This is a genomic window from Bacillus cereus group sp. MS39 (assembly GCF_040448665.1).
Taxonomy (GTDB): Bacteria; Bacillota; Bacilli; order Bacillales; family Bacillaceae_G; genus Bacillus_A; species Bacillus_A wiedmannii.
In genome coordinates, this window is sequence record NZ_CP123058.1 from 2931375 (window position 1) to 2989045 (window position 57671).

Genomic DNA, 57671 nt, shown 5'->3' on the forward strand with positions numbered 1-57671 from the left:
TTTACTGCTGTATTATCAGCTTGAAATTCTATGTTTTTTGCAGTATTCCCATTCATATAATAATTCCTCCTTGTTTCCTATTCTTACGTCTTTATTTAAGGTATAGGAATATAGACCGTTCTTTTTGTTTATAAAGTGCGCCACATCGTATATCCTTCTTCTAAGTTGATCAGACTCAAAAAATTAACGAAGCATCAACCTGAAGAGTTTGTTACCACTTACAAAATGTTTCAATTATATAGTAGGATATATTATTGATAATTCCCAATATCCAGAAATCCTTAAGCGAACAATAGAGAATAGATTGTTAACCATTTCACAATACAGACGGTAACTGTTTATTGATTTGATTGTTTCTCCCCAAATATTTTATTTTTAATAGCAATCCCTGTAGGTGTAGCCGCAATTCCACCTAAACCTGTCTCTCTTAATTCGCGAGGAATCTGTCTTCCAACTCTATACATCGCTTCAATAACTTCGTCAGCATTGATGATATTGTTTACGCCGGCTAATGCGATGTCCGCTGCTGCTAAAGCATTTGTCGCTCCAATGGCGTTTCTCTTTACACAAGGAATTTCTACCAAACCAGCGACCGGATCACAAACTAAACCGAGTAAATTCTGTAATGCAATCGAAAAAGCTTCAGAAGATTGCTGTGGCGTTCCACCTGCAGCTTCTACCGCAGCTGCAGCCGCCATTGCTGAGGCACTGCCTACTTCAGCTTGACATCCTCCATACGCTCCTGAAATACAAGCGTTGTTTGCTACTATCGTTCCAAATAACGCTGATGTGAATAGAAAATGTATCATATCTTCATGACTTAACTGCAACGTATCTTTAATACTAAATAGGACTCCCGGAATCGTCCCACTCGCACCTGCTGTTGGAGTTGCACAAATAGCTCCTAATGCAGCATTTACTTCATTAACACCGATAGCACTTTGAATCCCTAACACCATCAAATCTCCAGAAAGAGTTTTCCTATTTTCTCGATAGTTTTTAATTTTAACTGCATCACCTCCGGTTAAACCGGTAGGAGAAAATACACCGTCGCCCTCGATACTTTTATTTATAGCATTTTGCATAGTCGCTAAATTTCGTTCCATTTTACTCCAAACTTCTTCATAAGAAATTTTAGTTTGTTCGATTTCCTGTTCAATTGCTAATTTATAAATTGGCTTTTGTCTTTTATTAGCTGCATCCACAATTTCTTTTATGGCCATATACATATTTTTTCACTCCTTAATGTAACTAAAGAATAATAAGATTAGCTATATTGCTTAAATTCCCTAATTCCTCCTGAGCATTACCAGGCAATAGCGAATCCAAAGCGAATGCATATAAATATTTTGTTTTATCTTTCAAACTATGAAAGTTGTTAATTTCAACATCATATTGTTTAAAGATCCTGCGTAAGACAAATTCAAAGTCAGCTCTTTCTGAAATCGCAATAACAACTGGCAATGGCCCCTGCAGTTCTAAGCTAAATCCATCAATTTCAACATATTTGACTTCAATCAATCCACCGCCGACCGAAATACCCATCGTTCTAATACTTCGACTGTCATCCTCTACATATACATCTGCCGTATTTGGATGACCGGCAGGACTATCACCTGATTTTTCAATAAAAGTAATGTCAATCCCTTTAGATTCTGCTATTTTAATAGCATCTGGCACTTTACTGTCATCTGCAGCAAAGCCTAATATACCAGCAATTATTGCAAAATCAGTTCCGTGACCTTTATGGGTTTCAGCAAATGATTCATAATACGTTACCACAACTTTTTTTGGAAGACCTTGAAATAATTTATTAGCAACTGTTCCAATAGACAAAGCACCTGCAGTATGTGAACTTGAAGGACCTATCATTATGGGCCCAATCACATCAAAACAACTTTTGTATTTAACAACCTTTTTTTCTTTAATAGATGCTACATTCATGTTCATATATGCACCCCCATAATTTATGATTTTAATTGCAGTTGAAACTAAGTTATTAGAATAATTAATTCAAAACAAATTCTCGTTGTTAACGCTTTCTTTTGATGTTAAATAAATTTCCTTTCTAATTACACATCCTTTGTAGAGTAATCAAATCATATCAGTATGTCCAATTTAAGAAAGTTACTTGTAAGGTCTTTAGAATTTTTGCACCAAAACTAGGTTTGATATTTTATCTAGCGGTAATAAACTATCTCTAGACGCCCTCATTATAACTTGTATATTTATGAGTTTAATCTTTTTTTATTTTTAGAAAGATCGAATAAACAGAATCTTGAATGGATAATAAATTACACTTAGCATGTAGCAATTGTGTCCTTTATTTGAAGCTGTATTAGTTAGTAAAAAATTAAAAATAGCACAGATTTCCTTTCATTAACACCTTGATTATATTAGAAAATCATTATAAAGATACTTATATTGTCCTTTTTTAGAACATTTTATTTTGGACGGAAAACCTGTTGTAATAAATAATTCATTCAGACGAAAAGAAATACATAAATGAAATATAAAACCATTTAAGTATATTGATTACATAACTCGCATTAATATTAATTGTCAAAAAAAACGAACTTCTTTTACCAATCTTAACATAAAGGATACGTTCCAAATAACGATGGCGATTCATTGCAGGTTTTTCAAGAATGATTTACGCCCAAGCTAGAGAAGGACATTTCCCTTCCTTCTTTACTAAATTACATTCTAAATCCCAAACTCCAACTAGGGTTTTGCTAGTTTTAGGCGGAATTTTTAGTTGTATTTTAATTTTTTATGGTATAGCACGACCAAATTTAGAGATGCTTCTAAAAGGCCCTAGTGTAATTTTTATTACCTCATATATTTTTACAATGCTAGCTGCTCTTAAGTTATTAAAAGTTACAGATATAGGTTGGTGGATGGCCTTCCTGTCTCTAGTTATATGTATTTTTGTATACTCATTTAGTGGTTGGGCGATTTTCTATCCAGTAATTCTATCATTCATAGGTTGGATTTATATACTTATAAATAATAAGTCCAGCACTGTAATCAATCATCAATTAGATACATCTAATGAAAAATAGTTTTATAATTTCTATAAACTAATTCTACAAATTATATACTGTTATTAACACTATCACGGCTGGAATAGATAAAAATTCTGCTAACTTATAATTAGCTCAAATTAACTTAATGAAATATGGATAATTATGTGTATTCAAGAAAAAACCAGGATAACTTTTTAAAATCATCCTGGTTTTTTCTATATAAAATGAATTTCGTTATTTTTAGTTCCCCCCTATATATATACTATCTTCTTATTTATATATTTACCTTCTCTTCTCCATCATCCTGTTTTTCAATTAAATTTAAGTAAAAATGTATGACAGTTTTGTTGTAATACGGAGAGATGTAAATAAATGATAGATTAAATGTAAACATTCCGACATGTTGCATATCCAGCATATGTTCAAATTTTCACTGTATATGGTGTAGTAATAGATACCACATTAGGTGGAACATCAAGGGAGAATTCAGTTACAGTTGTAAATATTTGTTACTGAGGATACTCCAAGGATTAAAAATTTATTTTTTAAGATTTTCACTGAAGAATAGTAAATAGAATATTGTATAATCAATTAAAAAAACAGCAAATTTACAGGGTAATTGAAAAAAACCAAGTGCATTGCACTCGGCTTTATGGTCGATTAAACAATTTTACTTCAGACGTATTAAACTGATGTAGATAGTCTTTAGTCGAAGTATAACCTGAATTCATGAGTGTTTTCTTTTCTTCTTCTGTGATATCAAAATTAAACGACGGCGTAAAGAATGTATTGATAAATACAGTGCGGGCAGCATCTTCTTTGGTTGTTTTTCCGCTCTCATGACCTTTGATCATGGTTTGAGACAAATTCCATGCAAAATGAATAAGAGAATGGCCAATATGATGTTCTGTTGAAGTTGCGATTTGTTTTAACATGGCAATCTCGGCCTGAGATTCTAAACGGAAACCTAGTGTTTCTTTGTTGTAGACAATTTCATCTGCAGGATCAAAGAAAGATGCATTGTATTTCGTGTGTAAGCTTCTTAATGTAGAATAATCCTCCGTATTGCTTACCAGTTTATTAACCTCGTCAATCGTATCTGTGGTCGTGAAGTGTTCTTCTTTATTCACAAAACTTTTCCGATCAAATAAACGAATTGGGTAGTTATCGAGTACACCTCCGTCTACATAATAATCTTTATCCCATTCCACAGATTTAAAAAAGAATGGGATCGACATCGAAATCCGCACAGCAGCTACTAACGGGACATCAGGTGTCGTTTCGCGAGAAAACGTACGAAGCTGGTGTGTAGAAACGTTCGTTCCTTGGAAAAACACGTCTTTTCCTGTTTTGTCATACAACTGCTGAAAGGTTGTATCCTTATTCCCTGTCCACTTTTCAACGATGTTTCCTACCCACTCAGTAAAGAACCCCCCTTTTTAGATACCAAAACCATCAAAACATAAACGAATGTTATCTTGTACAATCGAAAAATCATCATCTTTAAACGCTTTGAAATTCATGTCTTTGTGGATTTTTACAAGATCTGCGAATGGAATGGAAAGACCTAAAAGTAATGCAGTAATCGCTCCCGCTGAAGTCCCTCCAAATCGTTGTATTTCTGGTAAAATCCCTTCTTCATTTAGTGCACGGATGGCACCGATATAAGCGCTTCCCTTTACTCCGCCACCTTCAAATACTAAGTTACGAAATGGATATTCCATTATATACCTCCAATAGATAAATTTTTAATCTGTTATAGTATCGGAAGTATATTGAAATATATCCAAATGTTATTAAAAACGTTTCATTTCATGTGATACGTATGGCAGAATTAACTTTATTCAATGGATGAATTCTTTGAAAGAGAAGGAATTTTCTTTACACTAATAACAACTAAACATTACCTTAAAATAATCATTTACAGTTGTTTGCACATTCAAATCACATCCTTTTCAGCGCTGGCTTTTTTCTATATCAAATACTATCACACAACTTTTCCACCTACTATATTAATAAGGTTTAATATTCGAGTAAAAAAATTTGGATAAAAAACCAAATCCACAAATCATACCAAACAATTATATTGAATAATATAGTATTAATACTTCCGCACTTATCACCTATTTAATTTATTGGACATTTATACTTCAAAAAAATTACACATTATTCACAATTAGGGTAAATGTCCGAAAAATAATTCAAATATGTTATTATATAACATTATTACGAGTTTTTTGTAAAATGTAATATATTTTAAGATAATATAAAATCCGTTTTTCTATAAGAGAACTTAATTTTTATGTAATGCGAAATTTTTAGCAATACATTATTAATTTAGTTATAAAAACGTATAAAGACCACCTATTTCCATAAGTGATCTTTCTTTATGATTCTGCATTTGTACACTTCTGTAGAAAAATAGTGTAGATACGCTTTGTTTGTTAAATTTTTAGTCCTCTCCATTTACTAAAAAATATAGCTTAATACAATTAATATGGTATTCGTTACATTGCAAACTATTATTCTGTCTTCTGTACAAGCACACTACTAAAAATCAATTCAGCAACTTTTACATATCCTTTTGAGTTTGGATGAATTAAATCCTTAGACCAAAGCGTATTGTCATTAACTAAAGGATGACTCCAAAAGTCAACATGATGAAGCTTATACTCTCTACTCAGTGAACATATAACATCATTTGCCTCTAATAATTGTTCCTTTATTATTTGTTTTTTTTCAGAAGCGAAAGGAAGCCTTACTGTAAAATCCGGAAGATTTGCTATCATAATATCAGCACCTGTTTTACTTAATGTATTTATCATAAATTCCATATCATTCTTATATGCATTATGATTCCAACGTCCTTTTAAAACGTCGTTTGCACCTGCAATTAGACTAACCAAATCTGGTTTAAAAGTTAATGCTTTTTCCAATTGCTGCGAGCGAATTTCTTTAGTTACTAACCCACGCTTTGCAAAATTGGCATATTCTATATCGTTTTCACACAGTTGAACAAAATGATCTACCCAGCTTTTTAATGCAATTCCCTCTACTTCATCCCCTATTCCCTCTGTAAAACTATCACCAATCGCTACAAATCGCTTCCACATATGTAGTCCCCCTTTATTTTTAACCATATCTATACTATACAATAGCTCACAACGTAATTGTTATTTCTAAGTGTTTTTTGATTTCAATTATATTCCACTTTACTATATTTACATTTAGAATCCAAAATTGACCGATTCCCAATATACTTAGGAATCGGTCATATTCGTATATTTACTAAAGAGATAAAATCTCTCTAGTCATTATACTTTTTTCAAAAAATTTGTTGTTCTTTGTTTTGCCCAGTTGATACATTTCTTTTCGATTAAATGATACGAAACTATAGAAAAAAGGAGTGTCATTGTAATGCACAAAGTAAGAAGGAATAAGATAGATATCTTTGTATACAAAAGTTTAAATAGTACCATCATGATTGGAAAATGACACAAATAGATACTGTATGAAATTTCTCCTAAATATACAAACACACTCTTATTTAAAAATGCTTTTACTTTTAGGTTACTCATGGCCATTATAATAAATATACTAACACCCATTACGACACCCCAATCTTTTAATAAGAAAGTAGTATCATTACGGGAAATACCATAAATTAAAATGGAATATAAATATAAAATAACCCCTAGTGCAATAAGAAATCCTTTATTAATTTTTTTCATATTCCTATATGAGTAGATAAGTTTTTCCTGATGTTTAAAAAGTAACATCCCAACCATAAACATAGATGTAAAATGCAGTGTATCAGCATAACCATTATAAAACCCCTCAGCTTTCCCAATATGCAACATATTAAGAAAAACATTAATTAAAGAAAAGCTCAAAGCAAATAGTATCGTTTTCTTCCAACTCAGTTTATAAAAAAGAAGGAATAAGAAAGGAAACACAATAGATATACGCATTTCTTGAGCCAATGACCAGATAACTGGATTATAATTTTCCGTAAAAAAGTTATTAAGAAGCACAAAATGGTTTATAATATCTAATTTTGTTATAGAACCTTGCCACCTATCATAGAACCAATCCCGTAGTCCTACCACTTCATACGGTGAAAATAAAATAAATAAAGCAAAGGTAATGATTATCCAAAAATAATAAGGGATATAGATTCTTACAAATCTCTTAATTAAATATCCCCAATAATTTGTTTTTGAATGGTAAAGTGCCATAGATAACACAAAACCACTGAGTACATAAAAAACGATTACAGCTTCTCCACCCGCCCATAAAATCCTAAGCGGGGAAAATTTAATAGAATTAGGCAACGATGGTAGCATTAAACAAAAATGTCCAAATACCACGGTAAGTGCTGCTAACCCTCGTATGGAATCTAATTCTTTTATTCTCTTACTCATAAAATGTTCTCCTTGTAAATTGTAAATTTTGCTGTTCATAAAAGCCACTATACAAATGTAGTGGGAGAATTGTACATATTGTTTCTTTAAATTCCTAATATAAGCAGTACAAAGTTAATTTGACCTCCATTTCTTTATATACATAATTTAAAACAAAATATTTAATACAAAGAAAAGATTTTATTAAATTTTTATAAAATCTAATTACAGAAATACGTACCGGATATTAATTTTTTATTGTCATTTGATGGAATAGTGGGTGGTTTTTCATCATGTAACTTTATGAAACTAACCTTGCACCTGAACCCTTTAAATCGAAAGATTCATAATAAACGCCATCCTTTCTGTATATTTCTACAAAAAGAATAGCGTTTTTTAATTTATGGAAAAAAATGTATGTTAGCTTTTTACTATATCAACCGCACTATCCCACATACCATTAAAGAAAGATCCGATTTTACGCATAAATCGTGTAAACCAATTTGCTTGTTCTACATCAGATTTTGTTACAAGGTCTATTTGTAATGATTTACCTGATAAGAACCCAGGATCTGTATTATCTTTAGGCGAGATAATCATTTTACTTATTGTTACACCTTTTTTAATAGGAGCTTCTTGTTCTTTATTTGATACTTTAAATTCTTTTTTATAAACATCTTTATTGCCCTTTGGCATTGGAAGTGAAACAGCTTGCTTCGTTTGAACTACTACATCTTTGTCTTTCGCATTTGCAACTCGCAAAGTTTCATGCCCTTTTACTACTGAATCTTTTCCGTAGATATTCTTCACTTCAAAATTCGCAAATCCATAATCATATAATTTCTTTGTTTCATCAAAACGTGCTGTATGAGAGTTTGCTTTTATTACTACAGAGATTAGACGCATACCGTTTCTTTCTACTGTACCAGTGAAGCAATCACCGGCTTCTGGAGTAGTTCCTGTTTTCAACCCATCTACACCTTCGTATTGCTTAATTAAACCTTTTAACATCATGTTAAAATTCACCATATCAATTGGATACTTGCCACCCTTTTGGAATGTTTTTTTGGGTATTTTTGCTGTATCTAACATTTTTGGAAAATCTCGAACGAGACGTTGTGCTAAAATCGCACAATCTCTTGCGGACATTTTATTTTTCTCGTCTGGAGTTGTCCCTTCTGGATGATGTCCTTTTAAATCATAGTTTGTTAAGCCAGTAGAGTTTACAAATTTATAATTTTTCATTCCAAACTCTTTTGACTTATCATTCATCATTTTCACGAAATCGGCTTCTTTTCCAGCAATTTCTTCAACTAAAGCGATTGTTGCACCATTTGCAGAGTAAATTGCCATTGCCTCATATAACTCTTTTACTGTATAAGAGCCACCATTTTCTAATGGAACGTTTGATAATGAGCGATCTTGTGAAATCTTATATGCATATTCAGAGATTTTAACTTTTTGATCCCATTTAAGTTTTCCTTTATCCACCGCTTCATGAACTAAGTATTCACTCATCATTTTTGTCATACTAGCAATTGCTAGTGATTCATCCGCATTTTTTTCATATAAAATTTTTCCGGAATTTGCTTCTACTAAAATTGCTGATCCTGCTTCTACGTCTAAAACAGGAACTGTTTCCGCTGATGCTCTTCCAGATGTAACAATTATGCTACAAAATAGTGTAAGCACTGTTACTATTGCAATAAATCTCTTGCAAAACATACCTTTCACTTCTGTTACCTCCAATATCTTTGTACTCAAAAAAAGCGTTATTCTAACATAATCCTTCAAAAAATAGACAGCGATATCAAATTCTATATACATATAAGACATTAGGACGACTTTCATATAAATCATCTCATCCCACCCTTTTAGGCACACTGACACTTAGTATTCCCACACATATCCCTCTTTTTAATACCTTTGTATTTTTCAAAATGATTCGTACTTTCATATTTTTTAGGATTACACTTAATAGACAATATAAGTAATACATTTGTTCCACATTTATAAAAAATAAAACCAGTGTGTCCCGATTAAATTTTGAGGCACACTGGTTGCTAAACTTACTATCGTTTCTTCCATTATTCATATCAATGAACTCTCCCTCATTCTATTAATTATTTTATAAAAATAAAAAAATTAACTTATCAGTATCATGCCTACTATGAATGACCTATTTGAATTATTAACTTAAAAAGTTTCTTAAGTTTAAAAAAAAGCTTATGGAACCTTTCATTCCATAAGCCATTCTATATGATCGGATGTTCAACAATAAAGGATATCCAACCTTCTTTATATTCTGCATGTATATTACCATTATGAAGTTCAACAATTCTTTTTGAGATAGCGAGTCCCAGTCCATTTCCTTGATTATCTTTTCTTGCCTTATCACCCCTGAAAAATCTCTCAAATAATTTATTTGGATCGCTAACAGGTGGTTTCTCAGCTTTATTTGATACTTTCAAAATTGCCTTATTATCAATTACGTCAAGACATATTGATAATTCGGATGGCTTCATGCTGTAATTTATCGCATTCATAAACAGATTTTCATAAACACGTACCATTTTTTCTACATCCATGAAAATAGGTATTGATTCTTCCGTTATTGATTTTTGAACAATTAAACTTTCCTTTTCAAATATAGGAGTGTATTCCCCAACTATTTGCTCCAATAAACCCGATAAATCAACTTCATTAAAGTTTAACTTGGCATCGTTGTCTGATAAACGGGTATACTCAAATAATTCATCAATTAGATATTTCAATCTCTGTGATTTTAAATAAGTGGTTTCGAGATATTCCTGTAATTGTGCTTTACTGTCGTATTGCCCTCTTTTTAATAAATCTACATAACCGATAATAGATGTCAATGGTGTGCGTAAGTCATGAGATACGTTGGTTATGAGTTCATTTTTTGTACGTTCCAATCGTCTTTCCTGTTCAAATGTATTCTCCAATTCCTTGGACATGTAATTAATATTTTGAGCAAGTTGAGTCAATTCGTCTTTTCCCTCGATCTCAATTGTCAAACCCAGTTTTCCATTGGCAATATCATTCACATTATCAGAAATGAGCTTCAAATATACTATTTTCTTTCGAACCAATATTAAAAAAATGATTATAAAAGTAAAGATCGCTAACGCGAATATAAGAAATGTAAGTATATTATTTTCAAATGCACTAAGATTATCAAGATAGTGATTTAGAGTTAATGGAATTATGATATATATAAAAGTGAGGATTGTTAAACCAAACGAAACAAAAAAACTAACTGCAACAGCACCAAGAAGTTTTATAATTATCTTATTTCTAAACCTAACCTTCTTCATATTTTGTACCCAATCCCCCAAACAGTTTTAATATAAATTGGATGTTTAGAATCTTCTTCAATTTTGTCTCTTATTTTTGTAATATGTACCATGACGGTATTATCCGATTTATAAAAAACCTCTTTCCAAACTGCTTCATATATTTTTGCAACACTCAGAACAATTCCTTTGTTACGAGCAAGTAGTTCGAGTATATCAAACTCTTTTGGAGTTAGCCTTACTTCCGTGCCTCTTATCCATACTTGACGTGTATCTGTATTTACAGTCAAATCACCAATTTCTAGTATACTTTTATCATTATCTGCATTTGTATTATATTTTTTAAACCTTCTTAATTGGGATTTTACTCTAGCGATTAACTCCAACGGATTAAACGGTTTTGATAAATAATCATCGGCACCAGAGGCTAAACCCTGAATTTTGTCTATATCCTCTGATTTTGCAGAAAGCATGATAATAGGCATATTTCTTTCTTCCCTAATCTTCATACACGCTTCAATACCATCCATATTTGGCATCATAACATCCAAAATAATAAGATCGAATCGCTTTTCTTCTAACAGTTCTAACGCTTCAATAGCATCTTCAGCCTTTTGAGTTTTCAGACCTTCATTTTCCAAATATACAGAGATAAGATTTCTAATCTCTTTATCATCATCAACAATAAGAATTTTTGACTCCATATGATTCCTCCACAATTTTCTCGTATTGAACAACTAAAGGCATAAGCAAGTGGTACATTTTTATACGCCTTTTTGTAAACCTCTAATTGAAAGAACAAAAATAATATAATCAGTATAAAAGATAACGTCTTACAATTTTCTTGAGATCCATTTACAATTAATATTTTTTTCTCCATAAAATTTAACTTTTAATAAAAAATAATTGCTTTATGACTCCTTATTTTAATTAATTTTTTTATTACACCATTATTTTATAAAACTTATAAAAAGAAAAAATATCCTCTTCAATACGATCTTAAAGGATATTCTTTTGCAAATCTCATTTTTTACTTGTTACTTATTTTCACCAGTTTTTCTCCTTGTTCTAAAAGTGTTTCATAGTCATTATTCTCTTTAATTTCTTTAATTTTATTTTCAATTGTGGGTGTATTATTTATATTAAAGTACGTATTTAATACTTCATATGGTGTCTTTCCTTGTTTGATTGCACTATCTTCAATAGCTTCTTTCCATGGTATATTTGCTTTATCCATGCTTAATTCAAGCGCTGAACCAGTCTCATATTTCATATTCCGTTCTAAAAACTTTGGAGATTCTGCCTGTCCATTAGCAATAAAGTTGAACGCCTCCATAAAAGTAACATGATATGGCTTCTGTTTCTTTGCAAGTACCATAAGATTTCCACCAGTTAAATTACTATATCGATACTCTAAGTATCGTGCTGAACCTTCTATCGCTTCCGTTTTTGTTTCTCCAATTAATTGAGGCCATTTTTTCAAGCGATAGTTACGTACAATTGTCCAATCATATAATACCTTATTAATACTTTCTGGGTTCATATCAATCATCGCTTTATCTAATAACTTAAATTCTAATCCCATTAGCGCGTAATTTTCTTTATTAATCGGATATTCGTAAATAAACTCTCTACCATTTGCATCATATGTCCAATCTTTTTGTTTATAAGCATGAAAAGCTTCATGTAATAAGAAAGACGAAAAATCAAAATATAAATCTGGATTACTAAACATTTTAGGATAATATTTTAAATAAAATACATCCATATCGTTCATATTTATTGTCCCAAAGTTCCAAGGAATCCAGGTAGAAATTGTTCTAAAATCAAAACGAGTTAAGCGATAGACTTTAGGTAAATGCAGAGAATTGGGAACTTTTATTTCTTTTGCAAAAATACTATTTTCTAATCCCGTTACATTAACTGCATAAGCTTCTTGTCTAAAGAATCCCCCGTCTTTATTACTACGTATCAGAACCAATGGCATTTTTTCGAAGCGATAATCTTCATTCCAAAGTTTATCACTCGATTCTTCGAAGCTCTTATAAATAGTATATAATTCTTTTAACATGTTTTGATCTGTGTTATCTAAAGACTTAAACTCAGTATGATATGTTTTATTTAAAATTATGCTTCCCAACATACTTCCTATAAATATTACTAATAAGATTAAAATTACCTTTAAAAATTTTTTCAACATACACTCCTTTTCTAAAACGATAATCCTTATGATGAATAAGGTTTACAAGTTTTATGTTAATTAACACTTTTTTGGTGCAGGCCTAATTTGAAATAATAACTACAATAGATACCATGAATACAAGGTAGTTATTGTAGTTAACAATTTATATTGGATGATAATTCAATTTTATTGTAAGGGATAGTGCAATCGTTCCTACAAATGAGGATAAATTAGTACTCAATGTAGGAACGATGCTATCTGGCCCCTTCATGATTAAGATATAGAAAGAATAGTATTTTTCTCTTTTAATTGCTTATACATATCTTCTTGTAAGTTATAGATGAAATGGCCCCCTACTTGTATTTACTTTTCTTCTAACACTTTCTGCCGCTCATTGCTGCATATTTATATCTCAAATTCACTTTCTATTTTGCTTACATGGTATTTTTTCATTTCAGCATAACGGAGGGCAATTCTGTCAATATTTAGTATACATAATATTATTACATTAACCTTCTTTCGGAAGTACAATTCTTTTATACAATTGAACTGTAATCACATAGTAAATCGAGTAAATCACTACGAAAATAATAATTGGTAGCCAAATACGAAAGTACGGATCAGCCAAAAGAACGCTGAACATGTTCATACCAACTAATATGTGAACAATACCCACAATTGCTGGGACTAAAAATACGAAGAATAACTCCTTATAAATTGATTGTATTAATAACTCCCGGCGAACACCGATTTTACGAAGCATTTGGTAACGTGTACTATCTTTGGATGCACCGGATAAAATTTTAAACATTAAGCAGCTTGCCATCATTGCTAAAAATGCAACACCAACGAAAAAACCCATAAACATTAGTCCGCTGGCAAAATCATGACTCACAATATACGCTTGATACTTACTATCCAATTCTTCCGCTTTCACATTTTTATATTTTGCTATCTGTAATTCATCAAGTTTTTTCCATTCTTTTATGTATGATCCAAAATCATCTGTTTTCCCCATAAACACAGTACTTTCTTTACCCTTCAGCCCATCGTAGATGTTTTGATTTACAATTTTTATTTCATAATCAGGATACACATAATTTGACTGGATCGTTCTGAAAGCCTGGATCCATTGTTTTGTGTTCATCTCTCCTTTAACCCACTTTATTGAAAATGCACCAATGGGTATTTCCTCTGAAACTTTCTCTATTTTCATACCTTGCAAGAAAGGGCGATTTTTTTCTAAATCTTCTTTAAGATAATAAACATACCTATCATCAACTTTGTAATGATATTCAAGTTTTTCTTGAAATAAGATATTATCCAAAATTGTCTTTTCTTCTGCTGTTGGATTATGAATGACTGAATCGTAAATTCGTATTTGATCTGTCATGTTTAGGATGTTGTTTTTAAATGCCATACCACAAGCAATTCCACCAGCACCAAGAGCCACTAAGATTGCTACTGTTGCAAGCACATTTGTTAGACCATTAATGCGGAAATTTAATTGTGCAAAAGTAAAAGCATTGAGGCCTTTTTCACTACGTTTTTTATTACTCTTTAGCTTGTTAATCATAACTGGGAGAAGTGATCCAAATATTAGGTAAGTACCAACGGTTGCTGAGATTAATCCAACGGCCATTAATCCCAAAACAATTAGCGAATTTGCATATGACATATAAATCAGTGATGCATAACCAATACCTAATAAAAGAATACCAAGGAATGCAATTACAACGGTCATTTTTCCTTTTATGGCAACACGTTCTGTTTGTTCATCTGCATGTACAAGTTGCAGTACAGAAATACGAGATAATTTAATACTATTCATAATTGCTGATAATATAAATAGTGCAAAGAAGAAGACGCAAGTAATAGCTATAGATGGCAGATAAAGTGCTTTATAACCTTCGCCAGCAAACTCGAGTTGTTTCATTAATAGCTGACCGATACCTTCTGCAAGTCCAACACCAATTGTAATTCCAATCAAAAGAGATGTGGCACCTAATATAATTGTTTCGATAAACATAAGTAAGGTAACTTTATGCTTTTTTGCTCCTAACATCATATACATACCAAATTCTTTTTGACGAAGAGCTGATAAGAAAGAGTTTGCATATAAAATATAGAAAAATGTGATAACCGCTAACAAAAAGGAACCAATTTTAAATACAGACACAATATCCCTAATAGAAGAGTTAGATTCAAGGAACGTTTTATTGGATGCTAGCGTTTGAAACATATAAAAAGTTGAAATAGAGACAATAAGACCAACAAGTAAAACAATGTAATCTTGCAACTTACTTTTTAGGCCTGACATAGAAAGCTTAAATAACATGATTGAACTTCCTTCCTTACGCTTTTTGTGTGCCCAAGTTTGCAAGCACGTCTAAAATTTCTTTATAGAATTCTTCACGGGTACCACCGCGATGAAGTTCTTTATATAACTCACCATCTTGAATGAATAAAATACGCTGGCAGTAACTTGCGCTGTAAGGATCATGCGTAACCATCATTATGGATACACCTTGCTCTTTATTTAGGCTTGTCATGGCATCAAGTAAACTCGTTGCATTTTTGGAATCTAGAGCTCCAGTTGGCTCGTCCCCTAAAATAATAGCAGGTTCATGCACTAACGCACGTGCTGCTGCTGAACGCTGCTTTTGTCCACCAGATACTTCAGATGGGTACTTTTGAAGAATTTCTGTAATCCCTAGCATATCCGCTACTTTTTCTACTTTCGGTCCAATATTACGTGATGAAACACCTTGAAGGGAAAGTGGAAGTGCGATGTTTTCATAAATAGATAAGTTCTCTAATAAGTTAAAGTCTTGGAAAATGAATCCTAACTTTTGCGAACGGAAATCAGAAAGCTCACCTTGCTTCATTTTCGTAATATCCGTTCCTGCAATTTCAATAACGCCATCTGTCGCTTTATCAAGAGTCGAAATTACATTTAATAATGTTGTTTTGCCAGAACCAGATGGCCCCATAATTCCTACAAACTCCCCCTCTTGAATCGAAAATGAAACACCTTTTAATGCGTGTGATTCATTCTCACCTTTTTTACCGTACACTTTTTGAATGTTTTTTATGTCTACGACTGGTTTTATCATATATATCCTCCTACGTTTCTATGATTGATAAGCTACTGTTTGGGTTGTTTCTTTTTCGTTTCCACTTGCAATGCCCCATCTGTAAAAGTATTAAACTTGTACCCCACTAATATATATCTTTTTATTTTTTAAAATAATAAGTCCTTTCATATTTTTGCAATACATAAAAATAGATATCAAGCCGGATAAATAGTATTTAATTTGGACATCCATTTTTAGGAATACACGTAATAGACAATCTAAGTAATAAATTTGTTCCTATTTAGATAAGAAAGCATTAGGTATTTTGTTAAGAAAACAAAATGAATTGCATAAAAAAATCCCTTTTCGCTATCTCAAAAATAGAATCATTGCTGCAGATTTTATAAACTATATAATGCCCAGCTTATACATAAGTGCAAATGTTGCTGTCCACCAAATACTTCAGGTGAATACTTTTGGAATATCGCTGAAATTTCTAATATATGGGCTAGCTTTTTTCTACTTCCTAGCAAATACTTCGTGATGGAAAACCTTGAAGGGAAAATGAAGAAACAATTTTGTTCAATCATTTGAATTATAAATAAAACATATTAAGAACCACTGGTTATATTTCTTAATTTTTCTTAAGATAATTTATAAAAACTAGACCATAACAGAGAGATTATTTCTAGTACAAATAATAAAAAACTACACCCTATTTAGGATGTAGTTTTTCTAACTGATTTATTTATTTTTCACTTCATTGTTATAAAAAGCAAATAATGGTTCAATGGATGGACTAGATAACAGAGGAATTGCCCTCTCAATCAATTCTCTATCCCAATCAAACCAACGCATTTCCATTAGCATATTCATTTCTGTATCAGTGAATCGTTTCTTTATTTCCTTAGCAGGATTTCCACCAACTATTGTATACGGCGGAACATCTTTACTTACGACAGATCCTGCTGCAACGATTGCACCTTCACCGATTGTAACGCCAGGCATTATTATAGCATTCATTCCAATCCAAGCATCACTTTTAATGACTGTATCACCCTTCGGTTCATATGAATGTTCAATTTGCTCAGCGAATGGATATACTGTAATCCATTCTGAGTGATGATTATGATTACCACCCATTAAAATGACTACTCCACTGGCAATACAAACATAATTCCCAATAATGAGTTTATCAAGATGCCATCCCATCTGTTCAATTGGATTGAAAAGTGCTCGGGACTTAGCATCCCCCCACAAATACCTTACACAGCCGTCTTCAAAATTTTGATGACCATAATACCCTGAGTAATAGGAGTACTCTCCTACTTCAATGAGTGGATTTGTTACTATATCTTTTAAATATTTCGTTTCTGACCAATGATTATATAATGGATGCTTCATAACTTTATTCCTCGCTTCTAAGTATTGTAGATCTTTGTCATTCACTTAGAAGCTTACTACGACTGCTACATTTTTTAGCTTTCTCAAACGACGAATCATTATATTCAAGCCTTTCTTTTATAATAAAAAAATCATAACGTGATAAATTACATAAGTCAAATTGTAAAATTATGTACTAAATTGAATTGAAATTTCAGCATTAAAACAATCGAATTTTCAAATAACAAATCCCAATTACATATAATTAAGATTTCTTAGCTATACATCTAACCTCTTTCTTATATTAGCCTTCACTCCCTCGATATAGTTTTATTATTTATTAATTTGTCTGATAAATCAATAAATGTTAATATGATTATAGAAGATATTATCATCCATTAGATTTCACAGCTAGTTTTTCACAAAAACGATTTCTGAATCCTTAAGTAAATAGGAGGTTTAGAACCTGAAACTTTTAAGGCAATCAACAATTATTGGTGCATTGACTGTTGGAGGATTTTTATTTTCAAATACAATTAGTACAATCACACCTGTGTCTGCTGAATCGCAACTTACACAAAAAGAATCACGAATTTTAGATAATTGGCGGTGGCAAAGCTATTTTTTATTACATCATAATGCAGATTTTATAGAAGAGTTAGCAGTTGGTGACTTAAAGCATGGAGATACATTCGATGTTACTATATATACTGGTGGTAAGGATACTGGTATTGTAAAAATATATCAATTGAGTGAAAATGAAAATAATGAAATAAACTTGCATAGATATAAAACCATTTATGACTCAGGTTTAAAACATAATTATGGTAGATTTGTAACACCTATTACTAAGGTTTATAATCCAGGAACATATGTAGCCGTTATGAAACTTGGAGAAAATTATTATTATGGAGGCAGCTTTAAAATCTCAAAATAATTTACATTTATCTCATCAGTAAAAAAATATTGGATACATTTTTATTAGACAAAAATCATTTTAAAAGCTTCTCTACCTTATATAAGATAGAAGAGCTTTTTGATTGTTTGCCCTTTTTAAGGTTTAAAAAATTCTTACTTTCTTTATAAATTAGCATTTTTATTCAATAACTGTTTCCACTTCTATAAGTTTTACAATTCAATATGCAATATTGCATATTTTATATGTTTACTCTTTAAAAATGCAATAATTTATTTATACTAATTTATAAAATTAATATTGAAAGGAGAATATTACATGTCTTTCTATTCTTGGTCTCCTCTTATTTTCTTAATAGTTGTCGCAATTATCATTTCTATTCAAAAGGCTAAGAAACAATAATTTATTATGTGGAGGTGTAATAATGTCATTTGCAGCATGGAGTGCAATTTTTATGACTTTAATCGGTGCAATATCAGGAGCAATCTTTGGTACAATCTCCTCTAGAAATAAGAACAAAACTATTAACTAAAAAACTCATAATAAAGATCAATACAAAAAAGTAGCCTATAAAGTTTTATAGGCTACTTTTCATTTCATCCATATTATTTAGCTAATTCTTTCGTACCCTTCATTACATCAACGAAGAATCCCCAATTATTCACAACAGAAGAAATACTAATATGTTCATCTGGTGTATGAACGTTAAAAATGTCTGGACCAAATGCAATTGCATCTAAGTCAGGCATCTTTTGAACGAATGCACTACATTCAATACCTGCATGTACAGCGAAGATTTCAGCATCCTTGTTGTATTTTTCTTGATGCACTTTTTCAAACAAATTACGAATTTGTGAATTCGGATTGTATGGCCATTCTGGATACTCTGACTCTATTTCAAATGTTGCACCAACTAATTCGGCAATACATTTAATTTCATCTGCAACATGTTGTTTTAAACTACTTACAGAACTTCTCACTTCGTTACGTAATTTAATTTCATCTTGCAACGTTTCAATAACGCCTAAATTTGTTGAGCTTTCTACTAGACCTTTAATATCCATGCTCATGCTTTGAATGCCGTTCGGAATTAAGAATAATGATGAAATAAGCTGCTTTTGTGTTTCTTTAGCAAATACTTTTTCTACTTTCTCATCCAATTTTGTAAGTGTAACATGAACATCTGGATCAACAGCACGCATTTCTTCTTGTAATACTCTTGTCCATGATAATAGTTTTTCTTCTACTTTCTCTACATCTTCTGTACGTAATACAATTGTAGCTACACTTTCACGCGGAATTGCATTCGTTTTTAATCCGCCATGAACTTCACTTAAAGCAAATTGAATATTTACTGATAAATCATGTAATACTCGTCCTAATACTTTGTTCGCATTACCACGTTGTTTATCAATTTCCATACCAGAATGTCCGCCTTTTAGACCACCAACATATAGACGGTATGCATCCATATTCGCTGGCGCTTCATCCCAAATTACTGGAATTGTTTCAACAGCTTTCGCACCACCTGCGCTACTTACAAGTAATTTATGATCTTCTTCAGAATCAATATTAATAAAGATCTTTCCTTCAAAATGATTTGAATCAACAGCGAAAGCCCCGCCCATTGTTGTTTCTTCTTCAGTGGTTATAACTACTTCAAGTGCTGGATGTGGAATGTCTTTTGAATCTAATAAAGCCATTGCATACGCAACTGCAATACCATTATCAGCACCTAAAGTTGTTTGATTTGCATATAACATGTCCCCAATAATTCGTAATTCAATTGGATCTTTTTCAAAATCATGTACAGTCGCTTGATTTTTTTCACATACCATATCCATATGACCTTGAATAATAATAGCTGGTACATTTTCATAACCAGCAGTTGCTTCTTTTTTAATAATGACATTCATCGCTTCATCTTGAATCACTTCTAAATTACGCTCTTTTGCAAAGCCCACTAAATAATCACTAATTTCCTTTTCATTACCAGATCCTCTAGGAATCTTTGAAATTTCTGCAAAATGATAAAATACAGGGTGCTTTGTTAATTGTTCTAAAGTAGAATACATTTTTAAGCTCCTCTCAAAATGACAAAATAATATGTAAGTCTTTTATCATTATACCATGATTCGTTAGTTTCCCTTTCTATTTCATACTTTAAAATCCACCCTTTAAATATTTAATCCTATAAAAAAACGAAAGAAAATGCACTATGCATTTTCTTTCGTTTTTTTTGATTTCATATATTTTGAAGTACTATTATTCATTAATTTCTCTAAACGATTTATATTTTCCGTTAATGCACCTTTCACAAGAGAGAAATCTGTATTTGGTTCTTCTTTTTTTTCTTTAAAAAATGAAGACTTTTGTACGTTTACTTCAGCCATCTCTTCTCCCCCTTTTCAAAAAGATACAATCTTCTATTTATATTATATCGCAAATGTAGACAGCGTGTACACGTATCATTTTCTTTTTAATTCTTCTTCTAATTCTTCTACTTGCTGTAATGTATCTCCTTTTATTAACGAGAAATCTGTTGTATCTTCATTATCTTCTTTAAAAAAATCATTGTCATTATTTTTAATCACTACAATCACCTCTACGTGCTAGTGTAGGAATGATTGTCCGATTTTATACAAGTTTGTCTAAATTCGCTTTACCTTTATGTATAAGTGAAAAGGACAGAAAAAATTTCTGTCCTTATTTACTAAAATAACTATGATGTATTGTTAAATTATATACATTTTCAAAATCTCGATCTTGCAGATTATTTTTCTTCCCATCAATAACAATGAAAACATCACTCACAGTTTTTGCTGGTATAATGCCGACATTTTCTACTTGTACCGCTTTCTGCTCATTCAACTGCTCAATGTGTTCAAACGGAACGATAATACTAAATTGAGAACGGATACCGCGAAAGTTAGTATTTAATTCCTTTGCCGCTTCAAATACAACAATTTTCGCACCAATCTTTTCCCCATACGAATCTAAAAATGCGTTTAAGCTTTTTGTATACTCTTCTTCCGTATGCCATTCCATTGTACCGAACATTGCTGGATTGACATTTTGAATAATTGTTGTATATATTTCCCCTCTTGCTTTAGAAGCAATTAATGACCGTTTTATCGATTGAACAGTCTTCCCGATATCGCTAAATTTCGCTCCCCATATTTCGGAAATATTAGGTGTCAAAATAAATGCGATATCAACGAAAATAACCATTGCAGTGAACATTAAAAGGTTTTTCCAGAGGGTTAAATCAATTCCTTTTATCATGAAATACACGGTGACTGATATTATAAACAACCCATACCAAGTCTTTCTAATACGTTGCTTTTTCTCCTCGTACAACTCTTCGTTTCTCCAGTAAAAGAACACAAGAACGAGAAAAACGATTGCTAAAATAAATAAGCCGATTCGAATGTTAGAGATCACCAATGACATCACCCTCCATTCAAAAACTACTCACGATATCATTACATGCACAAGCAGCCCTCTTTATTACAAAAGACGTGGACAAGCTTCTAAATTTAGCAATATCGCATATACATTAGAAGGTACCACGTCTTTTACCCCGCATTAACGGGCAGTAAGACCCCCACCTGAAAATTTAGCAAAAGCATAGAAGTTAGGTAGGGGATCAACTGCCCATAAAAGCCCGATTGGTTCAACTAATAATCAATGGGGGATGAACCCCCACTGATTAAAGTTTCACTTTATCATGAATCTACATTGTATATGTAGACAAGCATGCGTTTCAAATTTTCATGTTAAAAAGAAATATGTTTCGGAATTTCCCCTTCTGGTACTTCTCCGTCCATACTTAAGTAATAATGACGAATCGGACGTAAATCATCGTCTAATTCATAAACGAGTGGAATGCTCGTTGGAATATTTAATGAAACAACACCATCGCTTGAAAGGTTATCTAAGTATTTCACTAGCGAACGAATCGTATTACCGTGTGATGAAATAATTACCTTTTCACCACTTTTTAATGACGGCGCGATTTCTGAATACCAATAATCAAGTACTCTTTTCTCCGTATCCACTAAACATTCAGTCAATGGAAACTCACCTTTTTTAAGTGCTTTATATTTTGGATCATTCATTTCATATCTAGGATCATCCTCAGTAAGAGCTGGTGGTCTTACATCAATACTTCTTCTCCAAATATGAACTTGCTCCTCACCATACTTTTTCGCAGTTTCATCTTTATTCAACCCTTGCAATGCACCGTAATGTCTTTCATTTAGCTTCCAACATTTATGTACTGGTACCCAAGCAAGATCCATCTCATGAAGTACAATCCATAAAGTCCGAATTGCTCGTTTTAATACAGATGTATAAGCTACATCAAAATTATATCCATTTTTCTTTAATATCGCTCCTGCTTCTCTCGCTTCACTTAATCCATTCTCTGATAAATCTACATCTGTCCATCCTGTAAAGCGATTTTCAAGATTCCATAAACTTTGTCCGTGACGAATAAGTACAAGTTTTATCATAATAATTCCCCTCTCGGAAATGTGAATTTTATTGTTCCATTGCGTACACGTATAAAGTATCTAGTAATGTATCTTTTTATCCATTCACTCTATGACCAATCCATAGTTGCCAAATGTATGGATAAAATTTGTTCTTTTTCAAACTATAAAAACAGATATATTTCTTATTATTTTATTTCTGATCGATTGCAACTTCTCGTTTTGATATCCAAGCATCAAAACCTGATCGACTATTTGCCATTTCATTCATAACTTGATGCCAATTTTCTCCACACGATTCACCAAATTTTGAAAAAATAGCACTCATCTGTTGTCTTTGAACATCGCTCAATTTTTTCTCTAAATCTACACCTATTTCTGTTAAAGATAACTGTTTCACACGGCGATCATGTGTAGCTTCATTACTCTCAATTAAGCCCTTTTCCACAAGTTGTCGTAGTGGTCCGTGAAGAGCTTGTTTACTTATTTCTAGCAGTGATAATAACTCATTTACACTTATCCCTGGAAATCGTGCGATAAAAAATAAAATTCGGTGATGTACTCGTTGTATGCCATACTCTTTTATAATTTCATCTGGCTTTTCAGTAAATGTTTTATATGCAAAATAAAATAATGCTAATGCTTCATTCATCTGTTCTTCTTTATGTTGTGTCATCTACTTTCCCCCTGTATGTAAATTATACCACAATCTAGTATTGAATATTTTAACGAACACATTAGAACTTCTATAGTTTATTGAAATATTCAATGCACAATTAGGAGAGGATTCATTTGAAATCGCAATATACTATAAGTACATATTTATTGGATAGACTACACGAATTAGGAATTGAATATATATTTGGGGTTCCTGGTGATTATAACCTTGCCTTTTTAGATGATGTAGTAGCACATGAAAATTTAAAGTGGATTGGAAATTGTAATGAATTAAATGCTGCATATGCAGCAGATGGGTACGCTCGCATAAAAGGAATCGCTGCTCTTATTACTACTTTCGGTGTTGGAGAATTAAGCGCCATTAACGGTATTGCTGGCTCATATGCCGAAAACGTACCAGTTATAAAAATAACAGGTACGCCAACAACTAAAGCAATGGAAAATGGAGCACTCGTTCATCATACGTTAGGTGATGGAAAGTTCGATCATTTCTCCAATATGTATAGAGAAATCACGGTAGCACAATCAAAATTAACACCTGAGCATGCCGCTGAAGAAATTGACCGTGTGTTACGTGCATGTTGGAGTGATAAACGCCCTATTCATATTCAATTACCAATTGATGTATATAATAAGCCAATTAATAAACCTACGGAACCAATTTTACATAAACCAGTTTTAAGTAATAAAGATGCGCTGGATAAAATGCTTCTACATGCAACTTCAATAATAAACAGTGCAAAAAAACCTGTTATTTTAGCTGATTTTGAAGTGAATCGTTTTCATGCGGAAGAATATTTACATCAATTCGTAGAAAAAACTGGGTTTCCTATCGCAACGTTAAGTATGGGGAAAGGAATATTCCCTGAAAAACACCCTCAATTTATAGGAATTTATACTGGGGATGTTAGTTCTCCATACTTACGAAAAAGAATTGATGAATCTGACTGTATTATTAGTATTGGCGTAAAATTAACTGATACTATTACCGGCGGCTTTACACAAGGTTTTACGAAAGAGCAAGTTATAGAAATCCATCCCTATACTGTGAAAATTATAGATAAAACATATGGACCAGTTGTAATGAAAGATGTTTTAGAACAATTAAGTGATTTAATCGAACATCGCTTAGAGGAAACACTTGAAATGAAGTCCTTTATTTCAGAATCCCTATCTATGACAGAAGAGTTCAATCCAAAAGCTCAAATGGTTACACAAAAACGTTTTTGGCAACAAATATACCATTTCTTACAAGAAAACGATGTTTTAATTGCAGAGCAAGGAACACCTTTCTTTGGTAGTGCTGCTATCCCTCTACCTAATAACACTGCATATGTAGGACAACCGTTATGGGGATCTATCGGATATACACTGCCCGCTCTACTTGGTACACAGCTCGCCAATTTATCACGGCGCAACATTTTAATTATTGGTGATGGTTCGTTCCAATTAACTGTTCAAGAGTTATCGACTATACTTCGTCAAAATTTAAAACCGATAATATTTTTAATCAATAACAACGGATATACTATTGAACGTGCAATTCACGGTCAAAATCAACCGTATAATGACATACAAATGTGGGATTACACGAAACTAGCAAACACATTCGGATCAGAAGAAAAAAGCCTAACATGTAAAGTGGAAAATGAAATAGAGTTAGCAGAAGTCTTAACTAAAATAAATTTTAATATGAATCGACTTATCTTTGTTGAAGTTGTAATGAGCCAAGGGGATCAGCCTGAATTGTTAGCTAAACTCGGTGAAAGATTCGGCAAGCAAAATTCTTAAAAAGAAAAAGCGTAACTATAAATAGGCTACGCTTTTTCTTTTTAAATTTTTATTCCGCAAGCGTTAGCTGCCAAGACACACCATATTTATCATTTAACCAGCCAAACTTTTTGCTAAATGGATAAGAACCTAAAGGCATTAGTACGGATCCATCCTGCGCTAGTTTATGAAAAACCGTTTCAATTTCTTCTTCTGTCTCACAAGTTACATAAAAAGACATAGATGGTGTAAATGTAAAACCATGCTTTACATAACTATCAATGCACATAAATTCTTGACCATTTAACGTAAAAGTTGCATGAATGACAGAACCCTCTTTACCAGGTCCGTTTTCATCGTAGCGAGAGATACTTACAATTTCTGATTGGTCGAATAGCGACGTGTAAAAATTCATCGCCTCCTCAGCATTACCTTCGAACATTAAAAAAGTTGTAATTTTTTGATTTGTAGTACTCATATAGAGACAACCCCTTGATATGTATTTATGTAAAACATACATTGGCCAAAATACCGAACGTACATTCCTATAAGTGTATTGTCTATAAAAACGATGCGTTTGTCAATTATCTACTCTCTTATTTCTTCTTAAATAATGCTGTCCAAAGAAATGATTCTCCAAACATAGTATTTGGTTGGTCAATTTGCTTCATCTTTCTAATTTCTATCACTTCAAACTCGTCAAATATATCTCTTAATTTTTCTTCTGAATATGCAAGACCACCTTGTAGACTCCATCCTCTATATACGTCCCAATCTGTTATTTCTGATCCATTTCGCTCATCTAAATCGCCTGCTGCAAAACATGTTACTCCAAAATAACCACCCGATTTCAATGAGTTTTTAATTAAATCCACATAATGTATCCTTCTATGTGGTGGAATATGATGTAAACAGCCCGAATCGTATACAAAATCAAATTCATTTTGACCCTCTAAATTAAAAATTGAATCACAAATAAATTCAATTTTTACCCCTTTTGCTAATGCCCTTTCTTTCGCCCAATTAATCCCTTCTATAGATAAATCCACTGCTGTTACATCAAATCCTTCATTTGCTAGATAAATTGCGTTTCTACCCGGACCACATCCAAGTTCTAGTACTTTTCCTTTTGAAACCCACTTTTTTTGTATATATGAAACTAAGTTTTCATCTGGAACATTTTCAAAAAACGGAACATCTTTTTCTCTATTCGCATAAAATTCATTCCAAAATGGTTCTGCCGGTCTTAATAATGAATCAAGCATTTTAATAATATCTTCTTGTGTGTGCAACGTTTCATTTTTCATTTGTATCCCTCCAAAACTTAATAGTCAGAAAATTATTATATATCTTTTTGAACTTTCAGACAAAGAAAAACCCCTACATTCAATAGGAGTTTTTATCTTTAAAATCCAAGTACAGTTAACCATTTTAACAACTTCTCTTCTCGTGCTTTTAAATCATCGTTCCTAAGCTTACCTAACTGTATTTCACTAACAATTTCTCCGTCCACCATAAAAAGAACTCTTTCTGTTTTCGCTGCTACCTTTACATCATGAGTCACTAACATAACTGTAGTCCCATCACGGTTAATATTTAATAATATTTGCATTACTTCTTCTGTTGATTTTAAATTTAGAGCACCAGTTGGCTCATCTGCAAAAATAATATTCGGATTATTGATGAGTGCTCTACATATAGAGACCCTTTGTAATTGGCCTCCAGATGCTTCGGTTATATAATGAGACGCTATATCACTTATCTCCATTTTCTCCATTAGCTCCAGAGCACGCTTATTTACTATTTTCTTACTCTCACGTTTCGCTAAATAAGCGGACAAAATAATATTATCAAATAAATTCAAATTTCTAAGAAGATTGCTCTGCTGAAAAATAAATCCTATTTCAGTAAGGCGCAATGCGGCTAACGCTTCTTCTTTCATACATGATATTTCTTTCCTATCAACTTTCACACTTCCTGATGATATTTGATCCATTCCACTAATCGTATATAGTAACGTCGATTTCCCAGAACCCGAAGGCCCCATGACCGATACAAACTCTCCCTCATAAATCTCTAAATCTATATTTTTTAGCACATGATAAGTTGCATTTCCATCTATGGAATATTTTTTGTTTAATTGTTTAACTTCTAAAATTTTGTTCAAGTTACACACCCCCTACTCTCCATTTGGCTTTACATCGTTTGTCTGTTTCATAGTAAAACTACTGAAAAGTGTTGTTGCTGTCACAGATATAAATAATATAGCTGGACATATTACATAAGAAACGATAGGATTCACGACAAACTTTATATGAGCTGCTCCCATAAATGAGCCCAACCAACTTACTAACATCTCACCAAACGTAGCAGCTATAAATGTCCCTGTCACAATGCCTAATAATACAATGACAATAGAGCGTGTTATATACTGTATACGAATATCTTTGCTAGAAAAACCAATACTTTTCATTATTAATATTTGGGAGGAGTCTTTTGCCAATAACATTTTAAAAAACATTGCAGTAATTAAAACTGATATCAATATCGCAATCAAAATTGCCACTTGAGTTACGAGTCTTAATTGTTTAATTGTCTCTCCTAAAGTTTGCGTTAAATAATCATCCGTATCTGTTATTTTTGCTGAATGAAAATTGTGTTTATACTCCTTCACTTTTTCTTGCAAATCCACAGTAGGCTTCAAATCTACATTTACTACATACCATAATATATTTTCATTATTATAAGAAAAACTCGCTTTAGCTGTTTTCCCACCATTGGTTACATCTTGATACATACCACTAATAGTTAGCGTTTTCTCTTTCCCATCTACAAATAAAATGATTCTATCCCCTACATTCTTTTTTAATTCATTTGCGTTCATATAAGAAAGAGCAATTTCATTTTCGTTTTTTGGTGCCATACCTTGAATATAGTCTAATGGAAATTTAGTGAAATCTCCCACTTCTACATTTAAGTTTTCATGTGTACCATCAGCGTTTACCATTTTAAATGTACTCGTTACAAATGCTGCATATTTTTCTACTTCTGCATCATTTCGCAAATATGAAATAACATCCTTAAATCGTTTCTCTATATTTTCAGATTGCTGTAAATCTATTCGAATATCACTTTTTCCTGTTCCCATATAATTTACAAACTTCGGTGACTGAATCGTATATAAAAAGTTAACTGGTACAACAATCATGAGTACGGCTATTATGAAAACGATACTTAATACGCGATATAACTTAAATCTTTTTATAACATCTTGTATACCAATAAATATATTTACATTTTTAAATTTAGATCGATTGAGTGAAAAGGAGTTTCTAATCTTTCTTTTCCCTAGTTTATCTCTTGATCGTAAAGCATCTATTGCTGTAATCTCCCTAAAACTCCGCAAAATGATACGACAGAACAGGATAACGACTAAAAATAACAATGTTGTGATTATTAATGGCACAACATTGTGTAAAATACTTTTATCTGCCGCCCCCATATAAAGAGTGATATTAGAAGTGAATATCTTTGTAACAAATAGTGAAAGTATATATCCACATATACATCCACCAGCTGAAATAACAACATATTTTGTTACATATAGTTTTTGAATATCTTTACTTGTAATGCCGATAGCTTTCATAACACCAATTTCCCGATAATCTTCTTCCATCGAAGTAATGATCGTAAATCTAATACATAACATTGCGATTAACATTAATAATGCACTTATTATGATAAGTACGGCGGCTATTATTCCATCTGTTAATGAATTGAGTGTTTTAAAGAGTGCATACGTAATAGAGGGACCTTTTTGGGGTAAGTTCGATGACTGGTATAAATTTTCAAATTCATTTATTTTATCTACGTCTGTTAGCTGGAATTCAATAAGATATTCGCTTTCTCCAAAATTTCTTTTTATTCTTTCGAAATCTTCATTGCTTATTACAAACCGTTTTGAACTAACAATTGATGGATTCATTTGAACATCACGAACAAATGCTGAAATAGTAAATTCTAGTTCATTATTATTTTTAACAACCCATATTTTATCTCCCATACGCAAATTATATTTTTGCATATAATAAATGGGTATACCTATTTCCCCTTTCCTAACATCGACCACTTTATTATTTAAATCTAATAAAAAATCAAACTTACTATTTTGCTTAACGAAACTAATGTCCATTACACTATTATGTTCTGCGTGATTTTTCTTTTTAATAAAAATGTTAGATCCATTTATTTGAACCATCTCAGCCGTTTGCTGTTCTTTTACAAAAGGAGTTTTTGCTACAAATGAATCAATTGACTTTTGGTTTATTTCTCCGGCATGCATTTGTACGAAGTGAGGTGCGCTTGATACTTTAAACAATTGATCCATTGAGTTCAATAGATGTAAAACGCTACTTGAGGCACTAGCCATTAAAAGACTCGATAGCATGATAAACATAAATAAAATGGTAATTATCATTTTTTTTTGAGAGAAATCGCTTTTTAATATTCTCCTAATCATATGAAGCTAGTTCCCTTCATTCGATAATATTTTCTTCGTCACAACCGCTATTAATATCATTATGAAACTAATAGCTAATATAGGTAAATAAATTTTCATACTAAATTCTTCAAACATAAAACCATAAACAACTTGCCCAATCGGTGCCATACATTGAGATACAGCTGTTATAATTGCCATTACTTTTCCTAAGTTTTCATTTGGTGTTTTCTTTTGAACTACAGTAATCACATAGATGGATACAATCGTCATGATCATTGCAATTAGAATAGAAGAAAGTATAAAGAGGATAAATGGTGGGTAGTTTCCTAAATTAAGAATAAATGGCGTAACTGATAGTGACATTGGTATTACTAATAAAGCTATTAAAATCATCCAGTAATACAATGTTTTCATCTGTAGCTTTTTCGCAAAAAAACTTATTGATAACGCACCTAAAATAGTTGCAAAATCGATCAATCCCATTCCGATTCCATATAACGTGTGGCTACTTTCCATTGTTACTCGTAGAATAATTGGAGCACCAACAACAAATAGCGGTGTTAGTATTAAATTTAGTAATGCGGCTAAAAGCATAGATTTCAAAATAAATGGTTGTTTTAAAACGTATACAAAGCCATCTTTCATATCCTTTACAATTGTCGGTATGATATGACTTTCTTGCGCTCTTTTTATAAAAGGTATTTTAATAAACATTTCTAAAATCGCAGATAAAAAGAAAGCAAGACAGCTTATTATTACGAGCATTTTCAAACCAATTATGCCGTACAATATTCCTCCTAATACAGGAGCAACTATATTAGATAATGCTTGCACACCATTTACGATACCGTTCGCTTGTTCTAACTTTTTTTCTGGAACTAATTGCGGAATACTTGCCATTACAACTGGTGAGTACATTGCACCAATGACTGCTAGTAAAAACATAATTGTTCCAATCAATAAAATAGATACAGATCCAGTAAATAACAAAACTATAAAGCTTATTACAATCGCAGCGTTTATAAAATCAAAAATAACCATTACATTACGACGATTGAAACGATCTGCTATCGCTCCGCCGAGAGGGGCTAGCAAAAACGGAATACTCGTTACCGCATATAATCCTGCGAATATATCAGCACGCCCTGTTATATCTAATACATATAAAGATAGGGCAAAACGTAAAAGTGTTGAACCCAAAATAGTAATAATTTGCCCACTAACCATTAAATAAAAATCTTTCATCGAAGGTTGTATACTAATAGACATCATAATCACATCCTTCCTTTAATTTAGACCGACTGTCGGTCTATAATAAACAAACAGAAAAATATTATTTCTGTTTCATTAAAACCTCCATCATATAATTAAAGGATCCTTCTTTCGCCCCAACAGATACTTCCATCATTTTGATATAAGCTTTGGCTCTTCTCATCATTTCTTCCGGTTTCCATTGAAATAACCCATCATCAAATATGACTTGCGCTGAGGAAATTAATAATTCAATCGTTTCCTGCGGGTATAGAGTAGAAAATATACCTTCTTCAATTCCTTGCTCTAAAACTTCTGCTAATACAGGAGATAAATGAATAATGGATTGTACTAAACTTTTTTGATGCATTTCTGCATTATTTGGTTGATGAAATTGCTCAATCATTTTATCTTTTATATCTCCTGATTTTGGCGATTGCTCCATCAAAACTCGAAATAACTTTTCTAATACTGGGATATTTGGATTAGAGACGATTACTTTCGCTTTTGCAACATCTTCTTTAATAATCCTCATAATAATTTCATCCATTACTTCCTCTTTCGACTTAAAGTAATGATAAAACGTCCCCTTTGCTATCCCTATCTCTTTTAAAATGTCATTTACTGTTGTTTTCGTATAACCTTTCGTAATAAACAAACGTTCAGCAGTTTCTAAAATTTCCTTTCTACGCTCCTCATACTCCTTTACAATGCGCATTCACGTTCTCCTTCCCACTAGACCGACTGTCGGTCTATTTAAATTATATGTTTAGTTAGTAAAAAGTTTCCTATTATCGTACATATACAACATCTTACTTTCTATTTCCTTTCTATTTCCTTTATAAATTTTTATTTTTTAACGTCTGTTCAATTTATTTAAAACATATCTCATGTTTCTTATCGTCACCTTTTATTTTAGGAAAAAGAACGATACCCCCGCTTGATCCTGTTCTTCTTGATTCTTCATCCGGACGCACAATGCTTTGTAGTTTTTCAGCTCCTTCACCACAAGTCTACGTATCTCCTTTTTTTCATCGATGGCTTCAAAAAATGACAATTGATTCATATGATACGGTTCTCTTCAGTTCGATCTATTTACTTATGAATGGATTATTTTGTTAAATATGCAATATTGCATATTTCGTACTTTTAATTTTCATATATACAATAATTTGTTTATAAAAATACAAAACATTAATAATGGGTGATTTATATGAGCAAGTTCCGAAAGAAGATGATTAAATATCTGCAAACATTTTGGGGATGCTTAGCATTTGGTGTATTAATGTTTGCTATCTTCTTAATTATGGATTTAACAGATACGCCTTTAAATTCATTAGGCTGGAGAGACTGGTTAGGTTCTGCAGCAGGTGCAGCCATTTTATCTGTTGGGATGTTTACTTTAAATAAATTGGATTTAAAATAAATATTCGGTCAATACTGTATGTAGGCTGTATGCCAAATCTCATTTAAAGTAGTTTTCCCTGTATCTCCTTGTATTGAGCAGTTAGCTTTTTCTAGCTGCTCTTTGTTTGTAAAAAACGAACTCAATTGACTACACGCACATATAATATTCTGTGTTCCTTTCTTTATAATTTGAAATAGTCATTACAAAATGAATCTCGTCACGAGAGCACTTTATTGAGTGCTCTTTTTTGATTTTTGAATACTTATTAAATGAAATTTTTGTTTAATTTATAAAATAAAAACGCTTGTCCACTTCAACCCATTCACCATCGTATATTATCCAACCATTATAATCGTATAATTCTTCTTGTATTTTCCATTCACTACGATACATTCTTTAATTCCCCTTAACAATCCTTGCCCTTTTATATAATTGCTTTCCAACTTCATGATTTGCTTTTTGCTACCTTCACCTCCTATGACGAGCAATCATAGGAGATGAAGGTATGAATGAAGAAAATATTGTTTTACATGGAACTGCAGTTAAATCAAGTTTAATCGATTCAACACTCCTATCTATTTTTCGTCATTCACTTTACCAACAGAAGCAACAGGTTCAACGGTATTGATTTAGGAAGCGGACTCCCTTATATATATTAAAAGCTTTTTGGAGTGAACCCATGTTCCTTATATATTATGGAATGGGTTTATATTTGTGACATAAGGGCTTAATTTTTTATTTATTTTAATTTTCAAGGGCCTTTTTCTTATACTTGTGTGTTAACCAATTCATAAGTTGTAGTGTGTAAGTGGGTGAATGAATGATAAGGATGGTGTAAAAATGAGTGAATTTAAAAAGAAATTTCATATTCCATGTGATTGTTTTCTCCCCCCTGTACCCCCACCTCAAGTTGGACCAACTGGACCAACTGGACCAACTGGGCCGACTGGACCAACTGGGCCGACCGGACCAACTGGGCCGACCGGAGCGACTGGACCAACTGCTGTAGGATGTTGTCCATGTAATAATGTTCTTAACAACCCTGGATTTGACATACCACCTGTAGGAGTAGATCCAGTTCCAGGTTGGAATCAAGTCGGTTCTGTTTCAGAAGTAGGTTTTCCAAACGTTCATAGTGGTCGTTTTCTGCCAGATGGGTCATTTAGTCTCTTAGCTGCATCAATTGGTCCAGGTGGAAGTATTAATCAAACAGTTGATGTTGACGAAGGTTGTTGTTTTACATTTTCATTTGCTGCAGATGTAAGGGATGGTGCATTTCTTATAGCTTCTGTATCTTTTCCAGAACTTGGGCAAGCATGTCCCCCAGCCCCTGCAACTCTTGGTCCATCAAACATTCCACATATTGTACCAGTTATGAATCAACCACAATCTCTTTTCCAACATTATGTTCTTGTTGTGTGTATACCTGCTACTGTGACTATAGCTTGTATTTCTTTCCAAAATACTGCTACAGGTGGTGAAGGCGCAACAGCCTTTGTTGACAATGTTGTATTTCAACCTACTGGTGGACCTTGCACTTCATGTTCACAAAATTTTTAACACATTAATACGCTTGAAAATTTCCTTTTTTCTGGAGAATACAACAACTATTAAAGAGGGCCTTCTAGCTCTCTTTTTATATTAGGAATCATCATAATCTGGCCCCTCAACCATGACTCCACTCACTATATATTCATTAATAAACCATTGGTTACTCTTCATTTCATTCCAATAACTATTTTATATTAAATCCGCACATCCCTCAGAAGCATACATACGATATTATGTTGTATTCTTTTTCAATATCAGTGTTTAGCCGAGAGTACCTTGGATGGCGCTCTTTAATTTTCAAATAACATTTTTAAGTAATTACGAGAGCGGATTTTATAATGTTGTACAAGCACTACTTCGCTTTATTAAATAAACTATATAGACATCTAAAAGAAGGGAGCTTTACATTCATATGGCTGATTACTTTTATAAAGACGGTAAAAAGTATTATAAAAAACAGTCACATTCGGGCAATCAAAAAAACAACTGTTTTATTGAGACGCATACAATTGCAGGTTCTGAAGAAAATGCAAATGGAAATATACCTGTATCTGTTTTCCTTGAAACTACCACTCCACAAACTGTATTTGAGGATTTTACAAACAATCACAATAAAACATTAATCCAGTTATTTGTTGTTGGTATGAGTGCACCCGTTCAAGTAACTATTCTAACAAGAAAATCTAGTATACCAATTACTACTACATTACAACCCGTTCAAACAAAAATATTTCAAGTTGAAGATTTTCAAAGTCTTACTCTTACAAGACAGGAAGGTCCTACTAGTATAGTTAGTTTATTTGTTCAAAAAACATTTTGTATCTGCTGTAACGATAATAACGATTCATGTGATGAATATTACCATGAGTGCAATTAATAGATTAAATCACTTGAAGAACTCTTTATTATAGAGGGTTCTTTTCTTTTTTTAATGTCGCGTGAAATATACCAAGGTTTGAACCCCTAATCCTAGGGCTTCTGTATTTAAATAAGAATTTTAGTGAAAATAAATTCACTATTTATTTGTAAAATTCATATACTTATATGGACTTTAAAAAATACAAAATATAGTCCTTGGTCCAAGAGCACCACACTCTCTGTCGGTGCTCTTTTCAGTTAAATAATACTTTTGCGAAAATTCCGTTGTCTAATTTTTCACTTGTCCATTTCACTTTTCTCTATTTCCGCATTTATTATTAGAAATACTAGTTTTTTAGAGGTGAAATTATTATGGACGAGTTATTATCTTCCGCTTTAATAAATCCTGATTTACTCGGACCTACTTTACCAGCTATTCCACCATTCACACTGCCTACTGGACCTACCGGGCGCCTACTGGACCCACTGGACCTACCGGGCCTACTGGAAGTACTGGGCCTACTGGACCTGGATGTATAGAACCCCTACCACCTTTCACTCAAATTGTTTATGTAAACAAAGCTGGTAATGACGCTACTGCTGATGGTTCTGAATGCGCACCATTTCTAACAGTGACTGCAGCAATGGCATCAATAACAGATGCTATAGCACCATTTCCGGATCCTTTAAATATAACTAAACGTTATGCTATCTCTATTGGACCTGGTAACTATATTGAACCATTAATTCATTTAAAAGCTAACGTTCAATTAGTAGGAACTAGTACTTTATTGACTAGATTACAAATTCCTTTCGATATAAATGATCCGTCTTGGTTTGATTTGAACTTTTCCCAGGATCCTAGATCTGGGTTTGTTAATCTGACATTACTAAGTGCGCCTCTTGATTTTAACTTTCAAACGGCACAAAGTGTTTCAGGTAAATTATTCTTTGTTACCGTTAATATAACCCCTGCTCCTATATTCACAGCTTTATCGACTTCTGTGAATCAAGTGAATATCCGTGATTCAATGTTATCCGCTGGTTATACTCAAAATGGAATTAACATGGCAATGTTTGCTTCGTTCGTTTCTAGTGGCAATATCACTATTAATTCGCAAGCAACTACAGATACCCAAGTCAACTTAGTTGGTGGAGGAATAAATGGTAATGTCATTATTAATGTGCTACCTGGTCATATTCCAATTGACCCCTTAAATTTAACCAGCTTTGCTATTACAGAAAACATCTTCAATCCCAGCCCTAATTCAGGAAATTTATTTGTCAACGGCGCTAATAACGTTATTACAAGAGTCAGAGCGACAGTTGATTCATTACCTATTCGTTCCCGAATAAATCTTATAGGAACAAATACATCTTTAATTAGAGTTGATGATGCTTTCGATTTAGCTTACACACCTAATAATCCAGCAAACTGGGCTCCTCTTCCTCCTACTACAGTACAGGAAGCTTTAGATAGAATTGCTGCATTGCTGGCAGTAACTATCGGTACGCCCTAAACATCTTAGAATGAACTTAAATCCTAATTTAACAAGAGCTAAATTGCTATGATATGTGAAAGAAAAGTCTCTTTAAATCCGATTGAAGAGACTTTTTATTTACTAAGCAAATCCGAAATCTGAAAATTAATATACATTATAGACAAATTGTATGTTTCTTAACAAAATTCAAATTGTATTAAACTTTATTTCCATCATTATTTTTTTGCATAGCCGCTATTTTATTTTCTTCTGCTTTAAAACCAAAATAGAGTATACCACAAGTAACAAACGAAACTAATACGGATCCTATAATGTTTCCTAGCCAGAGCATAACGTAACTCCTCCTATATATTAATTAAGGCATTTATAAAAAAACTTAATATATATAAATGCAACGTAAAACACTTGTTCAGATTGCTGTCATTTGTACTATTTGTTCTGCTAACGTTATATAATCAAGATGCAACAAGCGACAAATGTGGGAAATAATATTCGAACATTTTCTTTTTAATACTAAAAGTGTCATTTAATACACCTTTCACATCAATGACTTCCACATCACCGTTTGGCAAATAGATCATTAAGTCTGCTTTATATGTAATTGCATCAAATCGTTTTCCATTCTTTTTAAAACCTGTTTGCAGAACAAACCATGGTGGCAATTCGATTGCCTGTATTTCACCTGCACCTTGCTTTTCTTTTAACAACTCATAATATTTAGACTCGGCTTCTGAATCAAAGATACAACCATCTAGCTCAACCTTTTTATTGTTATATTTACTCATTGTTTTTCTCTTTTGTTTTATTAATTAGCTGATTAATTTCATAGAAACCATTTATCAAACATTCCATGTTTCTTCACCCCTTGAATATTTTTCAAATAATAATACATACTAGTTTCAAGCCGCCGTATCCACGGTTAATACTTCTTTCTTTTGTTACAGTAGAAGCAGGTAGGTTCTTAACTTATTTGCTTTTCCTATATGTTTTTTAATATTGAAAATAATACTAATAAGCTTTTTGAAGTAGCAGCTTCACTCTTCTCGTAATGGGAATGCAATTTATCACAATTTGCTAACTCATTCTACTCACTGGCAGACAACCAAAATTGTTGTCTGCTTTTTGTATGAGATTTTTCATTTTACATATACTAGTTTTGAGCCTGTTACCAATGCAAGCCATTTTGGTGTTTTGAATTCCGACTAAGCTTTTTGTTGCATAGATTATTACATCTTTGACAACACTGATTTAAAGCGCGTTTTCTGGTTATTCGTAGTTCTAATCCAGAATAATTTTTCTCCTATTAAAGGACAGCAGATACGACTGCTAGTCCTTTTTTCTTATACCGCATATCCACCTTCTGGTAGCTTCGGACCACATTGCCCTCATCATTGTAATAAGCAATTTCCCAAAAATGATGACAGTTGTGCTTTTCAATTTCTCCCTCGAACAAAACGAACAAATGAGTTTTCCAGTTCCCAGCGATCGTATTACTCGCATACCCATGTAAGCGAAATGGAGGTTGCGATAATTTTGCATTTTCTTAAAAGCCTGCTCTGCACTGTACATGCGCTTGATGTCAAAAACACCTTCATTCTCGCACTTTACAAACTTCATAAATTCCGCCATCGACATTGTTATAAATTTTGTTCTGAACTGCTGCCAATACAGATAACTTGTTTTACTTTCCGTTTCAGCAACAATAATTTTCTCGTTCGACCAATGTTCGAAAATGGTTGTTAATTCAAATTTGTAAATAAGATATCTCAATCTTCACACGCCCTTATTTTCTCATCTACCAATATGAGTTAAATCCTTCATAAACTTCTCTTGTTCCATTTCAATAATTGCGGAATGTGTAATAAAAATATTCGCTCGCTTCAATACCTTTCCTTTCAACCAAAGTGTTCTGCCGAAATAGTAGACATAATAAGTTCCGTTCTTTTTACTGCAGCATAACATTCCCGTACCATTTGAATGTGTTACGAACTTCTTTCACTCCATCGTCCAATTCTTTGTTTGCAAAAGATGTTTTCGTATCGTTATACCAATTGATTTCTTCATAATCCGTATCATCATCAGGGGAGCTAGTACGAATAGCTTTCTCTCAATTTTTTTCGATTAAATATTGTTCATACGTAAGTTGCACTTGTTCTTGAATTGCGACATGGTAGTAATACCCTTGATCTGCTGGTTTTGGACTATAAAATTCCCTTTATAAGTTTTAAATACGGTGAATGAAATTTTTGTTTTTTCTTGCCATTATCCTTGTTCTATACAAACAAAAAAAGAGCCGCAATATTTTGCGACTCTTTTACAATTACCACTATTTAACGTCCACGTCTTTGCTGACCTTGTTTTGTACTACTTTTCTTATTACTTGGCTTATTAAATGATCGATTGTTATCATTTCTCGAACTATTTCTTGGGCCACCTTTTGAACCACTTCTTGAACCTTCACGGCTATCTCTTTGACGATATTGATCTGATTTCTTTGGAGCAGGATTTGGTACCGGTTTTCCATTTTCATCTACACGTTTTATCTTCGGTTGTTCGATTATTTGTCTTTGGATTGGTGCACCAAGCGTTTTTTCAATTTCTTCTAAATGTTTTTCATCTTTCGCTGCAACGAATGTAATTGCAAGACCTGATCCACCTGCACGTCCTGTTCGGCCAATGCGGTGAATATAACTTTCTACATCTTCAGGGATATCAAAGTTAAATACGTGCGTTACACCATCTACATCAAGTCCACGTGCTGCTACATCCGTCGCAATTAAGTACTGAATTTTAGCTTCGCGGAAACTCTTCATAACTCTTTCACGTTTCGCTTGAGGTATATCACCATGAAGTTCAGCACAATTATAACCTCGTCCTTTTAAATCATCATACAGCTTACTTGCTCTAACCTTTGTACGACAGAAAATAACTGCTAAAAATGGCTGATCACGATCCATAACAAAACGAAGTGCATCTGGCTTTGCACGATCTGTCGTCTCAATGACACGCTGCTCAATTGTATTTACCGTTACTTCTTCACTTTGTACTTGAATCATTTGCGGCTCATCCATATAACGCTTCGCCAATTTTTTAATATCTTTTGGCATCGTTGCTGAGAATAACATCGTTTGTTTACTACCAGGTGTCTCATCTAAAATATCTTCAATATCATATAAGAAACCGAAATAAAGCATTTGATCCGCTTCATCTAGTACAATCGTTGAAAGATTACTTAAATCAATTGTTTCACGTCGTATATGATCTAATAATCGACCTGGTGTCGCTACAACAATATGTGTATTACCTTTTAATTTTCTCAATTGTTGTGCTACATCTTGCCCGCCATAAATCGCTAGTACATTAATATCTTCTCTTTGAACAAGCATTTTTTTAATTTCAGTTGTAATTTGCAGTGCTAGTTCCCTTGTTGGCGCAACAATTAAAGCCTGAACATCACTAGACTCTGGATCGATTTTTTCTAAAATCGGTAACACGAATGCTAATGTTTTACCCGTTCCTGTTTTCGCCTGCCCAATAATATCTTTACCTGACATAATAACAGGAATTGCCTGCTCTTGAATTGGTGTTGCTTCTGTAATTCCATTTTCACGTAATGTATGATTAAAAGTTTCACTAATTCCTAATTCTAAAAAGTTTTTCAAATTGACCACTTCTTTTCCTTATTTTTCACATTAGCTTTCATTGTACCATTTGTTTCGCCAAATATGAAAAATAAAAAAATTCTTATCTTCTTTTTTTATATTCATCGTGTACTAGATGAACAAATTCTTCTTGTTTTCTTTCCGATTTTAATAACCTTTTCATATTAGCCGGAGACAAAATGTACTTCTTAATTTTTCTATTGTATTTGTATTTTTCATAGTTGGACGCCCTCTCTTCTTTTCATGTAGGGAATCCACGCCTTTTAAATCATATGCTTCCTTCCACCTACGAACCGTTCCATAAGATGGGATATTAAAAATAGCTCCTGTTTCTCTAATATATGTCCCTTGTCTATCCATATAATTAATTACATCCAGTTTATAATCCAGGGGATATCTTCTATAGCGTTTTTCACCTACCGCATTATATTGTTTAATCCACTGCTGGAGTACACTCGGATGAACCTTTATGGATCCCGCAAGTCTTTTCACTCCGTCACCTTCATCTGAATATTTTTTACTACCTTTACTTTTTCTTCTAGTGAGAATTTAACTATAAAAAAGTACACCTCCAATTGTTGTTTGTGTCTAACAATTGGGGTGCACATCCTAAGATTCGGCTTTTTTACTAGTAATAATATCAAAAAAACAAGTGCGACCCTGTGGTAAAAAACATCTGTACAGATTAAAGCACTATTTAACGGATCTATATCAATCACAGTCATATATCCATTGAGCAAATAACCATCCTCATAATATGTAATTAGCATTTCTTATTCAGATAACAATGAGCATAATAATATGTTTTCTATAAATTCCTTTTCCTCCTAAGTTTGTGTTTACCACTCAACCACTCTTTCTTGGACATGCTTCTGTTAGCGACTTCTAGCCCTATCAGTGTATGCTCACAATAGGTTGTCAATTGCTAGTACCAATTCATTTTTCGCGAATATTTCCCTTTGCATCTCACTATATTTAAAAAGAGGGGGTTACATAATGATAGATAACCACATGGAGTTACTATGTTTTTTGGACGACCTGGAACAACTCATTCATCAGCATAATCAAAAAGAAAATAAGTTGATACGTAATGCATCTAAAAAGCTCGGGATTATTAGTAAAATAGAAAAAATGCGTGATGAGACTTTGGCTACAGTGATAGAAGAAATTGTATCTTCTTCTATCACTGGCGAAGATATTAAATTGGATAGCGCTTATTTCCTAAATGAGCAACCAGAAAACAACAGACAACTACGTATAATTATAAATCATCCAATATATGGAGAAGATATTGTAAGCTGTCTACAAGAGATTAGGGAGAACTATCAAACATGTGCTCAACGAATTGAAGATGAATTAAATTTCTCTGTAGAAATTAGAGTAACTTTTTCTAGTTACGAGAGCATGTGTTCTTCCTCCTATGTGGATACTAGCCCTGTATATGAAGATATATTTGGGGTTTTAACAGCTGAGGATATTTGTGACGACTAAACTACTGAGTAATTCCAACAAAAACGCAAGCAATAATGCTGCGAATAAAAATATTAAGTTAATTGATGGTGATAAGCTCATTCACATGATGAATTCATGAAGCCAGCTCTTTTAAAGACTTGGCTTTTTTCTTATAAAAACATTTTTAATGAATTAATTAGAATTGCAGAATCTATGAATTAAAAAAACGATCTTTTCGATATGGGAAAGATCGTTTTTTTATTATTTTATACAGTAAGCTTTCCTCCATGATAGCAATAATAGCTTGCTGCTTTAAGGTTTTTAATTCTCTTTAAAGATTCTTCCGCTTTTTCTATATCTAAGCAAAAATTCGGATTAGCTATTACTAATTCATTATTATCTTGAACGGCCGCATCCCCTGTAATTACACAATTTAAATTTGGAAAATATAATGAAATATGCCCCGAAGTATGTCCTGGGGTCGCTACTATTTGACATTCATCATTCAAAATCATTTGGCCATCATGTACTTTTTCATCGACGGAAATATGTCTTATATTTTTTAACTGTTGGATAAACCATTTTCCAAATTCTTTTTCTTCATTTGGCATACGTTCTAACATTTCTTCTGCTTGAACTAATCTCTCTGATTTTAAATCGCCATTAATATAGTTGGATTCAATTTCACTAGCAATAATATTAATGTGAGGATATTTCACTTTGAAATCATATAAAGCCCCTATATGATCGTCATCATAATGAGTAATAATTATATTTTTTAAGTTTTTCATCTCATACCCATGTTTTAATATTACATTTTCAATTAAAGGTAAAAAACTCGTATATCCTGTATCGACTAATGTTAATTCATTATGTACTATAATTAAACTTGGATAAATACATTGTCTTACCCCGTTAAATTCGAATTCAATTGGTAGTTCTATTATTTTCATTTTTCTTCCCCCATACTGCTTTTAAAATGCATAATAATAACTAAATCATCCACATACATTTTACAATATATATACTATGTAACAAAACACTGTGAGTCGTTACATAACCAACATTCTATTATTTTGAACAGGTAATTCCCTATTTTTATGGAATATACAATAAGAAAAACAATAAAATTGATTATTTCCCTACTTCTTTGTCTATCCTTTTAAAAAATCGATGTTTTTGTAAAAGGAGTGTTTATATGGAGAAACAGACACTTTGGAAAAAGTTCAAAAAAAGCTCTGTAAACCTCGGTAAATCCAGCGTATATGAAAGTATTATTTTATTCTACACAATGAAAAAGAAAGAATTACCTACTAAAGCGAAATTCATAATATTAGCCGCTTTATCTTATTACGTATTAACAATTGATTTCATTCCAGATATAGCTGCTATTATTGGGATCGGCTTATTAGATGATGTTTTAGCAATTGCTATAGCGCATAAATATGTGATGCGCCATGCGGATGCTGAAATTCGAGAGAAGAGCAAAGTAAAAATGGAGTCATTATTTACTTCAGCACAAGCATAATTAAACTATTTAGTCATTTACCTAGCTTTTTACTTTCAAAAAAGCTAACTTTAATTATTGATAGTTCTATTTAACCTTCACCATGAGATCATTACAGAATACATTCTTAATTTCTCTTAACTCTCGAGCCGTAAACAAATAGGGTGCCAGTACTTGTTCCTAAGTTCTGACACCCTATTATTTGTTCTTATATTTATCTGTTATACAATTCATTCAGGAAAGATTCCAATAGAGACATTCTTAAATAAAGAAAGACCATAATAGTGCAGATATTTTATACAGTTGCATGCGTGCCCCTATACAAAACTGCTATTGCAACTACTATAAGAATCATCCCCATAAAAGCAGGTGCGGCATGACCAAGTGATACATAAATTTGCCCTCCAATAATTGGACCAATCATTCTTGCCAAAGCTTGAATAGATTGGCTTCCACCCTGAATCCTTCCTTGTTCACTAGAATCGACAGACTTTGAGAGCATCCCATTGAATGAAGGCCCGAAAATCGAGTCACCAAAACCAAACAGTAACATCCCAACGATTAAAAGAGGATATAGGGAAAACAAAGCAGATGCTGCAATAAAACTGTAGCCAATAATCTCCGAAACCATCCCAAGTATTGCTATTTGTTTATCACTAAGCTTGCCCACAAGCTTTGGCATTATAAAAGCTTGTGAAATGATGTCTTGAAAGCCCATAATTGAAAACATAAGTCCGATTAGTGCAGGCTTCCAGCTAAAAGTATCCATCGTAAATTGTGTGAAAATTGCTTGTAAAGATCCGTTAGGTATCCAAAGTAAAAACGCTGAGACGAGTAACCATTTTAAGTGTTTCATAGAAAGTATGTTTGCAAGTTGTACAAAAGGATTTAACCTTACAAAAGTAATCTCTTTTAACCTATTATTTTTGTCAAGACTCTCAGGCATATATTTCATCCCATATAATACATTGAATAAAGTTATGAGCGCTCCAAAATATAAAGGTACAGAATGACCAAACTTTGCAAGTAATCCCCCAAGAGTTGGGCCAATGATGGTTCCTACACCTACCACCGCACTTACCCATCCAAAGTATTTCGTTCTCTGTTCTGGCGGAATGATATCTGCAAAATATGCGAAAATTGTACTGATACTCCCGCCTGTTATACCTTCTATTATGCGTCCAGCAAATAGTACCCATAAGGCCCCTCCTATACCAAAAACTAAGTACCCGAGTGCAGAACCGAAAAGGCATATTAAAAGTAATGGACGACGACCATATTTATCGCTTAAAGCCCCGAGTGCAGGAGCAGCAAAAAACACGCAAACCGCATAAACAGAGGTCAGTAGCGTAACAACTAGAGCCTGTTCTTCCGGACTACTTATATAAGGCTGCACTAAGAATGGCACTACAGGCATAATGATACTGAACCCTATACCACAAAGAAATACAGAAATAAGCCCGAATATTAAAGCATGTTTATCTATGTTTTTTTCAGTTTCCTTTTCATTTTGTGATCTAAATATAGACATTTAACTTCTCTCCTCAAAACTTTTTGTTGCTGTGTCAACAAAATAATAACTCCATTTTGTTGATTAGTCAACAAAAAACAATAATAAAAAGGTAGCCTCTTCTCATACGAGTAAGGCTACCTTTTTATTATTTAAATTTATTACGACTTAATATGTATACCTTGTTTCTTTATTTCTGCATCCAAATGCCTACTATATTTTTCCACGAAGCTAATTATACTGTCGAATTCTGCCTCGGTTACTTGCTCAAATACAACTTTATCCCGCTCTTGAAACTCTTTGTGCAAGTCTTCATGGATTTTATAAATTTCTTTCCCCTGTTCAGTAAGCCTAAAATAGATCTCTTTTTTATTCTCTGACTTTTGGTAGCTTTCAATAAGGCCTTTTTTTATGAGCTTCTTAGTCATCCTACTTATAGCACCGCGAGTTACATAAAAAGCCTCTGCAAGTTGTGTCACGTTAGAATCTGCATTGTTTTCAATATGTTCAATACAATGTACCTCAGAAGACTTAAACCCTTTAAGACCTTCTTCCATTTTATCCTTATTAAGCCAAACCATCTTATTATATAAGTCCCTGAAACCGTTCATGACCTGTTCTTCCTTATTCATGGCCTATCCTCCTAACCGCTCATTCATACATTAAAACCATTATATTAAATTTCTGTTCCCGTTTCGACAATATTGATATAATTATTTGAGTTATCTATGAAAATAGACGATTAAATAAAATAATTCACGAAACAACAAATAATGCAAGTATATTACAACTTGTACTACACAGTAGACAAAAAGTAAGAGCTAAGATAATTTCTCTTAGCTCTTACTTCATAAAATTAATATTTTTAAAATACTATTTCACTTCATTCGCTACAAAAAACTGTTCACAAACACTCGAAATACGCTGTAAGTCTACGTTTCCACCAGATATAACCGCTACTACTTTTTTCCCTTTGATATATGGATCCACTTTCCCTGCAAGTAGAGCAGCAGTAGCTAATGCGCCTGCACCTTCTACAACAGCTTTACCTCGCTGTAATAAGTCTTTCATCGCTACTTCTAATTCACCTTCTGATACTGTGACAATATCATCTACTAATTCTTTTACAACTTCAAAAGTTAAATTGCCTGGTATTTTAACCGCACAACCATCTGCTATAGTAGGTGCCTCATAATGTTCTACAATTGTACCTTTGTCATAAGATGCCTTCATTCCATGAACATTATCTGCTTGGACACCAATTATATGAATGGATGGATTAAAAGATTTTAATGCAACAGCAATACCAGAAATAATTCCACCTCCACCAATTGGTACAATGACAGTATCAACATCCCACATATCATCAAGAATATCTAATCCTATTGTACCTTGACCAGCCATTACTTCTACATCATCATATGGATGTAAGTATGTTTCACCTGTTTCCCTAATAATCTCTTCACATTTTGCCTTCGCATCATCAAAGGTTTCACCATGTAAAACCACTTCTGATCCATATCCTTTAGTTGCATCAACTTTCGCCTGAGGTGCAGAAATCGGCATAACAATTTTACTCTTAATACCGAGTAAATGAGCAGATAAAGCAATTCCTTGCGCATGATTACCTGCTGAACATGCAATAACTCCTCTTTCTTTTTCTTCGTCTGTAAGCTGTGACATTTTATTAAATGCGCCACGGAATTTAAAAGAACCCGTTAATTGCATATTTTCTAATTTCAAATGAATTTCTCCGCCTGTTTTACTAGTCAAATAAAAAGATTTCACTAATGGAGTTTTACGAGCATTTCTGTCTAGAATGTTTTGAGCTTTTTTAATGTCTGCTATATGTAATGGTAGTTTTTTAGTTATCATACTAACACCCCTTCTAATGATTTATAATTTACTGATTGTCTCATTCCTAAGTTTTCGTAGGCAATTACTCCTTTATACGCAACCAACCCTGTTAAAAAATCATTCCTCATATATATACGCTATTCTTTAAAGTACACAAATGCAAACAATTCAACATCCTCTTCATATCACGTTCTTTATAATGATTCAGGCATGCAATTTGGATCCAATTATTCTTTTGTAAATACGCTGATTCATAATGGACAATATATCCTTGTAACGCTAACGCATCACCTACTACTTTAGAAGAAAGACCTTCGTTTAATTGAATAGTAAGTATAATTGGCGCAGCATGTTCTTTAGGTGAAACAAGGTTTAAACCCATAGTGGTAATAACTTCTTCCATATAATCATATGTCTCATTTATTTTTACAAATGCTTTTTCATCTTCAAATTTCTTCAACGCTTCCTGCAATGCATAAATTAAATTCCATGAATGAGAATATGGAATACTTTCATTTTCTCCGTACATGCCAACGTCCATATAGGCTGGTAATGTCTCGTTTACTTTCACATTATGATTATGAAAAACGAAAGATAATCCAGTAAACGATTTAATTGCTTTTCCACTAACACCACTTGCAAAATATACACCCTTTAAATCTATCGGTATCGCTCCAATTGAACTGATACAATCTACACATAGTTTCACTTTATACTTTTCACAGAAAACATTTAGTTCGTCTAAATCATTTAACATTCCGGTTGATGTTTCATGGTGAACAAACCAAAGCCATTCATAATTTCCAGTTTTCATTATTTTTTCTAATTCTGTATAAATAAACGGTTCTCCCATTTCTTTTTTATACGTATCAAAATGTAATTGCGCGCGTGCTGCGTGTCCAACTAATCTATTTCCAAATTCCCCATTTGTTAATACGAGTCCTTTCCCTTTTAAAGAACGCAACTGTAAAGCAATGGCATCATTTGATAACGTCCCTGTTCCTAACATGATTTGCACACGTTTTGCTTTTGTCATTTGCAGTAAACGTTTTTTCACATTTTCAATTGTTACTTGAAATGACTTAGAACGATGCGAAATAGGCTTAGTAGAAAATGCCTTTCGAACATTCTCTTCAATATCTACTGGACCAGGTAAAAACGTATATTCTTTCGTCATAATCCCTCCAACACTCGACTCTTCAAACATAGCGGGGGTAACATACATTGGCTGGAAGGCTGCTTCTTCTGTACCAACTAACTTATGGAAAGTTTTGAATCCCATTTGCTCATATAAAGGTAGCTCACGTGTTGTAGCAGAAATGAGTGCCAATTCATATCCATTTAGAAGCAAATAACGATGTAAAAAGCGAATTAAACCTAACAACGCTCTTCCATTTCGATATTCACGTTCTACTGAAAGCAAACGAATTTCATATACGTTTTCTCCATGTTCTTGCAAATAAAAATCTAGATTTGAAATTTTATAATCTAACGAGAATGGTCGTTTTCCCCGCAATGCGACCATACCGACTAACTTATCGTCATCTAAACAAATTAAATATGTATTTTCTTCATGAAAACGATCTATACGAACACGCTCTTTCGTTTCTTCATGTTGCGGAATTTCTTCTACAAATGTTTTATAATTCAATTTATGTATACTTTCAAATTCCCAATCTTGATCAGCAACCTTGTAAATTAACCCCATGTTCTATCTCCTTTATGCATTTAATAAAAATTATAAGTGGAGATTAACTCCACTTATTAAAAGTTCATTTCATTCTCGATTTACATATAAAATAAGTACAATTATAAGAGCACTTAAAATAGTCGTAACAATAGAGTAAGAATACAAAATTATGCAAATTGGTAAACAAGCAATTGTAATTAACCCTGGCTTAGTAAATCCTTTAAAGATTAAATAAAATATAATGAAAACAGCAACAAGAGTAAGCGCTATCAAATAATCAAATGCGATTAATCCTCCAATAAATGTTGAAATGCCTTTTCCGCCCTTGCCTTTAAATACAATTGGGTAAATATGTCCAAGTAAAACAGCTAGTAAAGCTAACATTACAAAAGTAGAATCTTCAAAAAGGTATTTTGCAATAGAAACTACGATTGCCCCTTTAATTGCATCACCTAAAAATGTAGCGACGAAATACCCTTTTCCATATACGCGCCCCATATTTCTTGCGCCAGGATTCCCACTTCCTTCATCTCGAATATCAACGTTATGTCTCCATTTTGTTACTATATAAGCGGTCAATATGTTTCCAAATAAATAAGAAGCCACCAAATACAAAAACTGCATACTATTAATCATGTAATCATTCACTTTCTACATGGGAGTACTTATACAATATTCAATGACTATGTATATTGTACTTTTCTTGCTTTAGATCCCTTCGTATATTTTAACATCATTTTTTTACAAATCATACAAAAATTCACATACAACTATTTTTAAAAATATATATTCTTCATTAAATAATATGCTCCTTTCGCAGCTGGTTCTGATTGTGATAAAAATGTAACTTCTCCTATACTCTTCTCACAGCCTTTCTTAAATTCAGCATATATTTCAGGAACGAAACACAATATGCTGCCACTTACTGCAATTGAAGTTGGGTGCTTAAATTTCAGCTTGTTATAAACATTTACTGTAATCCTAGCTAATTCCTTTCCAGTTTGCATCATAATTTCATGTGCATCATCATTCCCATTTCTCGCTTTCTCAATAATGAATGGTGCAATTGCTGCCACTTTATCTTTTGAAGAAATATATACTAGACTTTTTATATGAGACGGTGTCAAAAGTTGAAACTCGTCTTGAATACTTAAGCTTAATGGGCAAAGTGGAACTCCTTGATCAAATTGATTTGCCATTCTCTTTAAACCTTGTAATGCAATCCAATATCCGCTTCCTTCATCTCCTAAAATATGTCCCCATCCACCGCTATACCCGTACACTTCTCCCTTCTTTCCTAGACAAATCGCACCTGTACCACCAATCGTTAAAATTCCCTCCTTCCCTTTTAAAGCCGCTGCATGTGCAATCATTGCGTCATTATAAACTTCAATTTGTGTTCCGTACTTCTTTTTTAGACGAAATGTTAATTCATTTGTATTTGCTCCACTTGCACCCGCTAATCCTAAACAAACACAAACGCAATTCCCATTTAATAAACCTTTCTGGCATTGATCAATCGCTTCCATAATATGAAAAAGTGCTTCTTCAAAATCTATTAATATGTTTCCAAATCCACTTGTAGCTCTTACAAGTTCGTTTCCATCTTTATCAAATGCAATTGCTTCTGTCTTTGTTCCCCCGCCGTCTACTCCAATCATATACTTCATATGTTCGCCTCATTTTCATCATCTTATTGGAGGGAATGTGATATTCCCTAAAACTACAGATTGCTTTGCACCTGTTGCGCTTGGCACATTACTCGGATTACAATGATGTGTTTCGTTTGCTAAAATTGCAAAGGCGATTGCTTCTTTCGCCTCTGAAGAATAGCCTATATCTTCTTGAATGAATATTGCGCACTTTTCTTCCTTCAATCCATACCGTATCATTTCAACAAGTGTACAATTATAACTGCCACCACCACCTAAAATCACCTCATCGATTTCATAATACGGCAGAATAAACTCCTGATAATGATGAACAATCGATCTTGCTGTAAACATTGTGACAGTCGTCAATATATTTTCTTTACTATGCTTTTCAAACCGCTTCAATAACTCACTTACAAATTCTTCTCCAAACTGTTCTCTACCAGTTGATTTTGGTGGATTCATTGTCAAAAATGAATGGTTCATACAATATGTCAAAATTTCATCTACAACTACTCCCTGTTTTGCAATCTTACCATTTTGATCATATGGCAACTGAAATAACCTTTGACATACTTCATCAATTATCATATTGCCTGGACCAGTATCAAAAGCTATTACGCTCTTATCACTTCGGTGATTTGGTATTACTGTTACATTACCGATCCCGCCAATATTTTGTAGTAGTCTATTTTTAGTTGGATGACGATACAAAATAATCTCTGAATATGGTACAAGTGGTGCACCTTGTCCCCCTGCTGCCATATCCATCGTTCGAAAATTAGAGATAACCGTAGTGTTCGTTTCATATGCTATAACTGCTGGTTCTCCAATTTGCAATGTGGAAGGAATCAAATTACCATATTGCTTTGGCTGATGATAAATCGTTTGTCCGTGAGAACCTATTAAATCTAATTGTTTCAAAGAAAAATTGGCCTCTTTACAAACTTCCTTTACAGCATTGGCAAAACATAAACCGAGCTTGAAATTTAAACTACATATGAGTTGGACATTTGAATTTTCTATTGATAACGATTGTTGTATTTCATTTTTTGTATCATTACAAAATGGAACAGTAGTAAAATGGATAAGTTTGACCTTAGACTCTACACCACTCCCTTCTATATGAACGAGTGCTAGATCTATACCGTCTAACGATGTACCTGACATTATGCCTACAATATACATAACATGCATGACCTCCTATTTACTAAAAAACAATCATGTAAGTTACAAACGTACAACCGATCGAAAATAATATGAATCTAAAAAACAACTGAACTTTCGATGTGAACGATCCATCAATGAAAGAAACAACTACTGTAAGCAAAATACTTGCCGCAATGCTTGTAACGAGCCATATACTATGCATTTGTGATAAATGTAGCATTCTTAATAAAGGTACAAAAAGTAAATTTGCACATATCACTCCAAATAATAATAAAGATACACCTTTATAACTAAATTTTATATTCATTCCATTTCACCCTCTCTGAACTTCATGTGAAAGAAGTGATAGACAACATGCCTATCACTCAAAATAAAATATAAAACTTACGGATTAACAGATTCTCCATCACCATTTTTCTCAATTTCAAGCATGTTTTTGTCGTACATTTTAAAGAATGGTAAATAAATAAGGAATGATATTGTTATGTTTATAAATACGAGTACAATCGCTCTCCAATCCCCACCTGTTGCTAAATATGCACCAATTGGAGCTGGTAATGTCCATGGAGGCATTATATGTGTTGGTGTAACAAACCCCATCGCAGTTGCTGAGTATGCAATAGTTGCTGTTACTAGTGGTGTAATGATAAATGGGATAATTAATATTGGGTTTAGTACAATTGGCAATCCAAAAATAACAGGTTCATTAATATTAAAAATACCAGGCACAATACAAGTTCTTGATAATGCCTTCGAATATTTTGATCGACCAAATACAATCATAGCTAATACAAGCCCTAACGTCGCACCAGAACCACCAATCCATATAAACCATTGGTATAATGGTTCTGGTGAAATGAATGGTAACTGATTTGCGCCACTAGCAACTGCTTCACCATTTTCCCCTAAATATACTTCCCATAATGGCCGGGCAACAGTTCCAACAACTGACACACCATGAATTCCGAATGACCAAAAAAATGTAATTAAAAATACTGGAATGATTACACCGAAGTAACTATCACCAGCTTTTACTAACGGTGCCGCTAATTTATCAACTACATGATGTAAATCAATACTAAAAACGACAGTTACTAAACTCATTAAAATAATAACGAATGCAGCAGGTATAAGTGCTTCAAACGAACGTGAAACAGACGGCGGTACTTGTTCTGGCATTTTAATCATTACATTTTTCGTCTTACAAAATCTTAAAATCTCAACTGATAAAATAGAAACAATCATCGTCACGAATAATCCATGACCACCGAGATTTGTCATCGGAAGCATAAACCCTTTTTTATCAATTAATTCAGGCGTTAATGTTAATAGTAATGAACATACTGCAAGCTGTGCTCCTGATAAAGCATCTAGCTTATAACTTTTCGCTAAATTATACCCTATTCCAAATGCTATATATAAAGACATAATAAACATCGTTAAACGATATGGTATTAATATACTGGTTTGATTCTTTAATGCCCAAACGGATATGAAACTATCTTTCGGTAAAGGTGGAAATGCTACGATTAAAAAGAAACTTCCTACAATAATAAATGGCAAAGCTGAAATAACTCCATCACGGATTGCTTGTAAATGCCTTTGCTCAGAAAGCCTTGCCATCGGTCCAGATAAGTTTTTATCAAGAAACGTGACAAACTTATTCATAACACTTCCCCCTAACTAATTAAATCATTTACAGTTTTTAATAAAGTCGATCCACCAAGCGGCGTATATGCTTGCGGCGGTATGATACCGCATGGAATAGATTCCTCTTCTGCAAATTTTTTTACAGAGTCAAATCGATGTCTTACTTGAGGTGCAACCATTACAACATCCCAACCATTCTTTACTTCTTCCTCTACCTCACTTGTTCCAATTGCATGCACTTCCATGTTCATACCTTTTTTCTCCGCTTCTTTTTTTAAAGCGTTTACAACAATTGCGCTGGACATCCCTCCAGAACAAACGAATAAAACCTTCATTTATTAATCCTCCTATACTTATAATTTATCCCCTTCGAATGAAAGGAAGTTTCACTTTACTAACAAGCATATGAAGTTGTGAAAGAATTTAGTTATGATGAAAGTAAATTTCACTAAAAATATTTCCCCTATTAAATTAATGTTTCAATATGTATTTTTCTCAATTGTAAGAACAACCTCACCTCGGATATCATATTAGTTAACGATATAATAGGGAGGCGTATAAATGATCGTTAAACGTTTATTAATGATATGTTGTATCGTCATCTTTTTTATTCCTTTCTCTTTCATTTCCCCTTACTCTACTTATGCTGAAGTAAATACTACGTACAAAAAGCATGAATTACGCGCTGTATGGATTGCATCAGTTCTTAATATTGATTGGCCCTCAAAAACTGGCTTGCCTATCGAAAAGCAGAAACAAGAATTTATAAGATTGCTAGACGATGTAAAAAGCACAGGTATGAATGCAGTGGTTGTACAAATTAAACCAACCGCTGATGCTTTTTATCCTTCCAATTACGGTCCTTGGTCTGAATACATTACGGGGACACAAGGAAAAGCCCCTGGATATGATCCACTCGCATTTATGATTGAAGAAGCACATAAAAGAAATATAGAATTCCACGCATGGATTAATCCATATCGAATAACGATGAATCACACTGATATAAATCGATTATCGGATAATCACCCTGCAAAACAGCATCCGGATTGGGTTGTACCTTATGGCGGGAAATTATATTACAACCCTGGTATTCCAGAAGTGAAAAAGTTTATAACAGAAGGTGCTTTAGAAATTGTTCAAAATTATGACATTGACGGGCTGCATATGGATGATTATTTTTATCCATATAAAGTAGCGGGTGAACAATTCCCCGATCAAAAAACGTACGAAGCATATAATAACAGTAGATTTACTAATATAGAAGATTGGCGACGTGACAATGTAAATGAACTTGTAAAAGGTTTAAATACAGCTATAAAACAAGAAAAATCATACGTAAAGTTTGGTATAAGTCCGTTCGGCGTATGGCGAAATATAGCTGACGATCCAACTGGCTCTAACACAACTGCAGGTCAAAGAAACTATGATGACCTTTATGCCGATACACGTGAATGGATACAAAAAGGATATATTGACTACATTACACCGCAAATTTATTGGAATATTGGTTTCACACCAGCTGCATATGACATATTAGTAGATTGGTGGGTAAAAGAAACAAATAATAAACCGATTCACCTATACATCGGTCAGGCGGCCTATAAAATTAATAATAATTCTGTCCCCGCTTGGTCTGATCCGGAAGAATATCCAAGACAAATTGCATTAAACCGGTTATATCCTGAGATAAAAGGTAGTATGCATTTTAGCTTAAAAGATATGAATAACAATCCACTAGGAGTTAAAGATAGACTCTCCAAAGACATATATAAACATCCCGCATTAATCCCGCCTATGCCTTGGCTTGATCATGATCCCCCAAAACAACCGACTTTAAAAGGTGCCATTCCAAGAGATGAAGGTATTGCTATAGGTATCATTGATGATAGAGAGAATGACTCTGCTTATTACGCAATTTACCGTGTCAATGGAAAAAATGAAGTAGATATACAAAACCCAAAAAATCTACTTACTACTGTAAGAAAAACAAAACTCGGAGAAATTTATGTAGATAAAACAGCTATTTCTGGAGAAACGTATACGTATGTAGTAACTGCAGTTGATCGATTGCATAATGAAAGTGTTGCATCTAGTAAAACTACAGTTAAAGCAAAATAACATCTAATAAAAAAAGCGCCTTAAAAGCTAAGAACTATAGCTTTAAGGCACTTTTTTTATTTATTCTTAAACTTTTCAGTCGCTGCCCTCATCTTCACATTCAAATCGTGATCAATCGAATCACGAATATCTCGCTCGACTACTTCCATTTCTTTTTGGAAATTTTGCAAGTAGATTTTTAATTCTTCTTCTTTTTCTGGTCGTTGTGAAGGTGGTAATTGTACGACTAAAGATAGCATCGCTGTTAAATCTTTCATTAAAAACGTTTCAAGTTTATGTTGTTGTTCAAACATACGCTGCTCTTGATAATACGGTAAGGCATTTAATACTGAAATTGTAATATCATCAACCGTTCGTTGTAATGCAGGATTTATTGAGCGTTTATACGCTTGAATTGTATTTAATGCATCTGGATATCGATCATAAAAATACAATTTGTAAAACGATAAGTCTGTCGGTTTTACTGTTTGCTGCGTTTCTTGTCTTAAAAAATCTTTTACTTTCATCGCCGCTACATCAATATCTTCATTTGTAAGTTTTTTCGTTGTTTTTGCCATTACATGTACTTTTTTCTGTTTTTCTTTCGGTAACATTGAAAATACTTGCTCTCTCGTACGTTGACCCGATGCACAGAAAAGCGTGTTTAATGTATATTGTTCTTTCTTTCCTTCCGTACGAATCCAGCGATAAAAGAGTGGATGTTGTGTAAATTCTTGTAGAAACGGCAAAGATTTATTCGATAACTTATCTAAAGAATCGTGTGCCCTTTTATATGGTTTCGTCCATGAAAAAAACAGTTTGCGTCCGAAATATACAACTAAAACAACGACAGTAAATGCGATTAAAAGTAATGTACCCAATAGTACTAATACGGTTTGAATGAAACTCATTTTTTCACCTCCTCTAAAAGTCTGTTATTTCCTTGGACGCTGAATGAGTTTTTGTTTCATTTCATCATTAAATGTGTCTAATTCAATTACAAACTTCTTACTTGACTCTATAATACGTTCTGATGATTTCTCAGAAGCTTCAATCGCAGCAAATACGTTTTGGAATGATTCGCGTAATTTATCCATGCTAATTGCAGGATTTTCAAGAAGTTTTGTTGTTTCTTCTGTATTTTGTTTTAATGCTTGTGAGTTACTTAATACCATTGATTCAATTGCTTCATTTGTCGCATTCACTGCATCAATTGTTTTACGCTGATTTGTTAACGCTAGCTGGATAGCAGCTGAAACTGTTACAACGTTTTGCGTCATCGTAATTGCATTACGAATTGCCTCTGTTAACTTTTCATTATTTTTCTTAATAATGTCTACAGATGCGATAGATTGTAATAGTACACTTTTCGCTTGCTGCATATTTCGTGTACGTACTAGAATTTTTTCTAATGCATCGTTAATTAATGGAATATCTCTTTGACGTTCTGGATTTTGTTTCTCAGCTTCCAGCATACCAGCGAGTTTTCTTCCTAAGTATACTTGTTTATCAAGAGCGTGAATTTTATCGTGCGATTGTTCTTTAAGCATTTCAAGACCAACTGTATCTTCTTGTAAGTTGTCACGACCAATTAGAAGGGATCTTATAATCTCTTCAATTTGTTTATCTATAGATTGATATTTATGCACGTATGTTTCAAGTGGATTTTTCTTGAATACTTTAAACATAATTTTCTTCATACCACTTGCTTTTAATGAATTCGGATCAAGCTCTGATACCACTTTTCGTAATTCTAACAATGTATTTGGAATTTCTTCATTCTTTCCATTCATCATCGCTGTTACAGGACGTTTTAATGCTGATAACGTTTGTCCTGCTGCTTGTTGTTCTTTATCCCCTAAATCTCCTAGCTGTGACAATACTTTTGATAAATCCGTATTTTGCTCGCTATTTAATTTTTGTACATAAAGATCAGCTTCTTTATTCAGTTCCTCTAATTCTTGATCTTTTATAACTGTATCCACTACTACTTCTACATTATTATCTTTCACAATGGATACAGGTTCTTTTTTCTCGAGTTCAGTCAACAAAATCGCTCCTTTATTTATATGTGCGAATTTATATGCACTATATTTCATCTATTATATCGTATTTCATATACATTCTAACTGCTTGAAATCGATTTTTTAGAAATGCCTGTTTATGCAGTCATTCCCTGTTTCTTACTATAAGTATACCTGTTCTCAACATTATTTTCCTCAGACTTAAGACCTAGAGAACAACATGCTGAAGGCGGATTCTTCGTATGTTACGTATATAAATTACGTCCTTCCCATCCTACTGTACTCAATCTTTTGACATACAACCTTTTTCAATGTGATAATTATATTACGCTCAATCCTAACTCTTCTTAAGCGCTACAAATGCTCCGTTTTGAAATGCCAATAAGACTGTTTCAAACATTTCATCTTCTTCAATCATTTTTCTAAACTCGGCTAACTCACTTGCATGAGAGGTTGCGTTATCAACAACAAGAAAACCCTTTGGTTGTAAAATGCGTTTTATATGTTCAAGCCACCACATGTATTGCATCCGCTCTGAATCTAGGAAAATAAAATCAAATGAATGATCTAGTTGCACATCTAAAAATGCCCCTGCTTCTTGATTATGAACATCAATCCTTTGTAAAAGATTTGCCTTTTCAAAATTGACAAGTGCCTCTCCAACTCGTTCTGAAGAAAGCTCTACAGTTGTTACATTTCCATTTGTTTCTTCTACCGCGCTAGCTAACCACAATGTAGAATAACCATTAGAAGTTCCAATTTCTAAAATGCGTTTTGCGCTACATCCTTTTACTAAAATTGATAAAAATTGCCCCATCTCACGAGAAATATTCCGTAATTTTTCTTCCCGTGTTTTTTTATTTCGATCATGCTCTTCTCCATATTGTTCAAGTTGAAATAATAATGAATCTAACGTATCCATTCTTTTCATCGCCTTTCCAAGCAATATGATGAAAAAGCTCTTGCTGCCCGTCTACTTTCATTATATGCGAAACGAAATCCTTTTTCTCGTTATATGACAAAGATTTAAATTTTTTTATAGCATATTGTTTCGTTTTTTGGTAAAGTTAATTTC

The 57671-nt window shown here is 32.9% G+C and carries 50 protein-coding genes and 6 pseudogenes (1 of these 56 only partly in view); 11 read left to right on the forward strand and 45 right to left on the reverse strand.

Translation table 11 applies throughout. The features are described from left to right. From QEP67_RS15440 to sdaAB, 3 genes are all read right to left on the reverse strand, one after another. Positions 1–56, reverse strand: partial view of an aromatic amino acid transport family protein gene (locus QEP67_RS15440; RefSeq protein ID WP_001014204.1) — the start only. Its footprint begins 1264 nt before the window's first position; only the first 56 of its 1320 coding nucleotides appear in the window; the start codon lies at positions 54–56; its stop codon lies beyond the left edge, outside the window. 282 nt (positions 57–338) lie between these two features. Beyond that, positions 339–1229, reverse strand: a complete 891-nt coding sequence (gene sdaAA, locus QEP67_RS15445) for an L-serine ammonia-lyase, iron-sulfur-dependent, subunit alpha (protein ID WP_000281771.1) — start codon at positions 1227–1229, stop codon at positions 339–341. A gap of 22 nt (positions 1230–1251) precedes the next feature. Then, positions 1252–1950, reverse strand: a complete 699-nt coding sequence (sdaAB, locus tag QEP67_RS15450) for an L-serine ammonia-lyase, iron-sulfur-dependent subunit beta (protein WP_001057008.1) — start codon at positions 1948–1950, stop codon at positions 1252–1254. Between the two features lie 680 nt (positions 1951–2630). Between sdaAB and QEP67_RS15455 the strand changes: the two are divergent. Beyond that, positions 2631–3065 (forward strand): annotated as a pseudogene (locus QEP67_RS15455) (amino acid permease); the annotation flags it as partial. A 614-nt stretch (positions 3066–3679) separates the two neighbouring features. Here the strand turns inward: QEP67_RS15455 and QEP67_RS15460 are convergent. The 10 genes and pseudogenes from QEP67_RS15460 to QEP67_RS15505 form a co-directional block, all read right to left on the reverse strand. Then, positions 3680–4753: pseudogene (locus QEP67_RS15460) on the reverse strand (patatin-like phospholipase family protein). Between the two features lie 798 nt (positions 4754–5551). Continuing rightward, positions 5552–6142, reverse strand: coding sequence for an SGNH/GDSL hydrolase family protein (locus QEP67_RS15465; RefSeq protein WP_000265882.1), 591 nt, complete (start codon positions 6140–6142; stop codon positions 5552–5554). Between the two features lie 201 nt (positions 6143–6343). Next, positions 6344–7492, reverse strand: a complete 1149-nt coding sequence (locus QEP67_RS15470; protein ID WP_074650369.1) for an acyltransferase — start codon at positions 7490–7492, stop codon at positions 6344–6346. A 360-nt stretch (positions 7493–7852) separates the two neighbouring features. Continuing rightward, the gene (locus QEP67_RS15475) at positions 7853–9166 is read right to left on the reverse strand and encodes a D-alanyl-D-alanine carboxypeptidase family protein (RefSeq protein ID WP_033658848.1); all 1314 of its coding nucleotides are present in this window, start codon (positions 9164–9166) and stop codon (positions 7853–7855) included. A gap of 521 nt (positions 9167–9687) precedes the next feature. After that, a complete protein-coding gene (locus QEP67_RS15480) occupies positions 9688–10770 on the reverse strand; it encodes a HAMP domain-containing sensor histidine kinase (RefSeq protein WP_000757765.1) in 1083 nt (360 codons plus the stop codon). Further along, entirely contained in the window at positions 10767–11453 is a 687-nt protein-coding gene (locus tag QEP67_RS15485; protein ID WP_000444074.1) for a response regulator transcription factor, read from the reverse strand. Before QEP67_RS15485 ends, QEP67_RS15480 begins: the two co-directional genes overlap by 4 nt. 326 nt (positions 11454–11779) lie before the next feature. After that, positions 11780–12946, reverse strand: a complete 1167-nt coding sequence (locus QEP67_RS15490; RefSeq protein WP_064470465.1) for a hypothetical protein — start codon at positions 12944–12946, stop codon at positions 11780–11782. 493 nt (positions 12947–13439) lie between these two features. Next, on the reverse strand, positions 13440–15269 hold the full coding sequence (locus QEP67_RS15495) for an ABC transporter permease (protein WP_000897825.1): 1830 nt from the start codon (positions 15267–15269) through the stop codon (positions 13440–13442). A 16-nt stretch (positions 15270–15285) separates the two neighbouring features. Further along, positions 15286–16047, reverse strand: a complete 762-nt coding sequence (locus QEP67_RS15500; protein ID WP_000595163.1) for an ABC transporter ATP-binding protein — start codon at positions 16045–16047, stop codon at positions 15286–15288. A 705-nt stretch (positions 16048–16752) separates the two neighbouring features. Then, positions 16753–17412, reverse strand: coding sequence for a CatB-related O-acetyltransferase (locus tag QEP67_RS15505; RefSeq protein WP_048566397.1), 660 nt, complete (start codon positions 17410–17412; stop codon positions 16753–16755). A gap of 445 nt (positions 17413–17857) precedes the next feature. Here QEP67_RS15505 and QEP67_RS15510 point away from each other — a divergent pair, with 445 nt between their 5' ends. Beyond that, positions 17858–18328, forward strand: coding sequence for a DUF5065 family protein (locus QEP67_RS15510; RefSeq protein WP_033658763.1), 471 nt, complete (start codon positions 17858–17860; stop codon positions 18326–18328). Positions 18329–18912: 584 nt separating this feature from the next. Here the strand turns inward: QEP67_RS15510 and pepD are convergent. The 6 genes from pepD to QEP67_RS15540 all read right to left on the reverse strand — a co-directional run bounded on the left by pepD (position 18913) and on the right by QEP67_RS15540 (position 23479). Continuing rightward, entirely contained in the window at positions 18913–20382 is a 1470-nt protein-coding gene (gene pepD, locus QEP67_RS15515; protein WP_000287561.1) for a beta-Ala-His dipeptidase, read from the reverse strand. Between the two features lie 141 nt (positions 20383–20523). Next, positions 20524–20700: a stage II sporulation protein SB gene (gene spoIISB / locus QEP67_RS15520; protein WP_000852622.1), complete on the reverse strand. Its 177-nt coding sequence runs from the start codon at positions 20698–20700 to the stop codon at positions 20524–20526. A 75-nt stretch (positions 20701–20775) separates the two neighbouring features. Further along, complete coding sequence (locus QEP67_RS15525) at positions 20776–20901, reverse strand: hypothetical protein (protein ID WP_000594607.1); 126 nt, start codon at positions 20899–20901, stop codon at positions 20776–20778. Positions 20902–21013: 112 nt separating this feature from the next. After that, complete coding sequence (locus tag QEP67_RS15530) at positions 21014–21751, reverse strand: type II toxin-antitoxin system SpoIISA family toxin (RefSeq protein WP_074650800.1); 738 nt, start codon at positions 21749–21751, stop codon at positions 21014–21016. 335 nt (positions 21752–22086) lie between these two features. After that, positions 22087–22824, reverse strand: a complete 738-nt coding sequence (gene gpmA, locus QEP67_RS15535; protein ID WP_000594134.1) for a 2,3-diphosphoglycerate-dependent phosphoglycerate mutase — start codon at positions 22822–22824, stop codon at positions 22087–22089. A 172-nt stretch (positions 22825–22996) separates the two neighbouring features. Then, positions 22997–23479 (reverse strand): MarR family winged helix-turn-helix transcriptional regulator, encoded by a 483-nt coding sequence (locus QEP67_RS15540; protein ID WP_000191898.1) that lies wholly within the window; start codon positions 23477–23479, stop codon positions 22997–22999. A gap of 116 nt (positions 23480–23595) precedes the next feature. On the opposite strand from QEP67_RS15540, the gene QEP67_RS15545 reads away from it, so the two are divergent. Next, complete coding sequence (locus tag QEP67_RS15545; RefSeq protein WP_000842080.1) at positions 23596–25272, forward strand: alpha-keto acid decarboxylase family protein; 1677 nt, start codon at positions 23596–23598, stop codon at positions 25270–25272. A gap of 49 nt (positions 25273–25321) precedes the next feature. On the opposite strand, the gene QEP67_RS15550 is transcribed toward QEP67_RS15545, so the two are convergent. From QEP67_RS15550 to QEP67_RS15580, 7 genes are all read right to left on the reverse strand, one after another. Next, positions 25322–25729 carry a VOC family protein gene (locus QEP67_RS15550; RefSeq protein ID WP_000108375.1) on the reverse strand — a complete coding sequence of 136 codons (408 nt, stop codon included), beginning with the start codon at positions 25727–25729 and terminating at the stop codon, positions 25322–25324. Between the two features lie 118 nt (positions 25730–25847). Next, a complete protein-coding gene (locus tag QEP67_RS15555; protein WP_000787483.1) occupies positions 25848–26558 on the reverse strand; it encodes a class I SAM-dependent methyltransferase in 711 nt (236 codons plus the stop codon). Between the two features lie 98 nt (positions 26559–26656). Further along, complete coding sequence (locus QEP67_RS15560) at positions 26657–27418, reverse strand: ATP-binding cassette domain-containing protein (RefSeq protein WP_001033650.1); 762 nt, start codon at positions 27416–27418, stop codon at positions 26657–26659. A gap of 12 nt (positions 27419–27430) precedes the next feature. Continuing rightward, a complete protein-coding gene (locus tag QEP67_RS15565) occupies positions 27431–29770 on the reverse strand; it encodes an ABC transporter permease (RefSeq protein WP_002108286.1) in 2340 nt (779 codons plus the stop codon). A gap of 6 nt (positions 29771–29776) precedes the next feature. Further along, positions 29777–31024 carry an MFS transporter gene (locus QEP67_RS15570; RefSeq protein ID WP_000987085.1) on the reverse strand — a complete coding sequence of 416 codons (1248 nt, stop codon included), beginning with the start codon at positions 31022–31024 and terminating at the stop codon, positions 29777–29779. A 61-nt stretch (positions 31025–31085) separates the two neighbouring features. Then, a complete protein-coding gene (locus QEP67_RS15575; protein ID WP_001223572.1) occupies positions 31086–31721 on the reverse strand; it encodes a TetR/AcrR family transcriptional regulator in 636 nt (211 codons plus the stop codon). A gap of 192 nt (positions 31722–31913) precedes the next feature. Continuing rightward, positions 31914–32069, reverse strand: coding sequence for a hypothetical protein (locus QEP67_RS15580; protein WP_164085686.1), 156 nt, complete (start codon positions 32067–32069; stop codon positions 31914–31916). A 147-nt stretch (positions 32070–32216) separates the two neighbouring features. On the opposite strand from QEP67_RS15580, the gene QEP67_RS15585 reads away from it, so the two are divergent. The 4 genes and pseudogenes from QEP67_RS15585 to QEP67_RS15600 all read left to right on the forward strand — a co-directional run bounded on the left by QEP67_RS15585 (position 32217) and on the right by QEP67_RS15600 (position 36340). Next, positions 32217–32429: a hypothetical protein gene (locus tag QEP67_RS15585; protein WP_000033155.1), complete on the forward strand. Its 213-nt coding sequence runs from the start codon at positions 32217–32219 to the stop codon at positions 32427–32429. Positions 32430–33251: 822 nt separating this feature from the next. Continuing rightward, a complete protein-coding gene (locus QEP67_RS15590; RefSeq protein ID WP_002108291.1) occupies positions 33252–33971 on the forward strand; it encodes a hypothetical protein in 720 nt (239 codons plus the stop codon). A 403-nt stretch (positions 33972–34374) separates the two neighbouring features. Continuing rightward, a complete protein-coding gene (locus tag QEP67_RS15595; protein WP_000796373.1) occupies positions 34375–34839 on the forward strand; it encodes a hypothetical protein in 465 nt (154 codons plus the stop codon). Between the two features lie 353 nt (positions 34840–35192). After that, positions 35193–36340: pseudogene (locus QEP67_RS15600) on the forward strand (exosporium leader peptide-containing protein). A gap of 178 nt (positions 36341–36518) precedes the next feature. Here QEP67_RS15600 and QEP67_RS15605 read toward each other — a convergent pair. From QEP67_RS15605 to QEP67_RS15625, 5 genes and pseudogenes are all read right to left on the reverse strand, one after another. Next, positions 36519–36653 (reverse strand): hypothetical protein, encoded by a 135-nt coding sequence (locus tag QEP67_RS15605; RefSeq protein WP_000964480.1) that lies wholly within the window; start codon positions 36651–36653, stop codon positions 36519–36521. A gap of 124 nt (positions 36654–36777) precedes the next feature. Beyond that, positions 36778–37107 carry a DUF1064 domain-containing protein gene (locus QEP67_RS15610; RefSeq protein ID WP_000049836.1) on the reverse strand — a complete coding sequence of 110 codons (330 nt, stop codon included), beginning with the start codon at positions 37105–37107 and terminating at the stop codon, positions 36778–36780. A 1545-nt stretch (positions 37108–38652) separates the two neighbouring features. Further along, entirely contained in the window at positions 38653–39993 is a 1341-nt protein-coding gene (locus QEP67_RS15615; protein WP_002108293.1) for a DEAD/DEAH box helicase, read from the reverse strand. 195 nt (positions 39994–40188) lie between these two features. After that, positions 40189–40541, reverse strand: a pseudogene (locus QEP67_RS15620) (helix-turn-helix domain-containing protein); the annotation flags it as partial. A gap of 66 nt (positions 40542–40607) precedes the next feature. Beyond that, positions 40608–40811: pseudogene (locus QEP67_RS15625) on the reverse strand (YolD-like family protein); the annotation flags it as partial. Between the two features lie 169 nt (positions 40812–40980). Here QEP67_RS15625 and QEP67_RS15630 point away from each other — a divergent pair. Both QEP67_RS15630 and QEP67_RS15635 read left to right on the forward strand, forming a co-directional pair. Further along, positions 40981–41475 carry a hypothetical protein gene (locus QEP67_RS15630; RefSeq protein WP_000566722.1) on the forward strand — a complete coding sequence of 165 codons (495 nt, stop codon included), beginning with the start codon at positions 40981–40983 and terminating at the stop codon, positions 41473–41475. Continuing rightward, positions 41462–41575 (forward strand): annotated as a pseudogene (locus QEP67_RS15635) (restriction endonuclease); the annotation flags it as partial. The gene QEP67_RS15630 and the pseudogene QEP67_RS15635, both read left to right, overlap by 14 nt. A gap of 127 nt (positions 41576–41702) precedes the next feature. Here QEP67_RS15635 and QEP67_RS15640 read toward each other — a convergent pair. After that, the gene (locus QEP67_RS15640) at positions 41703–42389 is read right to left on the reverse strand and encodes an MBL fold metallo-hydrolase (RefSeq protein ID WP_000691179.1); all 687 of its coding nucleotides are present in this window, start codon (positions 42387–42389) and stop codon (positions 41703–41705) included. Between the two features lie 245 nt (positions 42390–42634). Between QEP67_RS15640 and QEP67_RS15645 the strand changes: the two genes are divergently transcribed. After that, complete coding sequence (locus QEP67_RS15645) at positions 42635–42964, forward strand: DUF1232 domain-containing protein (protein ID WP_000415085.1); 330 nt, start codon at positions 42635–42637, stop codon at positions 42962–42964. A gap of 274 nt (positions 42965–43238) precedes the next feature. On the opposite strand, the gene QEP67_RS15650 is transcribed toward QEP67_RS15645, so the two are convergent. The 10 genes from QEP67_RS15650 to QEP67_RS15695 form a co-directional block, all read right to left on the reverse strand. After that, positions 43239–44474, reverse strand: coding sequence for a tetracycline resistance MFS efflux pump (locus QEP67_RS15650; protein ID WP_000021815.1), 1236 nt, complete (start codon positions 44472–44474; stop codon positions 43239–43241). Between the two features lie 140 nt (positions 44475–44614). Next, entirely contained in the window at positions 44615–45085 is a 471-nt protein-coding gene (locus QEP67_RS15655) for a MarR family transcriptional regulator (RefSeq protein ID WP_001030891.1), read from the reverse strand. Positions 45086–45326: 241 nt separating this feature from the next. Further along, positions 45327–46328 (reverse strand): bifunctional threonine ammonia-lyase/L-serine ammonia-lyase TdcB, encoded by a 1002-nt coding sequence (gene tdcB, locus QEP67_RS15660; RefSeq protein WP_016134499.1) that lies wholly within the window; start codon positions 46326–46328, stop codon positions 45327–45329. Between the two features lie 106 nt (positions 46329–46434). Continuing rightward, positions 46435–48018 (reverse strand): aminotransferase class V-fold PLP-dependent enzyme, encoded by a 1584-nt coding sequence (locus QEP67_RS15665; RefSeq protein WP_353706308.1) that lies wholly within the window; start codon positions 48016–48018, stop codon positions 46435–46437. 69 nt (positions 48019–48087) lie between these two features. Next, positions 48088–48636 carry a glycerol-3-phosphate 1-O-acyltransferase PlsY gene (gene plsY, locus QEP67_RS15670; RefSeq protein WP_016087867.1) on the reverse strand — a complete coding sequence of 183 codons (549 nt, stop codon included), beginning with the start codon at positions 48634–48636 and terminating at the stop codon, positions 48088–48090. 140 nt (positions 48637–48776) lie between these two features. Beyond that, on the reverse strand, positions 48777–49670 hold the full coding sequence (locus QEP67_RS15675) for a BadF/BadG/BcrA/BcrD ATPase family protein (RefSeq protein ID WP_016134497.1): 894 nt from the start codon (positions 49668–49670) through the stop codon (positions 48777–48779). Positions 49671–49688: 18 nt separating this feature from the next. Further along, positions 49689–50840, reverse strand: a complete 1152-nt coding sequence (anmK, locus tag QEP67_RS15680) for an anhydro-N-acetylmuramic acid kinase AnmK (protein ID WP_016087869.1) — start codon at positions 50838–50840, stop codon at positions 49689–49691. A 22-nt stretch (positions 50841–50862) separates the two neighbouring features. Beyond that, the gene (locus QEP67_RS15685) at positions 50863–51129 is read right to left on the reverse strand and encodes a hypothetical protein (protein ID WP_016087870.1); all 267 of its coding nucleotides are present in this window, start codon (positions 51127–51129) and stop codon (positions 50863–50865) included. Positions 51130–51206: 77 nt separating this feature from the next. Beyond that, positions 51207–52490 (reverse strand): PTS sugar transporter subunit IIC, encoded by a 1284-nt coding sequence (locus QEP67_RS15690; protein ID WP_353706309.1) that lies wholly within the window; start codon positions 52488–52490, stop codon positions 51207–51209. An 11-nt stretch (positions 52491–52501) separates the two neighbouring features. Then, entirely contained in the window at positions 52502–52807 is a 306-nt protein-coding gene (locus QEP67_RS15695) for a PTS sugar transporter subunit IIB (RefSeq protein WP_016087872.1), read from the reverse strand. Between the two features lie 226 nt (positions 52808–53033). Here QEP67_RS15695 and QEP67_RS15700 point away from each other — a divergent pair, with 226 nt between their 5' ends. Beyond that, on the forward strand, positions 53034–54593 hold the full coding sequence (locus tag QEP67_RS15700; protein ID WP_016087873.1) for a family 10 glycosylhydrolase: 1560 nt from the start codon (positions 53034–53036) through the stop codon (positions 54591–54593). Positions 54594–54649: 56 nt separating this feature from the next. On the opposite strand, the gene QEP67_RS15705 is transcribed toward QEP67_RS15700, so the two are convergent. The 3 genes from QEP67_RS15705 to QEP67_RS15715 all read right to left on the reverse strand — a co-directional run bounded on the left by QEP67_RS15705 (position 54650) and on the right by QEP67_RS15715 (position 57527). Continuing rightward, on the reverse strand, positions 54650–55483 hold the full coding sequence (locus tag QEP67_RS15705) for a DUF3974 domain-containing protein (protein WP_016087874.1): 834 nt from the start codon (positions 55481–55483) through the stop codon (positions 54650–54652). Between the two features lie 24 nt (positions 55484–55507). Beyond that, entirely contained in the window at positions 55508–56620 is a 1113-nt protein-coding gene (locus QEP67_RS15710) for a toxic anion resistance protein (RefSeq protein WP_000137410.1), read from the reverse strand. Positions 56621–56933: 313 nt separating this feature from the next. Next, a complete protein-coding gene (locus QEP67_RS15715; protein ID WP_002108299.1) occupies positions 56934–57527 on the reverse strand; it encodes a class I SAM-dependent methyltransferase in 594 nt (197 codons plus the stop codon). Between the last annotated feature and the right edge of the window lie 144 nt (positions 57528–57671).

Coding starts and splice junctions, on each gene's coding strand:
- QEP67_RS15575 (WP_001223572.1), bottom strand. CDS start 31,721: ATGCGCATTGTAAAGGAGTATGAGGAGCGTAGAAAGGAAATTTTAGAA.
- QEP67_RS15585 (WP_000033155.1), top strand. CDS start 32,217: ATGAGCAAGTTCCGAAAGAAGATGATTAAATATCTGCAAACATTTTGG.
- QEP67_RS15590 (WP_002108291.1), top strand. CDS start 33,252: ATGAGTGAATTTAAAAAGAAATTTCATATTCCATGTGATTGTTTTCTC.
- QEP67_RS15570 (WP_000987085.1), bottom strand. CDS start 31,024: ATGATGTCTATTAGTATACAACCTTCGATGAAAGATTTTTATTTAATG.
- QEP67_RS15715 (WP_002108299.1), bottom strand. CDS start 57,527: ATGAAAAGAATGGATACGTTAGATTCATTATTATTTCAACTTGAACAA.
- QEP67_RS15540 (WP_000191898.1), bottom strand. CDS start 23,479: ATGACACAACATAAAGAAGAACAGATGAATGAAGCATTAGCATTATTT.
- QEP67_RS15630 (WP_000566722.1), top strand. CDS start 40,981: ATGATAGATAACCACATGGAGTTACTATGTTTTTTGGACGACCTGGAA.
- QEP67_RS15645 (WP_000415085.1), top strand. CDS start 42,635: ATGGAGAAACAGACACTTTGGAAAAAGTTCAAAAAAAGCTCTGTAAAC.
- QEP67_RS15485 (WP_000444074.1), bottom strand. CDS start 11,453: ATGGAGTCAAAAATTCTTATTGTTGATGATGATAAAGAGATTAGAAAT.
- gpmA (WP_000594134.1), bottom strand. CDS start 22,824: ATGATAAAACTTGTACTTATTCGTCACGGACAAAGTTTATGGAATCTT.
- QEP67_RS15655 (WP_001030891.1), bottom strand. CDS start 45,085: ATGAATAAGGAAGAACAGGTCATGAACGGTTTCAGGGACTTATATAAT.
- QEP67_RS15705 (WP_016087874.1), bottom strand. CDS start 55,483: ATGAGTTTCATTCAAACCGTATTAGTACTATTGGGTACATTACTTTTA.
- tdcB (WP_016134499.1), bottom strand. CDS start 46,328: ATGATAACTAAAAAACTACCATTACATATAGCAGACATTAAAAAAGCT.
- QEP67_RS15605 (WP_000964480.1), bottom strand. CDS start 36,653: ATGCTCTGGCTAGGAAACATTATAGGATCCGTATTAGTTTCGTTTGTT.
- plsY (WP_016087867.1), bottom strand. CDS start 48,636: ATGATTAATAGTATGCAGTTTTTGTATTTGGTGGCTTCTTATTTATTT.
- QEP67_RS15495 (WP_000897825.1), bottom strand. CDS start 15,269: ATGTTATTTAAGCTTTCTATGTCAGGCCTAAAAAGTAAGTTGCAAGAT.
- QEP67_RS15580 (WP_164085686.1), bottom strand. CDS start 32,069: ATGAATCAATTGTCATTTTTTGAAGCCATCGATGAAAAAAAGGAGATA.
- QEP67_RS15505 (WP_048566397.1), bottom strand. CDS start 17,412: ATGAAGCATCCATTATATAATCATTGGTCAGAAACGAAATATTTAAAA.
- QEP67_RS15555 (WP_000787483.1), bottom strand. CDS start 26,558: ATGAAAAATGAAACGTTGCACACACAAGAAGATATTATTAAAATGCTT.
- QEP67_RS15470 (WP_074650369.1), bottom strand. CDS start 7,492: ATGAACAGCAAAATTTACAATTTACAAGGAGAACATTTTATGAGTAAG.
- QEP67_RS15595 (WP_000796373.1), top strand. CDS start 34,375: ATGGCTGATTACTTTTATAAAGACGGTAAAAAGTATTATAAAAAACAG.
- QEP67_RS15610 (WP_000049836.1), bottom strand. CDS start 37,107: ATGAGTAAATATAACAATAAAAAGGTTGAGCTAGATGGTTGTATCTTT.
- QEP67_RS15565 (WP_002108286.1), bottom strand. CDS start 29,770: ATGATTAGGAGAATATTAAAAAGCGATTTCTCTCAAAAAAAAATGATA.
- QEP67_RS15480 (WP_000757765.1), bottom strand. CDS start 10,770: ATGAAGAAGGTTAGGTTTAGAAATAAGATAATTATAAAACTTCTTGGT.
- QEP67_RS15690 (WP_353706309.1), bottom strand. CDS start 52,490: ATGAATAAGTTTGTCACGTTTCTTGATAAAAACTTATCTGGACCGATG.
- QEP67_RS15685 (WP_016087870.1), bottom strand. CDS start 51,129: ATGAATATAAAATTTAGTTATAAAGGTGTATCTTTATTATTATTTGGA.
- QEP67_RS15675 (WP_016134497.1), bottom strand. CDS start 49,670: ATGAAGTATATGATTGGAGTAGACGGCGGGGGAACAAAGACAGAAGCA.
- QEP67_RS15640 (WP_000691179.1), bottom strand. CDS start 42,389: ATGAAAATAATAGAACTACCAATTGAATTCGAATTTAACGGGGTAAGA.
- pepD (WP_000287561.1), bottom strand. CDS start 20,382: ATGTATTCTACTTTAGAACAATTAACAAAGCACCCTGTATTTTATCAT.
- QEP67_RS15500 (WP_000595163.1), bottom strand. CDS start 16,047: ATGATAAAACCAGTCGTAGACATAAAAAACATTCAAAAAGTGTACGGT.
- QEP67_RS15465 (WP_000265882.1), bottom strand. CDS start 6,142: ATGTGGAAGCGATTTGTAGCGATTGGTGATAGTTTTACAGAGGGAATA.
- QEP67_RS15695 (WP_016087872.1), bottom strand. CDS start 52,807: ATGAAGGTTTTATTCGTTTGTTCTGGAGGGATGTCCAGCGCAATTGTT.
- QEP67_RS15550 (WP_000108375.1), bottom strand. CDS start 25,729: ATGAGTACTACAAATCAAAAAATTACAACTTTTTTAATGTTCGAAGGT.
- QEP67_RS15665 (WP_353706308.1), bottom strand. CDS start 48,018: ATGGGGTTAATTTACAAGGTTGCTGATCAAGATTGGGAATTTGAAAGT.
- QEP67_RS15650 (WP_000021815.1), bottom strand. CDS start 44,474: ATGTCTATATTTAGATCACAAAATGAAAAGGAAACTGAAAAAAACATA.
- sdaAB (WP_001057008.1), bottom strand. CDS start 1,950: ATGAACATGAATGTAGCATCTATTAAAGAAAAAAAGGTTGTTAAATAC.
- anmK (WP_016087869.1), bottom strand. CDS start 50,840: ATGTATATTGTAGGCATAATGTCAGGTACATCGTTAGACGGTATAGAT.
- sdaAA (WP_000281771.1), bottom strand. CDS start 1,229: ATGTATATGGCCATAAAAGAAATTGTGGATGCAGCTAATAAAAGACAA.
- QEP67_RS15700 (WP_016087873.1), top strand. CDS start 53,034: ATGATCGTTAAACGTTTATTAATGATATGTTGTATCGTCATCTTTTTT.
- spoIISB (WP_000852622.1), bottom strand. CDS start 20,700: ATGGCTGAAGTAAACGTACAAAAGTCTTCATTTTTTAAAGAAAAAAAA.